Source organism: Burkholderia pyrrocinia, from assembly GCF_018417535.1.
In the GTDB taxonomy this organism is placed as follows: Bacteria; Pseudomonadota; Gammaproteobacteria; order Burkholderiales; family Burkholderiaceae; genus Burkholderia; species Burkholderia pyrrocinia_E.
This window is the reverse complement of record NZ_CP070978.1, coordinates 113149-170819: the sequence shown is the minus strand read 5'-3', so window position 1 is coordinate 170819 and position 57671 is coordinate 113149. Positions and strand designations below refer to the sequence as shown.

The 57671-nt window shown below is 66.5% G+C and carries 50 protein-coding genes and 1 pseudogene (2 of these 51 only partly in view); 33 read left to right on the top strand and 18 right to left on the bottom strand.

Annotation, left to right across the window (positions count from 1 at the left end; genetic code table 11):
- From JYG32_RS18900 to JYG32_RS18875, 6 genes are all read left to right on the top strand, one after another.
- On the top strand, nt 1-427 hold the 3' portion of the coding sequence (locus tag JYG32_RS18900) for an ABC transporter permease (RefSeq protein ID WP_174380938.1). It extends 644 nt beyond the left edge of the window; the window shows 427 of its 1071 coding nt (coding positions 645-1071); its start codon lies off the left edge, out of view; it ends in the stop codon at nt 425-427.
- Between the two features lie 66 nt (nt 428-493).
- A complete protein-coding gene (gene nikC / locus JYG32_RS18895) occupies nt 494-1408 on the top strand; it encodes a nickel transporter permease (RefSeq protein WP_213266521.1) in 915 nt (304 codons plus the stop codon).
- Between the two features lies 1 nt (nt 1409).
- Nucleotides 1410-2324 (top strand): ABC transporter ATP-binding protein, encoded by a 915-nt coding sequence (locus JYG32_RS18890; protein WP_213266520.1) that lies wholly within the window; start codon nt 1410-1412, stop codon nt 2322-2324.
- On the top strand, nt 2321-3097 hold the full coding sequence (locus JYG32_RS18885; RefSeq protein WP_213266519.1) for an ABC transporter ATP-binding protein: 777 nt from the start codon (nt 2321-2323) through the stop codon (nt 3095-3097). Before JYG32_RS18890 ends, JYG32_RS18885 begins: the two co-directional genes overlap by 4 nt.
- 129 nt (nt 3098-3226) lie before the next feature.
- Entirely contained in the window at nt 3227-3481 is a 255-nt protein-coding gene (locus JYG32_RS18880) for a GlsB/YeaQ/YmgE family stress response membrane protein (RefSeq protein ID WP_174380934.1), read from the top strand.
- A gap of 381 nt (nt 3482-3862) precedes the next feature.
- Entirely contained in the window at nt 3863-4198 is a 336-nt protein-coding gene (locus JYG32_RS18875) for a type 1 fimbrial protein (RefSeq protein ID WP_174380933.1), read from the top strand.
- A gap of 46 nt (nt 4199-4244) precedes the next feature.
- Here JYG32_RS18875 and JYG32_RS18870 read toward each other — a convergent pair whose 3' ends face one another.
- The 3 genes from JYG32_RS18870 to JYG32_RS18860 all read right to left on the bottom strand — a co-directional run bounded on the left by JYG32_RS18870 (nt 4245) and on the right by JYG32_RS18860 (nt 7185).
- Entirely contained in the window at nt 4245-5117 is an 873-nt protein-coding gene (locus JYG32_RS18870; protein WP_174380932.1) for a LysR substrate-binding domain-containing protein, read from the bottom strand.
- Nucleotides 5118-5214: 97 nt separating this feature from the next.
- Nucleotides 5215-6114, bottom strand: a complete 900-nt coding sequence (gene bla / locus JYG32_RS18865) for a class A beta-lactamase (RefSeq protein WP_213266518.1) — start codon at nt 6112-6114, stop codon at nt 5215-5217.
- A gap of 210 nt (nt 6115-6324) precedes the next feature.
- Entirely contained in the window at nt 6325-7185 is an 861-nt protein-coding gene (locus tag JYG32_RS18860; RefSeq protein WP_213266517.1) for a peptidoglycan DD-metalloendopeptidase family protein, read from the bottom strand.
- Between the two features lie 535 nt (nt 7186-7720).
- Between JYG32_RS18860 and JYG32_RS18855 the strand changes: the two genes are divergently transcribed.
- Entirely contained in the window at nt 7721-8617 is an 897-nt protein-coding gene (locus tag JYG32_RS18855; RefSeq protein ID WP_213266516.1) for a LysR substrate-binding domain-containing protein, read from the top strand.
- A 615-nt stretch (nt 8618-9232) separates the two neighbouring features.
- Nucleotides 9233-11413 (top strand): hypothetical protein, encoded by a 2181-nt coding sequence (locus JYG32_RS18850; protein WP_213266515.1) that lies wholly within the window; start codon nt 9233-9235, stop codon nt 11411-11413.
- A 102-nt stretch (nt 11414-11515) separates the two neighbouring features.
- Here the strand turns inward: JYG32_RS18850 and JYG32_RS18845 are convergent, their stop codons facing one another.
- Together JYG32_RS18845 and JYG32_RS18840 are read right to left on the bottom strand one after the other, a co-directional pair.
- On the bottom strand, nt 11516-12256 hold the full coding sequence (locus tag JYG32_RS18845; RefSeq protein ID WP_213266514.1) for a sulfite exporter TauE/SafE family protein: 741 nt from the start codon (nt 12254-12256) through the stop codon (nt 11516-11518).
- Nucleotides 12257-12445: 189 nt separating this feature from the next.
- Entirely contained in the window at nt 12446-13462 is a 1017-nt protein-coding gene (locus tag JYG32_RS18840; protein ID WP_213266513.1) for an aldo/keto reductase, read from the bottom strand.
- A gap of 141 nt (nt 13463-13603) precedes the next feature.
- Here JYG32_RS18840 and JYG32_RS18835 point away from each other — a divergent pair, with 141 nt between their 5' ends.
- A complete protein-coding gene (locus JYG32_RS18835; RefSeq protein WP_213266512.1) occupies nt 13604-14515 on the top strand; it encodes a LysR family transcriptional regulator in 912 nt (303 codons plus the stop codon).
- Nucleotides 14516-14554: 39 nt separating this feature from the next.
- Here JYG32_RS18835 and JYG32_RS18830 read toward each other — a convergent pair whose 3' ends face one another.
- The gene (locus JYG32_RS18830; protein ID WP_174381982.1) at nt 14555-15709 is read right to left on the bottom strand and encodes a porin; all 1155 of its coding nucleotides are present in this window, start codon (nt 15707-15709) and stop codon (nt 14555-14557) included.
- Nucleotides 15710-16091: 382 nt separating this feature from the next.
- Here JYG32_RS18830 and JYG32_RS18825 point away from each other — a divergent pair, with 382 nt between their 5' ends.
- Entirely contained in the window at nt 16092-17189 is a 1098-nt protein-coding gene (locus JYG32_RS18825; RefSeq protein ID WP_213266511.1) for an OpgC domain-containing protein, read from the top strand.
- Between the two features lie 61 nt (nt 17190-17250).
- Nucleotides 17251-18183, top strand: a complete 933-nt coding sequence (locus tag JYG32_RS18820) for an alpha/beta hydrolase (RefSeq protein ID WP_174381980.1) — start codon at nt 17251-17253, stop codon at nt 18181-18183.
- A 109-nt stretch (nt 18184-18292) separates the two neighbouring features.
- Here the strand turns inward: JYG32_RS18820 and JYG32_RS18815 are convergent, their stop codons facing one another.
- On the bottom strand, nt 18293-19531 hold the full coding sequence (locus tag JYG32_RS18815; protein ID WP_213266510.1) for an SfnB family sulfur acquisition oxidoreductase: 1239 nt from the start codon (nt 19529-19531) through the stop codon (nt 18293-18295).
- Nucleotides 19532-19824: 293 nt separating this feature from the next.
- On the opposite strand from JYG32_RS18815, the gene JYG32_RS18810 reads away from it, so the two are divergent.
- Both JYG32_RS18810 and JYG32_RS18805 read left to right on the top strand, forming a co-directional pair.
- Nucleotides 19825-21084 (top strand): acyl-CoA dehydrogenase family protein, encoded by a 1260-nt coding sequence (locus tag JYG32_RS18810; RefSeq protein WP_213266509.1) that lies wholly within the window; start codon nt 19825-19827, stop codon nt 21082-21084.
- Nucleotides 21081-22481: an LLM class flavin-dependent oxidoreductase gene (locus JYG32_RS18805; RefSeq protein ID WP_213266508.1), complete on the top strand. Its 1401-nt coding sequence runs from the start codon at nt 21081-21083 to the stop codon at nt 22479-22481. The genes JYG32_RS18810 and JYG32_RS18805 overlap by 4 nt, the downstream gene beginning before the upstream one ends.
- 44 nt (nt 22482-22525) lie before the next feature.
- Here JYG32_RS18805 and JYG32_RS18800 read toward each other — a convergent pair whose 3' ends face one another.
- A complete protein-coding gene (locus JYG32_RS18800; RefSeq protein WP_174381966.1) occupies nt 22526-23740 on the bottom strand; it encodes an FAD-dependent monooxygenase in 1215 nt (404 codons plus the stop codon).
- A 165-nt stretch (nt 23741-23905) separates the two neighbouring features.
- Here JYG32_RS18800 and JYG32_RS18795 point away from each other — a divergent pair, with 165 nt between their 5' ends.
- Nucleotides 23906-24850 carry a LysR family transcriptional regulator gene (locus JYG32_RS18795; RefSeq protein ID WP_213266507.1) on the top strand — a complete coding sequence of 315 codons (945 nt, stop codon included), beginning with the start codon at nt 23906-23908 and terminating at the stop codon, nt 24848-24850.
- A gap of 139 nt (nt 24851-24989) precedes the next feature.
- Nucleotides 24990-25748: an SDR family oxidoreductase gene (locus tag JYG32_RS18790; RefSeq protein WP_213266506.1), complete on the top strand. Its 759-nt coding sequence runs from the start codon at nt 24990-24992 to the stop codon at nt 25746-25748.
- A 76-nt stretch (nt 25749-25824) separates the two neighbouring features.
- Here JYG32_RS18790 and JYG32_RS18785 read toward each other — a convergent pair whose 3' ends face one another.
- Nucleotides 25825-26199, bottom strand: coding sequence for an H-NS histone family protein (locus JYG32_RS18785; RefSeq protein ID WP_213266505.1), 375 nt, complete (start codon nt 26197-26199; stop codon nt 25825-25827).
- A gap of 316 nt (nt 26200-26515) precedes the next feature.
- Between JYG32_RS18785 and JYG32_RS18780 the strand changes: the two genes are divergently transcribed.
- Nucleotides 26516-27142, top strand: coding sequence for a TetR/AcrR family transcriptional regulator (locus tag JYG32_RS18780; RefSeq protein ID WP_213266504.1), 627 nt, complete (start codon nt 26516-26518; stop codon nt 27140-27142).
- Between the two features lie 239 nt (nt 27143-27381).
- Here JYG32_RS18780 and JYG32_RS38955 read toward each other — a convergent pair whose 3' ends face one another.
- Nucleotides 27382-27984 carry a group II intron maturase-specific domain-containing protein gene (locus tag JYG32_RS38955; protein WP_249744817.1) on the bottom strand — a complete coding sequence of 201 codons (603 nt, stop codon included), beginning with the start codon at nt 27982-27984 and terminating at the stop codon, nt 27382-27384.
- Between the two features lie 457 nt (nt 27985-28441).
- Here JYG32_RS38955 and JYG32_RS18765 point away from each other — a divergent pair, with 457 nt between their 5' ends.
- Entirely contained in the window at nt 28442-30193 is a 1752-nt protein-coding gene (locus tag JYG32_RS18765) for a hypothetical protein (RefSeq protein WP_213266503.1), read from the top strand.
- Between the two features lie 182 nt (nt 30194-30375).
- Nucleotides 30376-30540 (top strand): annotated as a pseudogene (locus JYG32_RS18760) (IS5/IS1182 family transposase); the annotation flags it as partial.
- 242 nt (nt 30541-30782) lie between these two features.
- On the opposite strand, the gene JYG32_RS18755 reads toward JYG32_RS18760, so the two are convergent.
- Both JYG32_RS18755 and JYG32_RS18750 read right to left on the bottom strand, forming a co-directional pair.
- Nucleotides 30783-31877 (bottom strand): potassium channel family protein, encoded by a 1095-nt coding sequence (locus JYG32_RS18755; protein WP_213266502.1) that lies wholly within the window; start codon nt 31875-31877, stop codon nt 30783-30785.
- 84 nt (nt 31878-31961) lie between these two features.
- The gene (locus tag JYG32_RS18750; RefSeq protein ID WP_213266501.1) at nt 31962-33296 is read right to left on the bottom strand and encodes an NAD(P)/FAD-dependent oxidoreductase; all 1335 of its coding nucleotides are present in this window, start codon (nt 33294-33296) and stop codon (nt 31962-31964) included.
- A gap of 225 nt (nt 33297-33521) precedes the next feature.
- Between JYG32_RS18750 and JYG32_RS18745 the strand changes: the two genes are divergently transcribed.
- The 4 genes from JYG32_RS18745 (at nt 33522) to JYG32_RS18730 (ending at nt 37417) form a co-directional block, all read left to right on the top strand.
- Nucleotides 33522-34376, top strand: coding sequence for a helix-turn-helix domain-containing protein (locus JYG32_RS18745; protein WP_006485970.1), 855 nt, complete (start codon nt 33522-33524; stop codon nt 34374-34376).
- 106 nt (nt 34377-34482) lie between these two features.
- Nucleotides 34483-36150, top strand: a complete 1668-nt coding sequence (locus tag JYG32_RS18740; RefSeq protein WP_213266500.1) for an ATP-binding domain-containing protein — start codon at nt 34483-34485, stop codon at nt 36148-36150.
- A 127-nt stretch (nt 36151-36277) separates the two neighbouring features.
- A complete protein-coding gene (locus tag JYG32_RS18735; protein WP_213266499.1) occupies nt 36278-36940 on the top strand; it encodes a hypothetical protein in 663 nt (220 codons plus the stop codon).
- 240 nt (nt 36941-37180) lie between these two features.
- Nucleotides 37181-37417, top strand: a complete 237-nt coding sequence (locus tag JYG32_RS18730; protein ID WP_213266498.1) for a hypothetical protein — start codon at nt 37181-37183, stop codon at nt 37415-37417.
- A 56-nt stretch (nt 37418-37473) separates the two neighbouring features.
- Here JYG32_RS18730 and JYG32_RS18725 read toward each other — a convergent pair whose 3' ends face one another.
- Complete coding sequence (locus JYG32_RS18725; protein WP_174382425.1) at nt 37474-39033, bottom strand: methyl-accepting chemotaxis protein; 1560 nt, start codon at nt 39031-39033, stop codon at nt 37474-37476.
- Nucleotides 39034-39263: 230 nt separating this feature from the next.
- Here JYG32_RS18725 and JYG32_RS18720 point away from each other — a divergent pair, with 230 nt between their 5' ends.
- Nucleotides 39264-40778, top strand: coding sequence for an MDR family MFS transporter (locus JYG32_RS18720; RefSeq protein WP_174382426.1), 1515 nt, complete (start codon nt 39264-39266; stop codon nt 40776-40778).
- 101 nt (nt 40779-40879) lie between these two features.
- Here JYG32_RS18720 and JYG32_RS18715 read toward each other — a convergent pair whose 3' ends face one another.
- Entirely contained in the window at nt 40880-41878 is a 999-nt protein-coding gene (locus JYG32_RS18715; RefSeq protein ID WP_174382427.1) for a quinone oxidoreductase family protein, read from the bottom strand.
- A 131-nt stretch (nt 41879-42009) separates the two neighbouring features.
- Between JYG32_RS18715 and JYG32_RS18710 the strand changes: the two genes are divergently transcribed.
- Nucleotides 42010-42882: a LysR family transcriptional regulator gene (locus tag JYG32_RS18710; RefSeq protein ID WP_174382428.1), complete on the top strand. Its 873-nt coding sequence runs from the start codon at nt 42010-42012 to the stop codon at nt 42880-42882.
- A gap of 13 nt (nt 42883-42895) precedes the next feature.
- Here JYG32_RS18710 and JYG32_RS18705 read toward each other — a convergent pair whose 3' ends face one another.
- Together JYG32_RS18705 and JYG32_RS18700 are read right to left on the bottom strand one after the other, a co-directional pair.
- Entirely contained in the window at nt 42896-43981 is a 1086-nt protein-coding gene (locus JYG32_RS18705; RefSeq protein ID WP_174382444.1) for a porin, read from the bottom strand.
- Between the two features lie 118 nt (nt 43982-44099).
- Nucleotides 44100-45464 (bottom strand): MFS transporter, encoded by a 1365-nt coding sequence (locus tag JYG32_RS18700; RefSeq protein ID WP_213266497.1) that lies wholly within the window; start codon nt 45462-45464, stop codon nt 44100-44102.
- 169 nt (nt 45465-45633) lie between these two features.
- Here JYG32_RS18700 and JYG32_RS18695 point away from each other — a divergent pair, with 169 nt between their 5' ends.
- From JYG32_RS18695 to JYG32_RS18680, 4 genes are all read left to right on the top strand, one after another.
- Nucleotides 45634-46911, top strand: a complete 1278-nt coding sequence (locus JYG32_RS18695; protein WP_249744816.1) for an AraC family transcriptional regulator — start codon at nt 45634-45636, stop codon at nt 46909-46911.
- Nucleotides 46912-47008: 97 nt separating this feature from the next.
- A complete protein-coding gene (locus JYG32_RS18690) occupies nt 47009-47572 on the top strand; it encodes a GNAT family N-acetyltransferase (protein WP_213266496.1) in 564 nt (187 codons plus the stop codon).
- Between the two features lie 9 nt (nt 47573-47581).
- Nucleotides 47582-48433: a MerR family transcriptional regulator gene (locus JYG32_RS18685; protein WP_174382432.1), complete on the top strand. Its 852-nt coding sequence runs from the start codon at nt 47582-47584 to the stop codon at nt 48431-48433.
- 123 nt (nt 48434-48556) lie between these two features.
- Nucleotides 48557-49537, top strand: coding sequence for a sulfonate ABC transporter substrate-binding protein (locus JYG32_RS18680; protein WP_213266495.1), 981 nt, complete (start codon nt 48557-48559; stop codon nt 49535-49537).
- Between the two features lie 577 nt (nt 49538-50114).
- Here the strand turns inward: JYG32_RS18680 and JYG32_RS18675 are convergent.
- Both JYG32_RS18675 and speB read right to left on the bottom strand, forming a co-directional pair.
- Nucleotides 50115-50966: a hypothetical protein gene (locus JYG32_RS18675; RefSeq protein WP_213266494.1), complete on the bottom strand. Its 852-nt coding sequence runs from the start codon at nt 50964-50966 to the stop codon at nt 50115-50117.
- A 760-nt stretch (nt 50967-51726) separates the two neighbouring features.
- Nucleotides 51727-52695: an agmatinase gene (speB, locus tag JYG32_RS18670; RefSeq protein WP_213266493.1), complete on the bottom strand. Its 969-nt coding sequence runs from the start codon at nt 52693-52695 to the stop codon at nt 51727-51729.
- A gap of 410 nt (nt 52696-53105) precedes the next feature.
- Between speB and JYG32_RS18665 the strand changes: the two genes are divergently transcribed.
- From JYG32_RS18665 to JYG32_RS18645, 5 genes are all read left to right on the top strand, one after another.
- On the top strand, nt 53106-53777 hold the full coding sequence (locus tag JYG32_RS18665) for a lysoplasmalogenase (protein ID WP_213266492.1): 672 nt from the start codon (nt 53106-53108) through the stop codon (nt 53775-53777).
- A gap of 246 nt (nt 53778-54023) precedes the next feature.
- A complete protein-coding gene (locus JYG32_RS18660; protein ID WP_213266491.1) occupies nt 54024-55607 on the top strand; it encodes a flavin-containing monooxygenase in 1584 nt (527 codons plus the stop codon).
- A 21-nt stretch (nt 55608-55628) separates the two neighbouring features.
- Nucleotides 55629-56564, top strand: a complete 936-nt coding sequence (locus JYG32_RS18655) for an SDR family NAD(P)-dependent oxidoreductase (protein ID WP_174382438.1) — start codon at nt 55629-55631, stop codon at nt 56562-56564.
- Nucleotides 56561-57466, top strand: a complete 906-nt coding sequence (locus JYG32_RS18650; protein WP_174382439.1) for a metal-dependent hydrolase — start codon at nt 56561-56563, stop codon at nt 57464-57466. The genes JYG32_RS18655 and JYG32_RS18650 overlap by 4 nt, the downstream gene beginning before the upstream one ends.
- 4 nt (nt 57467-57470) lie before the next feature.
- Nucleotides 57471-57671, top strand: partial view of an alpha/beta fold hydrolase gene (locus tag JYG32_RS18645; protein ID WP_174382440.1) — the start only. Its footprint extends 711 nt past the window's final position; 201 of the gene's 912 nt are visible here — the first part of the coding sequence; the start codon lies at nt 57471-57473; its stop codon lies beyond the right edge, outside the window.

Below are 57671 nucleotides of genomic sequence, written 5' to 3'. Positions count from 1 at the left end.
GGACGTGTTCCGCAACGCGGTGTCGCATATCGCGCTGCCGGCCGCGATCCTCGGCTACTACTCGGTCGCGTATCTCAGCCGCATGACGCGCTCGTTCATGCTCGACCAGTTGAGCCAGGAATACATCGTCACCGCACGCGCGAAGGGCTTGTCCGAGCGCCGCGTGATCTGGCGGCATGCGTTCGGCAACATCGCGGTGCCGCTCTTGACCGTGATCGCGCTCACGTACAGCAACCTGCTCGAAGGCTCGGTGCTGACCGAGATCGTGTTCGCGTGGCCGGGGCTCGGCTCGTACCTGACCGGCGCGCTGCTGAACGCCGACATGAACGCGGTGCTCGGCGCGACGCTCGTGATCGGCGCGATGTTCATCACCGTCAACCTGCTGACCGACGCGCTATACCGCGTGTTCGATCCGCGTGCGCGCTGAGGGCCGCCCCGACATGACCACCTCCCACCCGCTTCTTTCATCGTCCATGCCGAAGGTCGTCCGATCATGAACGCCGAGCACCTCCCACTGCGCGCGTGGCTGCTGTCCGATGCGCCCGCGTCGCGCTCGCAGGCCGCGCTCGGCCTCGCGTACCGGCGCTGGCGCCGTTTCGCCACGAATCCGCTCAACCTGTTCGGGCTCGCGATCCTCGTCGCGCTGATCGTCGTCGCGATCGTCGGCCCGCTGATCATGCCGCACGATCCGCTGCGCCAGGTGCTGTCCGACCGCCTGCTGCCGCCCGGCTCGCCGTCGCACTGGTTCGGCACCGACCAGCTCGGCCGCGACATCCTCTCGCGGCTGATCGACGGCTCGCGCCTTACGCTCGGCATCGCGCTGCTCGTCGTCGTGATCGTCGTGCCGATCGGCCTGCTGATCGGCACGACGGCCGGCTATTGCGGCGGCTTCGTCGACAGCGTGCTGATGCGCATCACCGACGTCGCGCTCGCGTTCCCGAAGATCGTGCTCGCGCTCGCATTCGCGGCCGCGCTCGGGCCCGGCGTGATCAACGCGGTGGTCGCGATCTCGATCACCGCATGGCCCGCGTATGCGCGGCTCGCGCGCGCGGAGACGATCCGCATCGCGCAGGCCGACTACATCCATGCCGCGCGCTTGCAAGGCGCGTCGGGCCCGCGCATCCTGCTGCGCTACATCGTGCCGCTGTGCATGTCGTCGGTGATCGTGCGCGCGACGCTCGACATGGCAGGCATCATCCTGACCGTCGCGGGCCTCGGCTTCCTCGGCCTCGGCGCGCAGCCGCCGAGCCCCGAGTGGGGCTTCATGGTCGCGTCGGGCCGCAACGTGCTGCTCGACGCGTGGTGGGTCGCGACGCTGCCCGGCATCGCGATCCTGCTCGTGAGCCTCGCGTTCAACCTGCTCGGCGACGGGCTGCGCGACGTCTTCGATCCCCGCCATGGAGCGTGACATGCCGATCAATTCCGCCACCACGCCCGCGCCGCTCTGCGAGATCGACGGGCTGAAGATCGGCTTTCGCGGGCACGACGGCGTCGTGTCCGATGCCGTGCGCGACCTGTCGCTGACGCTCGCGCCCGGCGAACGGCTCGGCATCGTCGGCGAATCGGGTTCCGGCAAGTCGCTGACGGGCCGCGCGCTGCTCGGCCTGCTGCCTGACGCCGCGCGCTGGTCGGCGCGCACGATGCGCTTCGCCGGGCACGACCTGCTCGCGATGTCGCCGCGCGAACGCCGGCGGCTGTGCGGCAGCCAGATGGGCATGATCCTGCAGGACCCGAAGTATTCGCTGAACCCGGTGATGACGGTCGCGAAGCAGATGGGCGAAGCGTTCCGGCTGCACGAGCCCGGGTTGCGCGGCCGCGCGCTGCGCGAACGGATCGTCGACGCACTCGCGGCCGTGCAGATCCGCGACCCGGCGCGCGTCGCCGATGCGTATCCGCACGAGCTGTCGGGCGGCATGGGCCAGCGCGTGATGATCGCGATGATGGTATCGACCGGCCCGCGCCTGCTGATCGCCGACGAACCGACGTCCGCGCTCGACGTCGCGGTCTCGATGCAGGTGCTCGCGGTGCTCGACGCGATGATCGCGCGGTACGGCACCGGCCTGATGTTCATCAGCCACGACCTGCCGCTGGTGATGTCGTTCTGCGATCGCGTCGCGGTGATGTATGCGGGCCGCGTAGTCGAAACCTGCGCCGCGCGCGACCTGCGCAACGCGACGCATCCGTACACGCGCGGGCTGCTCGCGGCGAACCCGCCGCTCGCGAACCCGCCGGACGAACTGCCGGTGCTGCGGCGCGATCCGGCCTGGCTCGATCCCGCGCCGCCTGCGTCCACCCCCGCCGATCGCCAGGAGGCTGCACGATGATCGACGTCGATCACGCATCGATCCGTTTCCCGACCCGCACGGGTCACGTCGACGCCGTGCGCGACGCGAGCTTCTCGGTGCGCGACGGCGAGGTGTTCGGGCTCGTCGGCGAATCGGGCTCCGGCAAGTCGACGCTGCTGCGCGCGCTGACGGGCCTCGTGCCGCTCGCGTCCGGCAGCCTGTCGATCGACGGCCGGACGGTCGGCGGCACGCCCGACCGTGCGTTCCGCCGTCACGTGCAGATGGTGTTCCAGGATCCGTACGCGTCGCTGCATCCGCGCTTCACGGTCGACCAGACGCTGCGCGAACCGCTGTCGATCCACGCGATCGGCGACGCCGACGCGCGGATCGCCCGCGCGCTGGCCGAGGTTGGCCTCGGCCCCACGTTCCGCTTCCGCTATCCGCACCAGTTGTCGGGCGGCCAGCGGCAGCGCGTCGCGATCGCGCGGGCGCTGATCGTCGAGCCGCGCGTGCTGCTGCTCGACGAGCCGACGTCCGCGCTCGACGTATCCGTGCAGGCCGAGATCCTGAACCTGCTGCGCCGCCTGCATCGCGAGCGCAACCTGACGATGATCCTCGTCAGCCACAACCTCGCGGTGATCGGCTTCCTGTGCCAGCGCGTCGCCGTGATGCAGCATGGCGAGATCGTCGAGCAGCTTCGGGTCGAGGACGTTCGCGCCGGGCAGGTCGCGCGCGACTACACGCGCACGCTGCTGCAGGCGACCGAAGGCTACCGCCGCCTGGAGCCGGTGCCGGGCGCGCCGGCCGCGTGACATCTGCACGTCGCGCCGCCATGCGATACTCGCCACGCCACGCGACGGCTTGCCGCCGCATGGAACCCTTGTGCGCCGCACGGGTCAATTTCCTTTCGTCAACAGATCAACAGCAATAGGGAGGCGTTCATGCTGCAATTCATCGAAACCCTGGTCGTCGGGCTCATCGTCGGCCTCCTCGCCCGCGCGCTCAAGCCCGGCGACGACAAGATGGGCATCCTGATGACCATCGTGCTCGGCGTCGTCGGCTCGCTGGTCGCCGGCTATGTCGGCCGCGTCGCCGGCTGGTATGCGCCGGGCCAGGGCGCGGGCTGGATCGCGTCGATCATCGGCGCGATCGTGCTGCTGATAGTCGTCGGCGCGGTGCGCAAGCGCATGGCCTGATCGTACCGCCACACCACACCACCGCACCACGCAAAACGGCCGCTCGTCATCACGAGCGGCCGTTTTCTTTTGGCGAACGACGATTCGCGGCACGACCGACTCGTTGACTCCGCAACGATTCACCCGCAACAACCGGCATCCGCCGGCGGCCGCCGGCGGCCGCCCCTCTGGTTTACTACACCGGCATTACCCGAGCTTGCGGCCGCTCAAATTTGAGATAAATTGATTGAAGGAATACGGCGCTGTTTGCTTATTCCCGTCATTTCCGCTTTTTCATTCAAGAGGTCCGATGGTTTTGCCGTTTACGCATACAGCACCGCAGCGTTGACGGACTGCCATTCGAGCGGCCCGCTGCGACGCGCTTCCTCTCTGGAGCCTGTCATGAAGCATCGCCTGTTCGCCGCCTCGTTCGCCCTGGCTGCCTCGCTTCTGGCCACGTCCTCGTCCTTTGCCGCCGGCGCGTCCGGCATCATTTACTTTTCCGGCATGATCGTCGAGCCACCCTGCTCGTTCGCGCTCGATACGGCCGACGCCGCGCATGCGCATGTGCGCGCCGACTGCCCGCGGCCGGCGACCGGCCAGATCGCGTTCATCGACGCGGCGAGCCAGCAGGCCGTCAAGACCACGACCTTTACTCAGGCTTCGCGCGCAATCGTTTTACCGAACCGTCCGGGCAACCATCTCGCGCCGATGATCGCCGTCGTGACGTACCAGTAACACCGGCTGCCCGCGCGGCGCGCGGCGGGTCCGGCGCGGCCGCGCGTCAGTCGCGATGGCGCGCGATCCAGTCGCTGAACGCGCGGATCTTCTGCTGGCTGCCGATGTTCTCGGGATAGACGAAGAAGTAGCGCGCGCCCGTCTCGAGCACGATGTCGAACGGCCGTTCGAGCCGGCGCGCGCTGACGTCGTCGTCGACGAGCGTCACGTCGCCGATCGCGACGCCGAAGCCCTGCATCGCCGCGTTCGTCGCGAGATCGAGCGTGTCGAACGTCGGCCCGCGCGCGGGATCGACGCCGCGCTCGCCCGCATGATCGAGCCAGGCACGCCAGTCGCGATGGTCGCGGGTCGGATGCAGCAGCGTATGGCGCGCGAGATCGCCGACCGCGTCGAGCGGCGATGCCTGCCGCAGTTCCGGTGCGCATACCGGCGTCAGCCGTTCGTCGAACAGCGGCAGCGCGAATACGCCCGCGCCGGGCGACGTGCCGTAGACGATCGCCGCGTCGAACGGCTCGGTCGAGAAATCGACGACGTGCTGCCACGCGGTCGTGATCTGCACATGGAGATCGGGATGCTCGCCCTGGAAGCGCATGATGCGCGGCAGCATCCAGCGCATCACGCAGGTCGGCACCTTCAGCGCGAGATCGGTGCGCTGCCGCGTGAGCTTCATCGAGATGTCCTCGATCCGCGCGAAGCTCTCGTTGACGACCGGCAGCAACTGCTCGCCCTCCGCCGTCAGCGTGAGGCCCTTCGCATGGCGCTTGAACAGCGGAAAGCCGTAGTGCGCCTCGAGCGTCTGGATCTGCCGGCTCACCGCGCCCTGCGTGATGCAGAGCTGCTCGGCCGCGCGCGTGAAGCTGCGGTGGCGAGCCACCGTCGAGAAGATCTGCAGCGCGTGCAGGGGCGGAAGTCGGCGCATGACGAGGCACATGAAACGGAAGGACCGCGCGCCGACGCCGGCGCACGCTGACCGACACGATAAGCCAAACGCCGGCTTTGCGCGAGGCGCGCGACGCTCAGGCCGTCGCGGTGAACGCGCCCGCCGCGATGCGCGCCGCCGACGCGACGACGTCCGCGCGGGCCGCCGCGTCGGCCTGCGGCTGCGTGAACGACACGGCCATCACGATCGGCGCGCGCGACGGCGGCCACAGCACCGCGACATCGGTCGTCGTGCCGTACCCGCCGGTGCCGGCCTTGTCGGCAACGCGCCAGCCGGGCGGCACGCCCGCCGCGATGCCGGTCGCGCCGCGCGCACCGCCGACCATCCATTCCGTCAGTTGCGTGCGCTGCGGTTCGTGCAGCGTGTCGCCGAGCAGCAGCCGCTGCAGCGTGTCGACCATCGCGACCGGCGTCGACGTGTCGCGTTCGTCGCCCGGCGCGGCCTGGTTCAGTTCGGGTTCCCAGCGATCGAGGCGGAACGTCGTGTCGCCGCTCCCGTGCGCGAACGACGTGACGGCCTGCGGGCCGCCGAGCACGCCCATCAGCAGGTTGCCCGCACCCTTGTCTCCCGACTGCAGCATCGCCTCGCAAAGCTGCGCGATCGTCATGCCCGTGTCGACGTGGCTTTCCGTGATCGGCGAGCCCGACACGACTTCATAGCGGCGATACAGGATGCGGCGCGGCAGCAGCGACGCGTCGAGCGAGCCGCGCGCGAGTATCGCGGCGGCCGCGACGACCGCATACGTGCCGCACAGCGGGAAGCGCTCGCGCGCGTGGTGGGCGATGCGCACGCCGTTCGACGTATCGAACGCGGCGACGCCGAGCCGGCCGTTCGACGCTTTCTCGAGTGCGGCGAGTTCGGCTTGCGCGGCGTGGGCACGGCCCTGGTCGGCAACCGGTGCGGACGTGCACGCGGCGACGAACGGCGCGGCAACGGCGGCAAGCAACAGCGAGCGGCGTGTCGGAGAGTGGTCCATGGATGAGTAGTGTTCTGTCGGAAACGAGGGCACGAAGCAACGCGGGCGCGCATCGACGATGCACGCCCGTTCACGCCGACGGCCGGCCCGCGACGGCATCCGCCGCGCATCCCCGAAAGACGCCCGTCGGCCCCGCGCGAAGCGCGGGACTCGCAAACAGACCCTAGCCTAGCAGCGACCGCCGCCGCGTTCCAGCGGAACGGTCGCGCTTCACCCTTGCGACGAAGGCAGGTACGGCATCGGATTCACCGGCTTGCCGTCGCGCCGCACCTCGAACAGCAGCGCGACGCGCGAGTTGTCGAGGTCGCCCATCTCCGCGATCGCGTCGCCCTGGCGCACGATGTCGCCGGTCTTCACGAGCAGCTTGCGGTTGTGCGCATAGGCAGTCAGGAAATCCGCGTTGTGCTGGACGATGATCAAACTGCCGTAATCGTTCAGGCCGGTGCCCGCGTACATCACGCGACCGTCGGCCGCCGCCCGAACCGGGTCGCCCGGCCGGCCGGCGATCTGGATGCCGCGGTTCTGGCCCGGCCGGAACGCGTCGACGATCTTGCCGCGTGCGGGCCACTTGAGCGCGACGCCGCCCGCATGCCGCTTCGTTTCCTTGACGACCTGACGGTCGCTTGCCGACGACGCCGTGGCCTGCGCGGCTGCCTGACTACCCGCCGCCGCATCGCTCGCGACGGCCGGTGCGGCAGCCTGCGTGCCGGCCGCGCCCGACGGCGGCAGCGGTTGCTGCCTGACGATGCGCAGTACCTGCCCCATCCGCAGCCTGCTGTTCGCGTCCAGCTTGTTCCAGATGCGCAGGTCGGCAATGCTGCAGTCGTTCGCGGACGCGATGCCCGTCAGCGTGTCGCCGCGCTTCACGACGTACTTTTGCGCGACGAGAATCGGTGCCGGCGGCGGTGTGACGGCCGACGGCGCAGCAGCGGGCTGGCTCGCCGGCGACGACTGCCCCGCCAGCGTGTCGCTCGGCGGAACGGACTGCGTGCTTGCACAACCGGCCATGACGAGCACGGCGGCCAGGCCCGGCAGCCATGCCGCCTTGCGGTGAATCTCGCGCGTTTCCATGGACGATCCGACTCCGGTTTGACAATCTTTCAAGCATCTCAAAAACGGAACGGCCGACGTGTAACCGGATGCAAACAATGATGACAAACGATCACGAACCGGACGCCGGCCGGCATTTGCTACCGGTAATACGGCCCGATCCGGAAAAACTTGATGGTCTTGTCGCGCGAAAGCGGAAGAATTTTCGTCGCAAGAAACTATGACGGATCTGTTTCAATAGGCGCGTGACGGCGACAGGCGAGCCATGCGGCGCGCGCGCACCGCCACGCTCAACGCAACCATGCGACGAGTTCGGAACAGGCCCACGCGATGCCGATACACAGGCACAACACGTGCAACGCGATCTTGAACGACACGCCCCACGACGAATCGATCTGCATGACAGGCTCCCCGGTCGAGATGCAGCCATGATCGGGCATCGATCGCGCCCCGAAAATGCGGAACCGGCGAATCGGGCCTCAGGCTGCGCCTGAGACCGACGCTCCGGTTCCTGCTAACTTATCGGCCATTCCAACGCTATCGCTCCCCGCCCATCATGCGCTTCGACCTGACCGACCTGCGGCTCTTCCTGAACATCTGCGAGGCCGGCACGATCACGAGCGGCGCCGAGCGGACGCACATCACGCTGCAGGCCGCGAGCGAACGCATCCGCGGCATGGAGGACGAGCTCGGCGTGCCGCTGCTGCACCGGACCAAGTCGGGCGCGCAGGCGACCGATGCCGGCCGCGCGCTCGAACACCACGCGCGCACCGTGCTGCAGCAGATCGACCACATGCGCGGCGAACTGCAGCAATACGGACAGGGGCTGCGCGGCCATATCCGGCTGCTGTGCAACACGGCGTCGCTGAGCGAATACCTGCCCGACGCGCTGGCCGATTACCTGCCGCATCATCCGAAGCTGTCGATCAGCGTCGAGGAGCGTTCGAGCCAGGAAATCGTGCATGCGATCCGCAACAAGACGGCCGAGGTCGGCATCGTTGCCGATTCGGTCGGGCTCGGCGGGCTCGAACAGAAGCCGTTCCGCGAGGACTGGCTGATCGTCGTCGTGCCGGCCGCGCATCCGCTCGCGTCGCACGGCAAGGTCGCGTTCGACACGATCGCCGACGCGGACTTCATCGGCCTGACCGACGGCAGCGCGCTGCAGGTGCATCTCGCCGACCACGCGCGCGCGCTCGGCAAGCGGATCCGCTATCGCGTGCAACTGAAGAGTTTCGATGCGATCTGCCGCGTGATCGCAAGCGGCGTGGGCATCGGCATCGTGTCGCGGCACGCGGCCGAGCGTGCGATGCAGACGATGGACGTGCGGCTCGTCGAGCTGGCCGATCCGTGGAGCCACCGGAAGCTGACGCTCTGCGCGCGGTCGTTCGATGCGCTGCCGAAGTACACGCGGGAATTCGTCGCGTTCCTGTCCGGCGAAGCAACGCCGCGGTGACGCGCGCAACATTCGACCCACCCCGTCGCCCCATCGACACACGGAGGCATGCCCAAGGCCGACACCGATCTGGCCACCCGCTACCGCGCGTATGTCGCCTGCCTGAACCGGCAGGTCTGGCCGGTGATCGACAAGGCGGCGATCGAGGTGCAGCTTTAGCGTCGCCGGGCCTGATTCATTTCGATCCTTATGGATAACGTTTTCTCTCAAATCCCATCGGGAACGCGTAGCCAGATTGCCTTCCCGCCTGCCACATTCCCGCCTGCATCCTGTGTCGCTCTGCACCAAATGTCGAAAAAATCCTCGGCAATTCGCGCGTAATCTCGATCTCTCCGCCGCCTCCTTCATTCCCACCATTCGGGTTTCTACCGGCGCATTCGGCGTGAAAGTTCATTGACATCGCACCGTTCGATGCCTAAATTTGGAAAACGTTTTCCAATGCATCAGCGCGACGCCGGCCACGGCCCGCGCAGGGAGAACGCTTGCCCGCTCGAGTTGTGATTCGGGCCACCGTCGTCAGGGATCAGGGTTGCGAGACGGAGGTCAGGTACGGGCACCGAGCGCGGCAACGGCCACACCCGCCCGTCCCTCATTACTATTCAAACTGGAGACACAATGCATTCGCGCAGCAGATTCGCGCTCGGCGCCGCGCTCAGCGCCCTTTCCGTCCTGTTCGTCAGCGCCTGCGGCGGCAACGACGTGACCGACACGCCGTCTTCATCGGCGCCGCCGTCGACCTCGACGCCCACGCCCGCGCCCGTGCTGGCGGCGAACTCGCTGCAGGCGCTCGTCTACGGCGCGCCCGACACCAGCGTGCCGGCCGGCACCAACATTCCCGTCACGATGATGGGCCAGATGCGCGCGCTGTTCGACCTGATCCGGAAATCGCCCGATTTCACGAAGGTGGTGATGGATCTCGGCGACGGCACGCCGGTCCACGTGCTCGACACGAACACCGGCGACAAATTCCTGCCCGGCAAGCTCGCGCTCGGCCTGTCGGACATCCTGATCGACATGAAGTCGAAGGGCGACCCGCAATACGCGAGCTATCTCGCGACGTACCAGACGATCACGACCGCGATGATGGCGCAGTCGGGCAGCAACTACGCGTATGCGAATACGTCGTGGGGCGAGTACTACTACCTCGTCGCGCTGAACAACCTGAAGGCGCACGGGATGCTCAACGAAGTCTTCAGCGACGCGATGCTCGCGACGCTGCAGCAGCGGCTCAGGTTCTGCGACATGTTCGGCCCCGACGCGAGCGGCAAGACCGACACGTGCCCGGCCGCCGGCACGCCGATCGACATCGCGTCGCTCAACACCGCGCAGAACTACTATGCGGTGTCCTACGGAATCGCCGGGCTGCGGCAGAAGCTCGGCTGGAGCAGCCCGTCGTTCGCGTCGGCGACCGATCCGTCCGTCGCGACGATGGGCGCGCGCGACGCGCTGCTGTACACGCTCACGAACCACATCCGCAAGGATTCGTCGGGCGGTTTCTCGGACGAAGCGTCGAACACGCACACGACCTATTCCGACCAGGCGCGCTTCGACCGCTACAGCACGCTGCTGATCGGCGAAGTGACCGAGCGCACGTTCGAGATGGGTAACGAGGCGAACCTCACGCCGGAACTGAAGGGTTATCTGCGCAAGTCCGTCGACCTGATCCTCCCGCAACTGAACGGCGACGGCCAGGGCTTCAACTACGGCCGCTCGATCGGCCCGTACGGCGATTCCGCGTTCATGGAAGTGCTGACGGCCGCGGCCAACGCCGGCGTGCTGTCCGACCAGGAGAAGCAGATCGCGTACGCGTTCATCTTCAAGGCCGCGCATCGCTTCGACACCTACTGGTACGACCCGTCGCTGCCGACGTCGTCGGTGAACATGTGGGTCAAGGGCCGCGGGACCGACGCGTATCGCGGCAAGCCGCGCGTGATGGGCGAGAACTTCAGCCTGCTGCACCAGTACCTGTACGTGAACGCGTGGTGGAACAAGCTCGGCTTCGGCGGCAAGGCGCCGATGGCGGATGCGGACTACAACGCGTGGCTCGACGCGCTGCCGCGCTACACGCTCACCTGGTACAACCAGCCCGGCGACGCCGCGCATCCGTACAGCGCGGCGCTGGTGACCGTGCGCGACGGCCGGCGCGTGATCAACCTGAACCTCAGCCAGGCGCCCGACTACAACTCGTTCACGCCGTACTACCCGGTGCCGTTCTCCGACAAGCTGATCTACGGCACGACCGATCTCGGCTACGCGTTGCTGGTGCCGCAGGTGTCGTACAACGGGAAAACCTACATTCCCGTCACGTACTACAAGAACCTGAACGTCCAGCAGGCCAACGGCCAGGTGATCGTGTCGTTCGATACGGCGAAGTTCCGTCTCGCGTCGAAGAACGCGGCGTATACGACCGATCTCGACCTGCAGGTGCATACGGTACTGACGTTCGCGCACGGTACGGTCGCGCGCAGCGATACGCTGAGCTCGGGCTCGCTCACCGGCAACCTGTCGGTCGAGACGGACTTCACGTCGTTCGCGGACTTCGCGTCCACGCAGGCCAACGGCGACGGCGTATCGGTGGCGTACGCGAACAGCGCCGCGACCGGCTATGCGGCGTCCGGGTTCGACAACTGCGCGCTGTCCGCCTTCGACACGGTGAACGGCACGACGAATCCGCTGTCGACGACGCCGATCGGCCAGTTGCATTCGAACTTCGCGTGCACGACGAAGCCGTTTGCGCTCGGCACGGGCACGACCCGCACGTTCGGGTGGACGCTGAAGTACGCCGATCCGGCCTGAGCGGTGTAACCGCCGTCCTGTGACGGTTCCCGAAGCCGGCAGCAGCAACCGGCTTCGGGATGCTTCGGGACGGCGGGCGTCACGCGCCCCGGCGATGCGCGCTCACAGCCACCCCGAAGCGGCCATGTACGCACCCAGCGCAATCAGCCCGACGAAGAAGCAACGCCTGAACGCCTGCTCGCTCATCACGCGCCGCGCATATTGCCCGCCGGCCATTCCCGCCAGCGCCGGCACGAGTGCGAGCGCCGACACGCCGAGATCGACCGTCTGCAGCGCGCCCGTCACGCGCAACTGCAAGCCGAGCGCGATCGTCGATGCGGTAAACGACAGCCCGAGCGCCTGGATCAGGTCGTCCTTCGACAGCCGCAGCGCCTGCAGGTACGGCACGGCCGGCACGACGAACACGCCGGTCGCGGCCGTCACGACGCCCGTCAGGTAGCCGACCGCGGCCGACAGCCAGGTTTCGTGCCGCCCCGGCGCGGGCAGCCGCGCGGCGGCCAGCCCCCACAGTCCGTAAGCGATCAGCACCACGCCGAGCGCCGCATGCGTCCACGTGCTGCCGGCCGCAAGCGCGGGCAGCCCGCCCGTCAGCGTGCCGATCGTGAGACCGGCGAGCAGCGGCCACAGCCGGCGCAGCAGCGGCCCGAACGACGGGCCGAGCCACAACTGCCACACATTGGTGATGAACGACGGCACGAGCAGCAGGCTGGCCGCGGCCGACGGCGGCATCGCGAGCGTCAGCAGCCCCATCGCGATCGTCGGCAGGCCGAGCCCGATCATTCCCTTCACCGCGCCGGCCAGCAGGAAAACCAGCACGATGATCGTCAGCGTATGAATTTGCATGGAGGGCGTTCCGTCCGGTTGAGTACGGCGCCGATGGTGAACCCCTGCCACTCCGCCCGCCATCTGGTTTTGCCTGAGGCTGGCTAGGGCCTGTCGGGCGGGCCGCTGACACCGCACGTAAGCGGACGCCCGGCGGGGGCGCGCCCCGGCGGCCGCCGCACGGGCCGGCCAGCGTGCCGCCCATGCCATTCACGCGCCGTGTGCCGGCCCTCGGCCCTGCTCGCTGTCGAGGTGCGCCATCTGCGCGGCCGGATAGCGCTCGCCGGCAGCCGCCCCGGCGGGAACCGCCGCTTCGATGCGTGCGAGATCATTGACCGTTAGTTGCAATTCAGGCGCACGCAATGCGTCCTGCAGTTGCGTGCGCTTGCGCGCGCCGATCAGCGGCACGATGTCGGCGCCGCGCGACAGTACCCACGCGATCGCGACCTGGGCCGGATTGCTGCCCTTCTCGTCGGCGATCGCGCGCAGCGCGTCGACGAGCGCGAGATTATGCGCGAGGTTCTCGCCCTGGAAGCGCGGGCTGGCCGCGCGGAAATCGCGTTCGCCCTGTCGCGCGGTGCTCCAGCGCCCGCCGAGCAGCCCGCGCGACAGCACGCCGTAGGCCGTCACGCCGATGCCGAGCTCGCGGCACGCAGGCAGGATCCCGGCCTCGATGCCGCGCGACAGCAGCGAGTATTCGATCTGCAGGTCGGAGATCGGCGCGACGGCCGCCGCGCGGCGGATCGTGTCGGCGCCGGCTTCCGACAATCCGATGTGGCGCACGTACCCGGCCTTCACGAGATCGGCGATCGCGCCGACCGTCTCCTCGATCGGCACCGCCGGATCGACGCGCGCCGGCCGGTAGATGTCGATATGGTCGGTGCCGAGCCGCTTCAGCGAATACGCGACGAAGTTCCGGATCGCGTCGGGCCGCGCGTCGTAGCCGGCAAACCCGCCGGCCGGATCGCGCAGCGCGCCGAACTTCACGCTGATCAGCACCTGGTCGCGTGCCCGGCCGCGCAGTGCGTCGCGGATCAGCATCTCGTTGTCGCCCATCCCGTAGAAATCGCCGGTGTCGAACATCGTGATCCCGTTGTCGAGCGCCGCGTGCAGCGTCGCGATACTTTCGTCGCGGTCGGCCGGCCCGTAGAAATCCGACATCCCCATGCAGCCGAGCGCGATCGCCGAAACCTGCGGGCCCGTGCGGCCCAGTCGACGCGTGTCCATGTCCGTTTCCTTCCAGTGGTGAGTGGATGGACCGGATTGTCGGCGCATCGCCGCGCGCGATAAACGCGAAACGCTCCACCAAACCATTCGACGCTGATTAACAATGGAGCCTGTTCCCACCCGCCAACGCTCCCGCCCCGCATGGACCATTTGCAAGCAATGCGCATCTTCGCGCGCGTCGCCCATCTCGGCAGCTTCACGAAAGCGGCCGAGCAACTGCAACTGCCGCGCCCGACGGTCAGCAACGCCGTCCAGTATCTGGAAAGGCACCTGAATATCCGCCTGCTGCAACGCACGACGCGGCGCGTCGCGCTGACCGCCGAAGGCGCGACCTACTACGAGCGCTGCGTGCAGTTGCTGGCCGATCTCGACGATGCGGAATCGCTGTTCGAGGACGCCCGCGCGTCGCCGCGCGGCGTGATCCGTGTCGACCTGCCCGAGCGCTTCGCGCTGAACCAGGTGATCCCGGCGCTGCCGGATTTTCACGCGCGCTACCCCGACCTGCGCGTCGCGATCAGCACGACCGACCGCTTCGTCGATCTCGTCTCCGACGGCATCGACTGTGCGGTGCGGGTCGGCGTGCTGTCCGACACGTCGCTCGTCGCGCGGCGCATCGGCGAGATGGCGCAGATCAACTGCGCGTCGCCCGCGTATCTCGCGCGCCACGGCACGCCGAGATCGCCGGACGAGCTGCCCGACCACGTCGCGGTCGGCTATTTCTCGAGCCGCACGGGCCGCGAACTGGATTGGGAATATGCGGACATGGATTCGGGCGAACTGCACACGGTGAAGATGCAAAGCATCGTGTCGGTCAACAGCTCGCAGGCGTATCTCGCGTGCTGTCTCGCGGGCCTCGGGCTGATCCAGGCGCCACGCGACGGGCTCGCGCCGCTGCTCGCCGACGGCTCGCTGGTCGAGGTGCTGCCGGAATGGCATGCCGAGCCGCTGCCCGTGTCGGTGGTGTTCCCGCACGGACGGCATCTCGCGCCGCGCGTGCGGATCTTCGTCGACTGGCTCGCGGCCACGCTCGGCGGCACGCGCCAGCCGGACTGACGACCGCCGCCGGGGCGCTCGGCCCCGGCCGCCGCCCGGTCAGAACTTGTGGCGGATCGCGGCGCGCACCGCGAACTGGTTCGACGACGACGACGGGCCGTCCGTCCCGACGACGTAGCCGCCGTCGGCCGCCGTACCGGTCTTGTCGCCGCCGACCTTCTGCCACGCGCCCTGCAGATAGACGTCGGTGCGCTTCGACAGGCTGTAGTCGGCCATCAGGCCGACCGTGTGGTACTTCGGCTTGAACGAACCGGCCGCGGCATCGAACTTGCCGTCCGTGTACACGTACTGCGCGCCGAGATAGAAATCGGGCGTGAGCTGGTACTTGCCGTTGATTTCGAAGTTCTGGAACTTCGTCGCGGTCAGCCCGAGGCCGGCGAACGTCGACGCCGGCAGGTAGACGGTCGACACCGGGTTCTTCACGTCCGTCTTCGTGTAGACGAAGCCGACCGTTGCCGGGCCGAACGTGTAGTTGACGCCGCCGCCGAAGATGCGCAGGCGGTCGGCGACGAAGTTCGCGTCGTCGGCCGAGATCGCGCCCGCGCTGCCGACGCCCGGGTTGTTCGCCTGCAGGTACGCGGCCGCGACCTGCAGCCCGGCCAGCGAATACTGCGCGCCGATGCTGTACTGGCGGTTGTTCGAGAAACCGGTGCTGTTGCTGAAGCTGTACGTGCCGCCGAACGTCAGGCCGTTCCAGTCGGCGCTCGCGTACTTGACCGTGTTGTTGACGCGGAACGAATTGTCCGTGTTGTCGTTGTCGAACGGGTGCGAGAACAGCGTGCCGCCCCAGTTGCCGTTCGCGGTCAGCGGCGCGAGATAGTCGACGACGGAATCGTACTGGCGGCCGAAGGTCAGCGTGCCGAAACGCGACTCGCTCAGCCCGACGAACGCCTGGCGGCCGAACATGCGGCCGCCCTGGCCGAGCCGGCCGTTGTTCACGTCAAAACCGTTCTCCAGCGTGAAGATCGCCTTGAGCCCGCCGCCGAGATCCTCGGTGCCCTTCAGGCCCCAGCGGCTGCCCTGTGCATAACCGCTCGCGAGCTGGTAATTCGTCTTTCCGACCCCATTGACGTTCACGTTGTTCGTGTAATTGAAGCCCTCGTCGATCAGGCCGTACAGCGTCACGCTGTTCTGGGCAAAGGCCGGCGCGGCGAAAGCGGCGAGCGCGGCGGCAAAAATGACGTGCTTCTTCATGACGGTTCTCCGGAGCCGAGGGCCGGGCAGGCCAAGCGCCCGGCGATTGTTTGGTCTGTTTTATGTGTGGCCCGCAGGGCGGACGACGCGGTCGTGCGGCCGCGTGAGGACAAAATGGTGTCACGTCGCAAACCGTCCGTCCATCGGGGTAAGGAAACCGCGCGCAAAGCGTTGCGCTCTCCCAACTGCCCCGTTGCGCACAGAGCCTGACCGGGCTTATCGGCAGCGGCGGGCCGGCTCGCCATCCGCGTAAACCCGGCAGGCGTCGCATCGGTGGCACAATGCGCATCCGTTCGCCATTTCTTCACGAAGTCATGCTTCACCCCGATTCATGCGCGGCATGTGCCGGCCGCGCACGCGGCCCGCGCCGGGACGCGGTCCGATGACCGCGCCGGCCCGGGCCGGCCGCTACGCCGAACTCGATTTCTTCCGCGGCCTCGTGCTGCTCGTCATCGTCGTCGACCACATCGGCGGCAGCATCCTGTCGCGCGTGACGCTGCACGCGTACGCGCTGTGCGACGCGGCCGAGGTATTCGTATTCCTCGGCGGCTTCGCGACCGCGATCGCGTACAACTCGCTCGCCGAGCGGCACGACGAGGCCGCCGCGCGCCAGCGCTTCATCCGGCGCGCATTCGAGATCTACCGCGCGTTCCTCGTGACGGCCGGCCTGATGCTGCTGATCACGGCCGCGCTGAACGCGTTCGCGATCGACGGCCCGAACATGCCGACCAACGACCTCGACGGCCTGCTCCACAAGCCGCTCGCCGCGCTGCGCGACATCCTGCTGTTCCGCCGCCAGCCCTACCTCGCGTCGGTGTTGCCGATGTATGCGTTCTTCGCGCTGCTCGTCCCGCTCGCGCTGCCGCTCACGCGCACGCAGCCATGGCTGATGCTCGCGTTCAGCGGATCGATGTGGTACGCGGCGCCGCACGTTGCGCGTTTCCTGCCGACTGTCGAAGGCGCGCCGTGGGACTTCAATCCGTTCGCGTGGCAGTTCCTGTTCGTGCTCGGCGTGATCGCGCGCTGCCAGCCTGTTTACCAGACGCTCGCACCCAAGCCGCAGGGCTGGCTGCTGACGGCCGTCTCGCTCGCGATCGTCGCAGCCGGCGCGTACTACCGGCTGCGCATCGAGCCGTTCCCGACCGATCCGTCGATCAAGCAGAACCTCGGCGCGCTGCGGCTCGTGAACTTCCTCGCGATCGCGTGGCTCGCGGCCAAGCTCGTGCACCTCGGCTGGATGAAGAAGGTCGCGCACGCGATGCCGTGGATCGGCACGATCGGCCGGCAGGGGCTGCTGTGCTTCGTCGCGGGCACCGGCATCTCGCTCGCGGTCGATTCGCTGCTTTACCAGGCGACCGAAGGCTATCTCGACGTGCCGCTCGGCCTGGCCGCCGATGCCGTCGCGATCGGCCTGCTGTATCTCGTCGCCAAACTCTACGGGCCGCTCGTCGCGCGGCTGCCGTTCCGTTCGCGGCGATGACGCGCCGCGCCGTCATGCGCCGCTGCTACGATAGCCGGCGCCTCTCCTGAAACGCTTCGCCATGCGCCGACTCGCCCTTCCGTTCGCCGTCGCCCTGATCGCCGGCTCCATCGCCACCGCCCGCGCCACACCGGCCGCGCCGACGGTAACGCCCGTATCGCCGCCCGCCACCCAGGCCGCGCCGGTCATGCCGGCCGCCCAGGAACCGCCGGTCAATCCGGGCAGCAGCGTCGTGCTGCGCACGTTCCGGTCGGCCTCGCTGAAGCGCGACTGGTCGTACACGGTCTACTTGCCGCCCGGCTACAACCCGGAAGGCGCGCGCTACCCGGTGATGTACCTGCTGCACGGCAATGCCGGCAATGCGAACGACTGGATCACGCAGGGCCGGCTGCAGGCCACCGCCGACACGCTGATCGAGCGCCGCGAGATTCCGCCCGTCGTGATCGTGATGCCGCAGGGCGGCACCGACTGGTACGTCGATCGCAAGGAGAAGATGCAGAGCGCGTTCCTCAACGACCTGCTGCCCGAAGTCGAAGCGCACTTCGCAGTGTCGAACCAGCGCGCGGGCCGCGCAATCGGCGGCGTATCGATGGGCGGTTTCGGCGCGCTGCGCTTCTCGCTGCTCGAACCCGGCCTGTTCTGCGGCGCGATGCTGCTGAGCCCCGCGATCTATGCGAACGAGCCGCCGCTCAATTCGGCCGCGCGCTATGTCGGCGTGTTCGGCGACCGGCAGTTCGACTCGCGCGTATGGCACGAGCTCAACTACCCGGCGCTGATGCGCGGCTATTTCGCGCGTAGCTGGCGCGTGCCGATGTTCATCGCGGCCGGCGACGACGACCTGACGATCCAGGCGGAATCGAGCGTGCTGTACACGCAGCTGCGCCGTGCGCAGAACCCGGCCGAGCTGCGCATCGTCGACGGCGGACATACGTGGGACGTGTGGCGCGGGTTGCTCGGGCAGGGCTTGAAGTACGCGCTCGAGTGCGTGAAGTGACACCCTGGCGATAAGGCATCAGGCAACCGCACGACAGGCATCCGGCGCCGCGTCATCTGCCGGCCCGCAGTCTTCGCTCCATGCGCGCATCGACCGGATCGCGTGCGCATCAGTTCCACGCATGCCGCGCGGGGCGCACGCCGTTCAGGTAGTAGTTGCCGACGAGGTGATATTTCCACCGCACCGGATCGTGCAGCGTATGCGTGCGCGCGTTGCGCCAGTGCCGGTCGAGATTGTGCTCGGCCAGCGTCGACTGCGTGCCGGCCAGTTCGAACAGCTTCTCGCTCGCGAGCAGCGCGATTTCGGTCGTCAGCACCTTGGCCTCGCCGACGGCGACCGACGCACGCGCGACATCGTCCTCGGTCACGTCGCCCCGCGCCGCGATTTCGTCGAGCGCGCGCGCCGCGCGTTCGAGCAGCGCTTCGGCCGCATGCAACTGGATGTGCAGATGGCCGATCTCGCGGATCGTCAGCGGATCGTCGGCTGCCCGCTCGACCCCGCTGTCGACCCACGGCCGCGTGCGTGTGCGCACGAATGCCAGCGTATCGTCGAGCGCGGCCTTCGCGATGCCGGCATCGATCGCCGCCTGGATGATCTGCGACAGCGGGCCGTTGAGCGTCGGCAGATCCGACACGCGCTGGGCCGGCAGCACGTGCGAAGCGGGCACGCGCACGTTGTCGAGCACCACGGTGCCGCTCGCGGTGGTTCTCTGCCCGAAGCCCGACCAGTCGTCGATCACGGCCAGCCCCGGCGTCGGCTGGCGAATGTACGCAAGCCATGCCTGGCGATCGTCGTCAAGGCCCAGCACCGGCACGTAGTGCGCGAACAGCGCGCCGGTCGAATAGAACTTGGTGCCGTCGACGACATAGTCGTCGCCGTCGCGCCGCACGCGCGTCTTCAGGTCGAGCACATGCTTCGTGCCCTTCTCCGAAAAGCCGTTGCCGAAGCGCTTGCCGCTCAGGATCTCCGAGAAGAAGTGGCGCTTCTGCGCGTCGGTGCCGGTCAGCGTGATCACGTCGACCAGCCCGAAATGGTTCTGCGGCAACTGCCCGAGCGACGGATCGGCCGCCGCAACGATCCTGACCACGTCCGTCAGCGTCACATGCGACACGCCCGCGCCGCCGTAGGCCTTCGGCACCGTGATCGCCCACAGCCCCGACTGCGAGAACCATTCGATCTCGTCGCGCGGCAGCCGGCGCTCCCGATCGCGTTCGGCCGCGCCTGCCGCGAGCCGTTGCGCCAGCGCGTGAGCCGCCGCGATGGCCTGCGCGTCGTCGGCGATCACGCGGGCCGCTTGCGGCTGCGTGTCGGCCGGCCGTTCCTGAACCGTGGTGCTCGTGTCTGACATCGGGCGCTCCTGCTGATGGACGGAAACGTTCAATCTAGCAGCGCGCCGCGGGCCGGCAAACCGAGCGATTCGCAGAACGATATTCCTTCGGATCACAAACGGCACGCCGCGGGGGCGTGCGACGACTCGCGCAACAACAGCGCAATCGACGTCAAATCGTCGAGATGGCGCGACATCGCCGGCGTAATGCGCGGCGACGATAACGATGTGCGAATCCGTTATTGGAACATCCGCGCCGCGCTTCCTATACTGGCCTCCCGGTGCAAACGGCCCCGCCCTTCGAGGAACACCGCATGACTTCATCGCACGCAGACACCGAACTGTCCACCGGAACCGACTACGACGCACTCGCGAGCCGGTTCCGGCCGATCTTCGAGCGCATCGCCGCCGGCACCGCCGAACGCGAACGCCGCCGCGAATTGCCGCACGAAGCGATCGGCTGGCTGAAGGCAGCCGGCTTCGGCGCGGTCCGTCTGCCGGTGCGCGACGGCGGCGATGGCGCATCGCTGCCGCAACTGTTTCGCCTGCTGATCGAGCTCGCCGCCGCCGATTCCAACCTGCCGCAAGCGCTGCGCGGCCATTTCGCGTTCGTCGAGGACTGGCTGAACGCGCCGCCGGGCGCGGACCGCAAGACCTGGCTCGATCGCTTCGCGAGCGGCCAGCTCGTCGGCAATGCGTGGTCGGAAGCCGGCGACGTGCCGCTCGGCCAGACCGTCACGAAGGTCTCGGAGAAGCACGGCCGGCTCGTGCTGAACGGCCGCAAGTTCTACAGCACCGGCAGCCTGTTCGCCGACTGGATCGACGTGTTCGCGCAGCGCGCGGACGACGGCAGCGACGTGATCGTCGCCGTCGCGACCGCGCAGCCGGGTGTGATCCGCGAAGACGACTGGGACGGCTTCGGCCAGACGACGACCGGCAGCGGTACGACGCGCTTCGAGGATGCGGCGGTCGAGCCGCGCAACGTGATCGACTTCGCGCGCCGCTTCAAATACCAGACCGCGTTCTACCAACTGTTCCACGTCGCGACGCTGGCGGGCATCGGCCATGCGATCGTGCGCGACGCGGGTGCGCTCGTGCGCAATCGCACCCGCGTATACAGCCACGGCAACGCCGCGCGCGCGGGCGACGATGCGCAGCTCCAGCAGGTGATCGGCGAGATCGCATCGTGGGCCTATGCGGCCGACGCGCTCGCGCTGCGCGCCGCGCAGCCGCTTCAGCGCGCCTACGAAACCCGCTTCGGCAGCGACGAACAGGCCGAGCACGACGCGAACGTCGCGGCCGAGATCGAATCGGCACAAAGCCAGCTCGTCGTGTCCGAACTCGTGCTGCGCGCGGCGACGCGGCTGTTCGACGCGCTCGGCGCATCCGCGACGCGCAGCACGACCGCGCTCGACCGGCACTGGCGTAACGCGCGCACGGTATCGTCGCACAATCCGCTCGTCTACAAGGCAAGGATCGTCGGCGACTGGGTCATCAACGGCCGCACGCCGCCGTTCGTCTGGCGCGTCGGCAACGGCACGAGCCCGAGTACGGAAACGGGAGCCGTTCAATGAGCAAGACCATCCGCTTCAACGCGTTCGAGATGAACTGCGTCGGCCATCAGTCGCCGGGGCTGTGGGCGCATCCGCGCGACCGTTCGTGGCAGTACAAGGACCTCGATTACTGGACCGACCTCGCCCGCATCCTCGAACGCGGCATCTTCGACGCGATCTTCATCGCGGACGTGATCGGCTACTACGACGTCTACAAGGGCAGCAACCATCACGCGCTGCATCAAGCCGCGCAGATCCCGGTCAACGACCCGCTGCAGCTCGCCGCGCCGATCGCGATGGCGACCGAGCATCTCGGCATCGGCATCACCGCGTCGACGACGTTCGAGCATCCGTACACGTTCGCGCGCCGGCTGTCGACCGCCGACCATCACACGAAGGGCCGGCTCGCGTGGAATATCGTCACGTCCTACCTCGAAAGCGGCGCGAAGAACGTCGGCGATCACGGGCTGCGTACGCACGACGACCGCTATGCGGTCGCGGCCGAGTACGTCGAGGTGCTGTACAAGCTGTTCGAGGGAAGCTGGGAGGACGGCGCGGTGGTGCGCGATCGCGACGGCCGCGTGTTCACGCATCCCGAGAAGGTGCACGAGATCGGCCACAAGGGCCGCTTCTTCGACGTGCCCGGCTATCATCTGTGCGAACCGTCGCCGCAGCGCACGCCGGTGCTGTTCCAGGCCGGCGCGTCCGGCCCCGGCAAGGCATTCGCCGCGCAGCATGCCGAATGCGTGTTCGTGGCCGCGCCGACCCGCCCGCAGCTCGCCCGCTATGTCGCCGACGTGCGCGCGCAGGCCGCCGCCGCTGGACGCGACGCGAGCAAGGTGCTGATCTACAACCTCGTCACGGTGATCGTCGACGAGACCGACGAGAAGGCGCAAGCCAAGTTCGACGAGTACCGCCGCTACGTGTCGTACGACGGCTCGCTGGTGTTCATGTCCGGCTGGACCGGCATCGACTTCGGCCAGTACGCGCCGACCGATCCCGTCCGGCGCGTCGAGACGAACGCGATCGTGTCGGCCGTCGAGCACCTGTCGGGCGGCGACACCGCGTGGACGATCGAGGAACTGGCGGCCTGGGGCGGCATCGGCGGGATGGGCCCGGTGTTCGTCGGCTCGGCGGCGACCGTCGCGGACATCCTGCAGGAATGGGTCGCGGCGACCGATGTGGACGGCTTCAATCTCGCGTATGCGGTCGCGCACGAAACCTTCGAGGATGTCGTGCGCTACCTCGTTCCGGAACTGCAACGGCGTGGCGTATATCCGACCGGCTATGCGCCGGGCACGCTGCGCGAGAAACTGTTCGGCGGCGCGGCACGGCTGCCGGACGAGCATCCGGCCGCGCAGTTTCGCGACATCGAGCAGGTCAAGCGCGATGCCGTGCCGACAGAGGCGTTCGCGTAATCGTCTAAGCGGTCACGCTCGCGCGTGACCGCGCCGCTGCCCGCTCAAAGCCACGTGCCCCCCTGACGCTCGTTCGGTTCGTCGGCGAGCGCATCGAAATCGTGGATCCAGTCCAGATGGTGCAGCACGCTGTCGCGTTCGGCCAGACGCGCGTTGCGCGCCTGCGCGGCCGGCCCGTCGGGCAGGTGCAGCACGTCGGCCGCGGAAATCGACGCGTACTGCACCTTGCGCGTGCGGCCCCGCCGCAGGCGCTCGTACGCTTCCTGCGCTTCGCGCCAGTTGCCCGGGCCAGCCTTCGCCAGTTGCGCCGCCAATACCACCGCATCCTCGATCGACTGGTTCGCGCCCTGCCCGTGATGCGGCACCAGCGCATGCGCGGCGTCGCCGATCAGCGTCACGCGTCCGCGGCTCCAGCGGCCGAGCGGCGGACGATGAAAGAGCCCCCAGCGCTGGCTGATCGGCACGGCCGTAATCATCTGCACGACCGCCGGATGCCAGTTCCTGAACACGCGCAACTGCTCGCCCTCCTCGGCCGGCATGACCCAGTCGCGCGACGGCCACGGCGACGGATGCCGCTCGACCAGCAGGAAATTCTGGTCGCCGTTGTCGCCGATCGGATAGTGCAGCAGATGCCCGTGCGGCCCGACCCAGAACTGGATCGTGTCGGGATCCGGCAGCAAGTCCATGCGTTCGGCCGGCACCACGCCGCGAAAACCCGAACACCCCGAATACAGCACGTCGTCATAGCCGAGCATCCAGCGTCGCGTGATCGAACGCGCACCGTCCGCACCGATCACGAGATCGGCCTCGACTTGCGCGCCGTTGTCGAAACTCAGCACGACGCGATCCGGATGCTGCGCGAGATCGACCAGCCGATGGCCGAGATGGATGCGCTCGACGCCGACCGCCTTCGACAGCACGGCCTGCAGATCCGCGCGATGCACGCCCCAGTACGCGCCGCCGAATTGCCGGCGATAGTCGGGTTCGCCGCGATGATGGCCGATCACCGCGCCGCTGCGCCCGTCGCGATAGACGAGGCCCGGGATGTCCGCGCACACCGCGTCGAAGGCCGCGCGCAAGCCCATGCGCTCGTAGAAGCGCGTCGCATTGGCCGACAGCGCGACGGCCGCGCCGACTTCCCGCAATGCGTCGGTCTGCTCGTAGAGCTGCGCGTCGATGCCGTGCTCGCGCAGCGCGAGCGCGAGCGTCAGGCCGCCGATGCCGGCGCCGACGATCGCAATCTTCAGGTTCGTCTGCATGATGAAGGTGTCTCCGATATTCAGATGTGGGGCTGCGGGCTGCGCAGCGGTCAGGTCGAATGCATGCGCGGTATCGGTATTTTCAGGAGTGGACTTTCATCCCGCAATAAAATGAAATGAATCTGCTTCATCACTGGATGCAATGAACCGGGCAACGCGAAACCCATGGAACTGTGCGATATCGACCTCAACCTGCTGCTGCTGTTCCAGCGGCTGATGCAGGAGCGGCGCGTGTCGAGCGTCGCCGAACAGATGAACATGAGCCAGCCGGGCGTCAGCAACGCGCTCGCGAAGCTGCGCCGCCGGCTCGGCGATCCGCTGTTCGTGCGCGGCCCGGGCGGCGTGGTGCCGACGCCGTTCGCACTGCGGCTGGCGGAACCCGTATCGCACGCGCTCGCGACGCTGCATGCCGCGCTGAATCCCGAGACCGGTTTCGATCCGCTGCGCGCCACGCGCACGCTGACGATCGGCATGACCGATATCGGCGAGGTCGTATTCCTGCCCGCGCTGCTCGAACACCTGTCGCACGCGGCGCCCGGCATTGCGCTCAATACCGTGCGCAACACGAGCGTCAACCTGAGCGACGAAATGGCCGACGGCCGCGTCGATCTCGCGATCGGCCTGCTGCCGCAACTCAAGGGCGGGTTCTATCAGCGCCGGCTGTTCGATCAGCGCTATGTGTGCCTGTTCCGGCGCGGGCATCCGCTCGAAGATGCGCCGCTGACGGTCGATGCATGGCGCGACGCCGAGCACCTCGTCGTGGTGTCGGCCGGCACCGGCCACGGGCAGGTGGATGAATGGCTGAAGCGGCGCCGCGTGACGCGCCGGGTACGGCTGACGGTGCCGCATTTCATGAGCGTGGGCTACATCCTGCAGCGCACCGACCTGATCGCGACCGTGCCGGAGCATCTCGCGCTGCAACTCGCCGCGCCGTTTTCGCTCGGCTGGCGCGCGTTGCCCGTCACGCTGCCCGGTGCGCCGATTCATATGCTGTGGCATACGCGGGTCAATCAGGACGAAGGAAACCGGTGGCTGCGCGGTGTCGTGGTCGACCTGTTTACGGAGACGGGCGCGCGGGCACGGAAGGCGGCGCCCGGGCGGAAGAAATAGTCGCGGTTATCGCGCAACCGGGCGCGCTGTACGATGTCGCTTGAACTTGCGCCGGGCACATTTCGAATGCATTGACCGGGTGGCGAAGACATCGATCGTTCGCCCCTCTTTCCCAATTCAACCAGCAGGGAATCAAGCCATGTCTGTCACGAAGCAATTCGCAGCCGTCACGGGCGCCGGATCCGGCATCGGTCGTGCGGCGGCCATCGCGCTCGCCCAAGCGGGATTCACCGTCGCGCTGCTCGGACGCAACGGAGCATCGTTGCGCGAAACGCAGGACGCGATCCGCGCCGCCAACGGCGACGCGCACGTGTTTCCCGCCGACGTCACCGACGAAGCATCGGTCGACCGCGCGTTTGCGCAAATCGCGCAGCAGTTCGGCCGGCTGGATGTCCTGTTCAACAACGCCGGGCGCAACGCCCCGCCCGTTGCCCTCGACGAATACGAATTCGACGTATGGAACGGCGTCGTCGCGACGAACCTGACCGGCGTCTTTCTGTGTGCGCGGGCCGCGTGGCGCCTGATGAAAGCGCAAACGCCGCAGGGCGGCCGAATCATCAACAACGGCTCGATCTCGGCGCACGCGCCGCGCCCCGATACGATCGCGTACACGGCCACCAAGCACGCGGTGACGGGCATCACCAAGTCGCTGGCGCTGGACGGCCGTGCGTACAACATCGCGTGCGGCCAGATCGACATCGGCAACGCAGCGACGTCGCTCACGGAACGGATGACGCAAGGCGTCCCGCAGGCCGATGGCAGCCTGGCGCCCGAGGCGCGCATGGACGTCACGCATGTGGCGAACGCGGTCGTCCAGATGGCGAATCTGCCGCTGGACACGAACATCCTGAACATGACGATCATGGCGACCGCGATGCCTTTCGTGGGGCGCGGATAAACGCGAGCGGCGCGACAGACGGGCACGGCGCTACCGTCGTATCCGTCGATGCAGGCAGCGCCCCGGCCATGTCTCGTCAACCTGACTTGGCTTTCTTGCCTGCGGGCGGCGGCTTGCGTACCACGAACTGACGGCGGTCCTTGCCCCTGATCCAGAGCGGCGCATTGCCGCGCCCGCTCCATTCCTTCCCGCTCGCCGGGTCGCGATACCGTGCCGGCAGTACTTTCACGATATACGAACCTCGGCGACCGTTGCGGCCGACCAGGTCGCGATGCTTGATCGCATAGGTATCCATCAGCGAGTGAACCTTCGCGATCGCATCGATGCGTTCACGTGCGCGTGCGCGCTCGATTTCCTCGTCCAGTTCGAACAGCTCGACCACGAGCTGCGCATAGGTCTTGCTCACGCTCATCTTCTGCTTCCTGCCCTGCATCCGAATGCGAATCGACATGATTCGCATGACTAATGGACTGTTTTACAACGCCCCGTGACAGCGACATTCACTTGATCGCATGCGACGCATCGCTGCGCGCCGGACAACGCGACGCGAAGAGACGGACAATCCGCGGAACGCCGATGCCGCGGCATACACCCCGATGCCGCAAACAGACAGGCGCGTCCTGCCGAACCGATCGTCCACCCGGGACAAATCCCCCACTGGAGACATCCGGAAGCACCATCGCGCGCCGCATTTCACATATCAAGTGATATTTGAAGCGCAATCGTAATGGTATCCATCTCAAATATCAACTGATATCCTTCCCGCCATGAACATGGCGCCCCATCCGCCGCGGCTGAGCCGCGAAGACAGTCGACTGCAGACCCGCGCACATTTGCTCGCCGCGGCGAAGCGGCTGTTTGTCGACCGCGGTTTCGGCGCCACGTCGCTCAGGGATATCGCGGCCGAGGCCGGCTATACGCAGGGCGCGTTCTATTCGAATTTCGCGAGCAAGGAAGCGCTGTTCGTGGAATTGATGCGGGAGCGCTCGACGACGCAAGTGGCCGCCATCGCCCGGACGCTGAGCGACCCGTCCGCCTCCGCGGACGACATCCTGAATGCGCTGGAAGTCTGGTCGCGGACCGTCGACGCCGAGCCCGAGTGGTCGGTGCTGGGCGTCGAGTTCAAGCTCCAGGGGCGTCGCAACCCCGCGTTCGCAGCGGCGTCGCAGGCGTTGCTTGACGGCCACCGCGATGGCCTCGCCTATTGCATCGAACAGATTTTCGCGAGGATGAAGAAGGTCCCGCCCGAATCGCCGACCGTCCTGGCCGTGTCGTTCATGGGGCTCTCGCAAGGCCTGTCGCTGCAGCAGTCGATCCTGTCCGACGTGCCCATCGGGCACATGATCATGGTGTTCCTGCGCAGCCTGCTGGCGACGGCGGCGCCGGTGCGCTGACCGGCGAGATCGAGAGCGATCGCGAGGATGGCCGGCGCCGCGATGGGGCCGGTTCGCGCGTGACGCGGTTCGGTTGAGTCGAGATGTGGCGTGGTAGCAGCAGGTTCGGTTTGTCTGTTGCCGCCCCTTTCGTCTGGCGGTGCCGGAATAACCTTGCCTTAACCCCGTTTCCACATCCCGCTAATCGAACCCAGCGTGCAGATCTCCCGCACTGGGCTCTCGGACAAGACATCACGCCTTCACACACGCCAGGCTACGCCTCCACCGGCGCTCAGACGTACGCCGATGTGCCCGTAGAGGTGCGAGGATGGATAGGTCCCGCCCCTGCGCCGTCTGAGCTTGCACTTGTTGCGTAACCACCGGCGCAACCGCGTAGCGGTGTAGCTGTCGAGCGCACGGTATGCGCGGCTAACGCTCCCTGCCTGGAAGTAGTTCGCCCAGCCTCGCAACGTGCGGTTCAACCTGCCCACCAACTCCGCGGTCTCTTGCCATGCCATCTTGAGGGCGGTCATTGCATGAATCTTTTCAGAATCAACCGCAGCGAGGGGCGTGGCATTCAGGACAACAAACTCGTTTGTGTCGTCCCGATGAAGCACGAAATCCGCGATACGAGGCCTCTCGTCAACCAGGATGAAGCCGGGGTATTCGCAGAACGTCAGAATCGTCGCATGGGATTCAATCATGGCCCAGAAGTCGACCGCCTGTTGCGAATAAAGTACGAGGCGTCGGGACAGCTTCGGGCTCCAGACATGAAATTGGTGCAGCCATTTCGAGCGCTGGATGGTGATCGGCTGAAAGGCAAAGCGCTGTGTGGGATCGTCCGGACAGAAATCTTCCACCACCACCTCCTCCTCGCAAAGTCACGGCTTTACTTCTCATCATCAACAAGATCGAAAGTTAGTTCGCATCTGAGGAAATTAAAGTTAGACACGTGAGCTGGACGCCTCACGGAATGACGGGGCTTTATTTAGGGACATATGTTGCGACTTTACTTCGCGGGACGGCTGCCTCCATCAACCTGACAGTGCCTCGCCGCGCTATCGTAATCGAGTGTAATTGAACGCTCGGTGCGTTCAGCCTAACTTCATGTCCGGGCGAGCATCTTCGCGCATGGATAACCCGAGTCATCACGGAGCCTGATCGAAGCTGTCTGGAATGCGGTCCTCTTCGATCGATGAGGTATCCGCATCTATTGCAAATATTTTGTCCTCTCCACCTGTTTGTGCAAAAGCTGGTGCGGATCCGGTGTTTTCTCGGGACAGAATTAGTCAGGCAATGTAGCTAAAAGGAGTAACCGTCATGTTCGACAACCAGATTCGTCAATGCGTTGACTGGCGGCGTACCTTCGCACGCGTGGCAACTTCAACGTGCATCGCGGCATATCCGCTGATCGGATTCTGCGGGCCCCAGTCCCAGTGCGAGGCGTTGGATGATCGAGAGATTACGATCAGTTGTACGTTGCCTGCCGATATACCTGGTGGCGCACCGTCCGCGTCGCCAGCGGAAGCTGCGAAGTTCGCCTGGCAAGAATTTATTGCGCTGAACTGGCCCGCGCTCGCGAGAAATAACAATAGTGAACCACGCGATAAACCGGATCCGGGTCAGCCATTCGGCAAGGCTGGATATACAGACCCGCTGGTATGGCATACCTATCGAGGGAAGGTTGAGATATATCCCGGCACGGGCATGCCAGCAGGGTACGACGAGGGGAAACCGAGGGATTACGGCTACGACGTCCGTCCCGTCTATACGTACGCGGTACCGGTGCGCCCGCTGGCGTTGGTTTCGCGGCCTAGCGCATCTCCTGAGTCGAGGCCTTGGATCAATCTTGATGAAAACAGCCAGATCGGCCTGGATCAGATTTATGCTGGGAAGATCACAGATCTGGATACCCAAATCTTATACATGGCGAAGGCGAATCGTAAAGAGTACACATATGTTGCCTCCAATAATTTTTTTGGTGGCGAAAAGGATAAACACGTTCGGTTGATCTTTGAGGCCACGGCGAAATATGTTGACCAGCACAAGGATGACCCGCTACAGGGAAGCGCCAACTTGATATCCTTCCCCAATGGCACCATTGAAGTCAAGGCGGCTTGGCGGAAATTAACGCAGCGGGAGACTCAATCCGGGCGCTTCTATACCACGAATGTGCGGTATTACGTCAAGGGGCCGGATAATGCCGCGCGCTATGTTGACAGTGAGTTTGGCCTCGTTGGATTGCACATCATTCAAAAAACAGCCACTGCCCCTTACTTTATTTACGCGACATTCGAGCAGGCGGACAACATCACGGATTTTAAAGAAAAACCTCTTGAAGACGTTAATGGGAATTATCTTGGAGGAGACCGAGCGCCGCTGTGGCCAATTATTCTGTCAAAAAACGCCACACCCACAACTACGCAGCAATTTAGTCACGAGGGGGATTTCGGCTTTCCAGCCGGACAGCTTTACTATCAAAATACCCCGAACACCGGACTTGTTTCAAATGGCAAGATCATTGTCAACAAAAGAATTAACAAAATTCCTCCATACATAATCGATATCAACCAGCGTGCCCATGATGCAATGACCGCCTATGCAGACAAGCATGGCATTAATAGACCAGTGTGGATGTACTACAAGCTCGTCAACGTTCAAAATGCGCCGATTAACAAACCCAAAGCTGGCTACGACTACGATGCCGACAATGCCTCAACATATTATCAATCCAACAGTGTAATCGAAACGGATTATAATTTGCAGAAATTTAGCGGGAGATTTACCAATTTTCCCAAAAACGAATTCACCATCACTGATTTTACTGATTGCAAATTTAAACCTGGCGCCAGCAATCTCGATAAATGCGCGAAAGAATTTGATAACGTCGCTTTCGACGGTGATCGTGTGAACATGGGCGGATGTATGGGCTGCCATGGTAATGCCCAGGTAAGCGCCGGCTCCGAATTCAGTTTTATTCTGCTGCACGGAAGAGTACCCATGCCGGATTTAGCAGGACAGCCAGTAACACTGGAGCAGGTCAATCGATTCGCACAATACTTCAATAAGTAGGCTAGCTGCAGGCGTTCACAATTGGCGCTAGCAGTGTTCACAGACGCGCTATATGTCCAGTAACCCTGCTAGCGTAGGGTTCTGAGCCGTGAGAAGCGGCGTGTTCGATAGCGCGTTATTGCCCGTAGACCGGCATCGATATTTGCGGCTTTTCGGAAATCGGGTGTACGAATGCAGTTTCCCAACGTTCGCTCGCCGAGAACGCGATGTATCGGTTCAAGACACTCACCGGCCCCTGCCTGTGGGCTCGACGCATCGACTCGCAGGCCACTGAGGTCGCGATTCGTGTGGGTGTGCTCAACCGCATGACTGAGCTCGCACGCCCGCAGTCCGTCCGCATCGCCTGAGATCATGAACAAAGGCATCACTTCGTCCTTGTGCCTGATTTATGCAACAACGCCCCTCAAACGCAATAGAGTCTCCCTGCTCATTGGGCTGTAGAACAACCAAGTAGAGTTCGTCACCCGAAATTTGGATACAGTTGGCAATCGTCTGTATCGTGTGCACCGGCACGACGCCGAAGCACTAGAAATAAAATGAAAAATCGAGAAAAATAATTGCCATAATTATTTTAAAATACTACGAATTATCAAACATCCGCATCCGGAATCCGCGCCGACTGAATCACCACCAGCGTATCGCCCGCCTCGATCCGGCACGGCGGGTCTTCATAAAACGACTGGATCTTCCCGCAGCGATCGAGCCCGACCACGATCGCGCCCGGCACGACATTGGTCATGCAGCCGATCTCGTGCGGCAACGCCTCGCGCTCGAGCAGCGTCGCGCGCCCGCGCGTCGACAGCATGTCGTTCACGAACGGCACGATGTAGCGGCTATGCACCGCATCCGCGAGCAGCAACGCGCCGATCTTTGTCGACGACACGATCACGTCCGCGCCGGCCTGCCGCAGTTGCCGCTGGTACAGGTTCTCCTGGATCCGCACGACGATCTTCGTATCGGGCGCGATGCTGCGCACCGACAGCGTCAGCAGGATCGCGGTCGGATCGTCGGTCACCGAGATGATCACGGCCTTCGCGGCGCGCACCTGTGCCTGCTGCAGCAGATCCTCGTGCGCGGGATCGCCGAGCAGCCCCGTCACGCCGAGCGACGTCGCGGCTTCGAGCGCCTGCTGCTGCGAATCGATCACGATGATCGTCGCGGCATCGACGCCGCTTTCGAGCAGTTCGCGCACGGCGATCGACCCCGACAGGCCATAACCGCACACGACGATGTGATCGGACAATTGCTTTTGCAGGCGTTTCATGCGGAATTCCTCGACGACACGCTGGATCACGAACTGATACGCCGTGCCCAGGAAAATGAACCAGATGCCGATGCGGATCGGCACGATGAAGAACGCATCGATCAGGCGGGCGCGCGCGGTCACGGGCACGATGTCGCCGTAGCCGACCGTCGCGACGGTGACCATCGTGAAGTACACGAGATCGGCGACGGTCATCGGCGTGCTCTTGGTCGAATCGCGCAGGCCGTCGCGATCGAGATACAGCACGAGGAACGCGAGCACGCACAACAGCACGACCGCACCGACACGGAACAGCAGCGTGCGCCGCGGCGACGTCGCGGGACGCGTGAACAGCATGCGCGCACGCGGCGCCTGCCACGGATCACGGGCACGACGCAAGCGTGAGCGCAACGAACGGCGCTGGGCGGAAGGCGAGGCCAACGGGGAATCTCCTGAAGGATGCGGGCTCGATTCTACGACGGGAAGGCGGCGATCCGGCCCGACGTCATCGCATCGATTCGTCCGTTACAGCATGCGGCGCGGCCGCACCATCGTCCCGTCGACGAAACGTTGCGCACGAAACGCCGACAGGTCGAGCGACGGCGCACCCGTGTCGATCCATTCGGCGAGCAGCCGGCCGACGATCGGCCCCATCGCGAAGCCATGGCCGCAGAACCCCGTCGCGATCGCGAGCCCCGACGGCGTGCCCGGCGCATCGATCACCGGAATGCCGTCGGGCAGCACGTCGATCAGGCCGGCCCACGCCTCGACGATCTGCGCATCCTTCAGCGCAGGGAAGATCGCCTTGAGCTTCGCGAGCGCGCGCGGCGCATGCGCACGATTCGGCTGCGGCTGAGGATCGCGCGGCTCGATCGGCCCGGCCGCGCCGTTGACGCGCGCGAGCGCATCGCGCCATGCAGCCGAATTCACGTGCAGCCGGAATTTGTCGCGCTGCGACCAGAATTCCGGCCAGAACAGACTCAACCCGCGCAGGTGGCCGAGCGTCAGGTCGACGTCGACCTGCATGTCGTCGGCGAGATTGATCGCGCCGTTCTGGCGCTGCCGAATGCCGAGGCCGTGCCCCCAGAGCGTCGATGCGGACACCGGAGGCACCACGTTGGTGCGCATGCAGGTGCCGCGCACGGCCTGCTGCGGCAGCCGGATGCCGACGCCGTCGAGCAGCCGGAAGCTGGTCGCGCCGGCCGCGCAGATCACGCGCCGCGTGCGGATCGTGCCGCGCTCCGTCGCGGCGCCGACGACCGCGCCGCCGGCCGTCTCGATCGACGTCACGCCGCAGCCTTCGAAGAAGCGCGCGCCGGCCTCGGTGGCGCGCGCGGCGAATGCCGCGGCCACGCGGCGCGGCTCGGCCTGCCCGTCGGTCGCGGTATAGAGCCCGCCGAGCGTGCGCGCCTGCGGCGAAAGGCCGCTGACGCGCTCGTCGATCTGCGCGCGCGTCAGCGTGCGCGTGTCGAGCCCGTGCTCGCGCGCGACCGCGAGCCACGCCTGGAACGACGACCAGTCCGTTTCGTTGTCCGCAATATAGAGACAGCCGCCCTGCCGCCATTCGAGATCGAAACCGAGGGTTTCCTCTAAACCCTCCCAGATCCGCATGCCGGCCATCATCAGCGGCACCTCGGCGGCTTCGCGGCCCTGCTGTCGAACGAAGCCCCACGCGCGCGTCGACTGCTGTCCGGCGATGCGCGACTTGTCGAGCACGACGGCCTTCAGGCCACGCAGGCCCAGGTAGTACGCGGCCGCGCAGCCCATGATGCCGGCGCCGGCGATCACGACATCGGCCTCGGCCGGAAGCGCCGTTTCGGCGCGGGTCAATGCATCGTGCAGCGGATAGGTTGTCGTCATTGCTTCTTGTCAGGCGTCAATACATTCGAGATACGGGCAGCCGCGGTAACGTCGTGACACACCTTTCACAGAAACGCACCTTTCGCGACACTGAATGACGACCATTTTGCGGTAAAGTTATCTTTTCCGCGCGTGGCCGGTCGGCTCGCCATTGGACGTCATGAAGACTGTCCGTCGAGACTGCCGCAAGGCGTCGTTCTGAACGTCACGATCCGTTCCCGTAGCATGACCACTGAAGCAATCACCACGGATTCCCTCGCGGTCGCCGAGCGCGTGCGCGAGCTGATGACCCGCAACGGCATCGGCAAGCGCCAGCAGACCACCGAGCTGTGCCGCATCCTCGACCTGAGTTTCTCGCAAGGCCATCGCAAACTGCGCGGCAGCAGCCCCTGGACGCTCGCGCAGATCAAGAAAGTCGCCGAAGCGTACGGCGAACCCGCCGCCCAACTGTTCGGCGCGCAAACGCTCGACCCCGGCATGGTCGGCGCCTATTCGCAGGAAGCCGTGCTTTATGCGGGCGTCGCCGAGATTCCATGCACCGCATGGATCGGCGCGCCGCTCGAAGCCGGCGCGCGCCCCGAGTTCGTCGCATACGAACAGAACGGCCGCTGGCGCGTGCTGCGCCACACGGGCGTGCTGTACCAGAACGCGTACGACGTGCACAAGATCGAGATCTATCCGCGCCGCGCGGAGAGCGACAAGCTCGTCGTCGCGGTGATCGATCCCGATCGCGTCAGCGCGACCGAGCTGTGCCGCTATCTCGAACGGCAGGGTTTCGCGACGGCCGCGTTCGACGGCCTCGCGCCGTTCGTCGACGCGCTGCAGGGCCAGGCCTTCGACGCGGTGCTGACTGAATGGCTGTTCGACGACAGCACGGCCGCGACCGCGATCAAGGCCGTGCGCACGTCCGACAACCCGGGCGCGCCGATTTTCGTGCTGACGGGCGACCTGCTCACCGGCCGCGCGAGCGAGGCCGACATCAGCGAAGTGATTCGCGCGTTCGACGTGGTCTGCTACGAAAAGCCCGCGCGCATGGCGATCCTCAGCGCCGATCTCGCGAAACGGCTCGCGCGCGGGTAACACCCGCCCGTCTCCCGGACGGCCAGCGTCCGTGCGGCCGTGAACAGGTACTCGGTACAATGGCCGCACCTGTTCACGCCCACGCCGGCATCCGCCGCCCGACTCCATGGCCCGCCTCATCCCCGACGACTGGAAAAGCCTCGCCGCGACCGGCGCGGCCGAGCGCGAGCGCGAAACGCTCGCTGCCCTCGAACACGCGCTGCCCGACAGCTACACCGTGTATCACGGCGTGCACTGGACGCGCGCCGAGCAAGGCTTCTCGGTGTTCGGCGAGGCCGCGTTCGTCGTCGTGAGCCCGACCGGCCGCGTGCTGCTGATCGAGCAGAAGGCCGGCTTCCTGCGCGAAACGCCGAAGGGGCTCGTGAAGGTCTACCTGCAAAAGGAGCGCAATGTCCCGATCCAGCTCGCGCGCACTCAGGAAACACTGCACCGGCGCCTGACGGCCGCGCTCGGCGCGGGCGTCTACGGCGTCGAAGCGCTGCTGTACTGCCCCGACTACTCGATCCGCGATGCGTCGATCGCCGGCGTCGCGGCCGACCGCATCGTCGACGCGTCGCGCAAGGCGCGGCTCGCGCAGGTGATCCTGCAGATCCTGCCCGAGGACGACGAACAGTTTCCAAACGCGCCGAAGCTCCACCATTTCCTCGCGGACGAGCTCGCGCTCACGCCCGACACGAGCGCGCTCGTCGGGCAGGCCGGCACGCTCGTCACGCGGCTGTCGGGTGGGCTCGCCGCGTGGGCGCGCCAGCTTGAATTCGCGCCGTTCCGGCTGCGCGTCACCGGCACGGCCGGCTCGGGCAAGACGCAGCTCGCGGTGCAGGCGATGCGCGATGCCGTCGCGGCCGGCAAGCGCGTGCTCTACGTGTGCTTCAACCGGCCGCTCGCCGACTACATCGCGCGCATCGCGCCCCCCGGCGCGAAGATCGCGAACTACCACCAGTTGTGCGACTGGGTCGCACGCGACGGCGGCTATACCCCCGACTTCCAGGTGCCCGGCGAATTCGAGCGGCTCGAGGCGCGTTTCGCGGAAGCGCCAATCCCCGAGCGCTGGCGCTTCGACGTGCTGGTCGTCGACGAGGGGCAGGATTTCCACGCACCGTGGGCGGCCGCACTGGAGCGTTTGCTGGCGCCGGACGGCGCATGGTGGTGGCTCGAAGATCCGCTGCAGAACCTGTACATGCGCGAGCCCGTCGCGCTGCCCGGCTGGGTCACGCTGAAGGCGCTGACGAACTACCGCAGCCCGCGCGACCTGCTCGAATTCGTGCGCGACGTCGTCGGCCGCGTCGAGCCGCTCGCGGCCGAGTTGCGCTCGGGCAGCCCGTTCGACGGGTCCGATCCGTCGGTGTCGGCATACGGGGAAGCAGGCATGTCGGACGACGCATTGGCGCAAGCCTGCATCGACGCGACCAAGCGCGCGATCACGCACGCGCTGTCGCTCGGCTTCCGCAAGCAGGACATCGCGGTGCTGTCGTACCGCGGCCGCGAAGGCTCGGTGCTCGCGCCGCTCGACCAGCTCGGCCCGCACCGGATCAAGAGCTTCACCGGCAAGTACGACCTGTTCGGCAACCCCGAATATCGCGAAGGCGACGTGCTGCTCGATTCGATCTACCGTTTCAAGGGCCAGTCGGCGCCGTGCGTGATCCTCACCGAGGTCGACTTCGACACGCTCGACGCGCGTGCCGCGCGCAAGCTGTTCGTCGGCGCGACGCGCGCGACGATGAAGCTGTTGATCGTCGCGTCGTCGCGCGCGGCCGCGCAGCTCGCGGCGGGTTGATCAGGCGCCACGGCCCGTTCGACACGACGACGAGCTCCGTCGTGATGCTCGTCGACACAATCGGGCACATTTCTTTCTGCCCCGCGCCCTGAGCCACCCGCCTTTCGCGCGGTTCCTGCAATACCTGATGGTTTATCCGCTTGCGGCCTGTCGTTACGATGCCAAGCCATTCCGTATGCCATTTGAAAGGCGTCGGCCGATGGCTGCAGTGAAAATCGAATTGTGTTTCGGCAGGCAAGCCACCTTGAACAGACTCGTTTCTCCAGGCGCGTTGACGTTCCGGCAGAGACGAGATGCAGACGAGTTCCTGCGGGTTTGGCCGACGGTAGGTGTTGGGAATGAAACCCATAGGGCGCTGGACCATATTCGACGGCTTGGTCTTCATGCATCGTATAGCGCGGATGGCGTGGCCGTCGGCGATGCTGTCGCGGCGCTTCGCTCGGCCATACGAAGCGGACGTGTTTCCGTCCTGATCGAGCGATCAACCACCCAATCGGGCGACGCCAGTGTCGCTCTCCCCACTACACGGCGAGCGATGATGGCTGGACCGTCATATCGGCCATTCTCTGATCTCGCAAGCGGCAATCCGATCAGCCTGCAATCGCCGCTGGCCGACGCTGCAGCGACTGCCTGTAGCTGGGCGATCCCTAGCGACGTGAGTGCCGACGAGCTTTTCAGCTATTTGCAAAGCGTTGTCGATGGTAGCTTGGCGTCCCGCGGAATCGTCGCGCAAGCAGATGACCAAATTGCTTCCGCCGGTCTGCTCGGTGAAGCGCAATTGTTCTCATAAGCAGGAAGCGAAGCGGCGGATGGCATAGGACAGCTCGCAGCATTGGATCGGGGTGGCATGATGGCATGCGACATCATCTCGTCTGAATGCAAAGGGACCGTATTGCGAGAATTCCCCGGACAATATCTGAATTCCCCATTGAACAAGATTCAGGACGATGCAAACGACGGCGTCAAGGCCGCGCGCAAAGCACTGAAGTTGCTGAACGACAATCGGTTTAAGAAATAGGTAATCTGCACCATGACCACAAACACCTTGTTCGACCTGCTCGACCGGCTCGATACCGCGAAAATTCACTACACCTTGAGCCGTAATCGATCCGATAGCGTGCTGGTCTCGATCACCGTTGTCGGCATGCGCGTCGAGGTGGACGTGTTTCGTGACGGGCACATCGAAGTGTGTACGTTCACGGGATCGGAGGAGCCGTCGGATGCCGCCGATCTGCTCGACCAGATCATCCGCGAGAACACGGACTGATCCGTGAGGCGGGTCGCGCCAACCGACAAACCCGCCACCATTCGACACGCGCCCGCTCACGCCACCCGGAACGCCCCCACCGCGCGACGCAACCCGTCCGCCTGCTCTTCCAGCGACGCCGCCGCAGCCGCGGCCTGTTCGACGAGCGCCGCATTCTGCTGCGACACCTGGTCCATCTGCGACACCGCGCGATTCACCTGCTCGATCCCGTCGCGCTGTTCGCTCGATGCGGCCGCGATCTCCGTCATGATCCCCGTCACGCGCCCGATCGCCTGCTGGATGTCCTGCATCGTCGTGCCGGCCACACCGACGAGCCGCGAGCCGTTCGCGACGCGCTCGACCGATTCGCCGATCAGCGTGCGGATTTCCTTCGCCGCGGACGCCGAGCGTTGCGCGAGCGTGCGAACCTCGCCCGCTACCACCGCGAAGCCACGGCCCTGCTCGCCTGCGCGTGCGGCTTCGACCGCCGCGTTCAGCGCGAGGATGTTGGTCTGGAACGCGATGCCTTCGATCGTGCCGATGATGTCGGCGACCTTCTGCGAGCTGTGGTCGATCTCGTTCATCGTGCCGATCACCTCGCCGACCACCGTCGCGCCGCGCATCGCGATCTCGCTCGCGCTGTCCGCGCAGGCCTGCGCCTCGAGCGCATGATCGGCGTTCTGCTTCACGGTCGCCGTCAGTTGCTCCATGCTCGCGGCCGTTTCCTGCAGCGCGGACGCCTGTTCCTCGGTGCGCTGCGACAGGTCGGTATTGCCGGCCGCGATCTGGTGCGTCGCCGTCGAGATCGCTTCGGAACCCTGGCTGACCTGGCGCACCGTATCCGCGAGGCTGCGCTGCATGCCCGTCACGCCCTTGACCAGCTCGGCCATCTCGTCGCGCGACGACCAGCGCACTTCCGACGTCAGGTCGCCGTCCGACAGGCGGCGGAAATGCGACAGCAACCGGTTCACGGGCTGCGTGATCGCGTAATGCAGGCCGATCGCGCAGCCGACGCAGGCGGCCAGGCCGAACGCGATACCCGCGATCGCGCCTGCGCGCATCCAGCCGTAATAGGTCTGCGCGGTGTCGTAGACATCCTTGCCGCGCGCCGCCTGGTACGTATCGAGCGCATCGGTCGCCTGCGTGAGCGCGACCGACAGCGGCGGCGCGACCGCCATCAGCAAGCGGTCGGCCTCGTCGCGCCGGCCGTCGCGGATCGCGTCGATCAGCGGCTTCAGCGCCTGCCCGATCAGCGCCTGGCGCGCGGCGTCGAGACGGCTCGCGAGCGGGCCTTCGTCGCCGTCGTGCGGCATCGCCGCGTAGCTGCGCCACGCGGTGTCGGCCTTCGCGAGATAGTTCTCGGCCTTCTTGACGAGATCGGGCACGTCTGGCGCTTCCGGATGCAGCAGTGCGCGGTCGAGCGTCGTACGCACGATCGTCAGGTTCAGGCTCGCCGCAGACAACGCGGTCTTCGCAGCCAGTTGCTGCGTATAGGCCTCGTCGAGCGCGCGGTTCGAGCTCTGCATGCCGGCGAGGCCGATCAGCCCCGACACGACGAGCAGCACGGCGACGAGACCGAGCGTGGAGAAGATCCGCGTACGGATCGAGAAACGGGAAAACAGGGCGTTCAGGTTCATGGCGGCACGTGAGCGATGAAAAATGCCGCGGCAATCGGTCCGCGGCACTCTGGATTACGGATTGCCTGCAGAAAACTTGAGTCCGTCCCCGCTTTCCGTCTGATCCCGGTCAATTTTCACGCCGGCAACCTCCTGTTACAGTTGCAACATATCGAGGCTGGGCAGAAATTGACTAGTCAATCACTGGTCGCTATATTTCGAACCAATTCCCTGCCATGGCAGACATCTCGATGACAACCGATACCCTCCTTACTCCGCCGGCCGCCGAAACGGCCCGCCGCGACGCGCCGACCGGGCTGATCGTCGCCGCGCTGCTGCTCGTCATGCTGCTGTCCGCGCTCGACCAGACGATCGTGTCGACCGCGCTGCCGACGATCGTCGGCGAGCTCGGCGGGCTCGACCAGTTGTCGTGGGTCGTCACCGCGTACCTGCTGTCGTCCACCGTCGTGCTGCCGCTGTACGGCAAGCTCGGCGACCTGTACGGCCGCAAGATCGTGCTGCAGGCCGCGATCGTGCTGTTCCTCGCCGGCTCCGCGCTGTGCGGCGTCGCGCAGGACATGACGCAACTGATCGTGCTGCGCGCGCTGCAGGGGCTTGGCGGCGGCGGCCTGATGGTCGTCACGATGGCCGCGATCGGCGATCTGGTCCCGCCCGATCGCCGGGCGCGCTACCAGGGGATGTTCGGCGGCGTCTACGGCCTCGCGACGATCGTCGGCCCGCTGCTCGGCGGCTTCCTGGTCGAGCACCTGTCGTGGCGCTGGATCTTCACGATCAACCTGCCGCTCGGCTTTCTCGCGCTCGCGGTGATCGGCATCGCGTTCCGGCCGCACACCGCGCACGTGAAGCACCGGATCGACTACATGGGCGCCGCGTTCCTCGCGACCGCCCTCACCTGCGTGATCCTGTTCACGAGCGAAGGCGGCTCGCTGCTGCCGTGGACGTCGCCGCAACTGTGGATGACGCTCGTGCTCGGCCTCGTCGCGATCGGCGGCTTCATCTACGAAGAACGGCTCGCGGCCGAGCCGATCATCCCGCTCGAACTGTTCCGCCATCGCACCTTCGTGCTGGTCAGCCTGATCGGCTTCGTGGTCGGCACCGCGCTGTTCGGCTCGGTCACGTTCATTCCGCTCTATCTGCAGGTCGTGAAGGGCTCGACGCCGTCGCAGGCCGGGATGCAGTTGCTGCCGATGATGGGCGGGATGCTCGCGATGTCGGTCATCAGCGGCCGGCTGATCTCGCGGCTCGGCTCGTACCGGATGTTTCCGATCGCGGGCACGCTGATCGGCGGGATCGCGCTGGCGCTGCTGTCGACGCTGTCGCTCGATACGCCGCTGCATACGATGTACGCCTACATGGCGCTGCTCGGGATCGGTCTCGGGATGGTGATGCCCGTGCTCACGCTCGCGGTGCAGAACACGGTCGAGTTCCGGCACATGGGCGTCGCGACATCGGGCGCGACGCTGTTCCGCTCGATCGGCAGCTCGATCGGCGTCGCGGCGTTCGGCGCGCTGTTCTCGCACGGGCTGCAGGCGCGGATGCTGCAGGCGCTGCCGGCCGGTACGGAGCTGCCGCCCGCGCTCGGCCCCGGCGCCGTGCACCAGTTGCCGGATGCGGTGCGCGATGCGTACCTGCATGCATTCGCGGGCTCGCTGCACGTCGTGTATCTCGCGGCGGCCACCGTGGTCGCGGTCGCGTTCGTGCTCGCGTGGTTCGTCGAGGATGCGCCGCTGCGCAAGCACAACTGACCGGCATGCGAGCTACGCCAAGCCGCGCCGCGACCGGTACCGGAAGCGCGCCGCGACGCGGCCTTTGATCCGCATCGCAATCCATCCACGGCGGCCCGCCGTTACGGCACCAGCACCACCGCCCCCGTCGTTGCCCGCGACTCCAGCAACCGGTGCGCATCGGCCGCCTGTTCGAGCGGCAGCCGCGCGCCGATCTCGACGTGCATCCCGCCAGCCAGCCGGTCGAGCGTCGCGCGTGCGGCTTCCCGATATCCGGCCACGTCGCGCGCGATGAAGCCGAGCACGCTCGGCCGCGCGAGCGCAATCGAACGGGCCGGCCCCAGTTCGTCGAGATCGAACGTCTGCCGAGCACCGATCGCGGCAACCTGCCCGATGCTCGCGACCATCCCGAACGGCCGGATCGCGCCGAGCGTGCGCGTCAGCACGTCGCCGCCGATCCCGTCGATCGCGTAATCGACACCCGCGCCGCCGCCGAACGCGCGCGCGGCCGCAACGAAATCCTCCTCGCGATAATCGACGACCGCATCGGCGCCATGCGCGCGCACGAGCGCGGCTTTCGTGGCCGACCCAACCGTGCCGATCACCCGCGCACCGAGCGCGCGCGCCCACTGCGTCGCAAGCAGCCCGACGCCGCCGGCCGCCGCATGCACGAGCACCGTGTCGCCGGCGCCGACCTGCCGGACGCGATGCAGCAGCATGTAAACGGTAATCCCTTTCAGCAGCCCGGCGGCGACTGCGTCGTCGCTCAGGCCGTCGGGTATCGGCACCACGCGCCCGGCCGGCATCGTCCGCAGGCTCGCATAACTGCCGGTCGGCATGCCCGCATACGCGACGCGCTGGCCCGGCACGAGATCCGTCACGCCGGGCCCGACCGCGTCGATCACGCCGGCCGCCTCGACGCCGAGCGCGTCCGGCAGCGCGGGCAATGCGTGCGCCCCCGACCTGAAATAGATGTCGACGAAATTCACGCCGACGGCGGTCTGGCGAATCCGCACCTCGCCGGCGCCGGGCGGCGCGACGGGCGCATCGACGCGGCGCAGCACGCCGGCGTCGCCGTAGCGGTCGATCCCGATCCGGATGGCGGTGGCAGTTTGGGTCATGACGTTCCTCGCAATCGAATGAAGTGACACGATCATCCCATCGTGCATAATCGATCGGAATTCCCGTTAATCGCCCATCTACTGTGCAAAATTCGACCGATAAGGCTCCCGTTCCCGCGTCCGCGTCGCCAATGAGCTGGGACGACATCCGCACCTTCCTCGCGGTGATGCGCGGCGGCAGCCTGTCGGCCGCCGCACGCGCGCTGCAGGTCCAGCATTCGACGATCGCGCGGCGCATCGACGCGCTGGAGTCCGCGCTCGGCATCCGGCTGTTCGACCGGCTGCCGCGCGGCTGGCCGCCGACCGACGAAGGGCTGCACCTCGCCGAGCACGCCGCGCGCCTCGAAGCCGACGCTCATGCGTTCGCGCGCGCCGCGCAGGGCGCGGCAGCGCTCGACGGCGTCGTGCGCGTGTCGGCGTCGCCGGTGTTCGCCAGCCATTTCCTCGCACCGCGCCTTGCCCGCGCGCAGCGCGCATGGCCGGCGCTGCGGATCGACCTGATGGGCGAAATGCATGCGGCGAACCTGTACGCACGCGAAGCCGATCTCGCGGTGCGGCTGTCGCGGCCGAGCGAGCCGGGCCTCGCCGCGCGCCGACTCGGCACGATGCGCTTCGCGCTGTGTGCGTCGCCGGAATGGGCGGATGCGCCGCCCGACACCTGGCCGTTCGTCGGCTACGACGACGCGCTCGCGCAAACGCCGCAGCAGCAATGGCTCGAACGCTTCGCGGCCGGGCGCCGTTTCGCGTTCGTCGCGAACGACCTCGCGGCGCAGCATCGCGCGTGCGCGGCGGGGGCCGGCGTCGCGTTGCTGCCGAGATTTCTCGTCGACGATCCGGCCGCGCACGCCGGTGCGCCGCTCATCGAGCTGACGGCCGCGCCGCGTTGTGACATCGAGCGCGAGATCTGGCTCGTCGTCCACCCGGACGTGCGCCGGTCACCGCGCGTGCAGCGCGTCGCCGACGCGATCGCCGACGCGGTTCGCGCAGCGGACGGCCGGCTCTGACTCCTCGCTCCCGTCAGAACCGCTGCTGCAGCCCGGCCATGATCCCCAGCTGGTTCCGCCCCATGTCGACCGTCCCGCCAGCGGCGACCGCCTTGGCGGCCGTCGCGCTGTTCAGCATGTAGCCGACCGACGTGTAGACGCGCGTCCGCTTGGACAGCTGATGGTTGGCGCGCCCGACCAGCAGCGTCGCGTTCGCGTTGCGCGCGGGCCCGCGTTGCAGATAGCGCGTGCCTTGCGCGTCGAACGATACCGCCGGGGTCAGCGTATAGGTAACGCCGGCGAAGAAGATGTCGGTCTGCAAATGGGTGGCCGCCGCAACGTTGTTCCGGATCCATCCCGCGCCGAGCTTCGCGCGCCCCATCGCCGCGTAGCCGTCGACGACGCTGTGCGTGCTCGTATGGGCGCTGCTGTCGAGCGGCGCCGCTGCGCCCGCCCCGCCGCGCTTCACGTCGTAGGACGCCGCGACGCCGAAGCGCGGCGCATCGTATGCGACCAGCAGCGTATATTGCCGGCACGCGAGCGGATTTCCCGGCACCTGCCCCGCGCAGCCGGTGGCCGAGGGCCCGGCCGGCCCGGCGGCGTCGCGGCCGAAGCTGTAGGTGCCGCCGAGCGTGAGCCCGCGGAACTTGCCCAGATAGCCGATCGCGTTGTCGCTGCGCGCATTCGGCAGATACGCGTCGAAGCTGCTCGGCGAATGAATCGACGGCCCGATCACGTCGGCGTTGGCAAGCGCATAGGCCGTCATGTTCATTTGCCTGCCGAGCGTGAGCGTTCCGGCATCGCTGCTCAGCCCCACGTTCGCCTGCCGGCCGAACAGCCGCCCGCCGTAATTGAACCCGCCCGTGCCGGGCTGGAAGCCGTTTTCCAGCACGAAGAACGCCCGGTAGCCGCCGCCCAGGTCTTCGGTACCCCTCACGCCCCACCGCGACGGTACTTCGCCGGTCAGGTGCGGGATGCCCACCGCAGCCCCGCCCTTCGCCGCATGGTTGTAGTACGAAATACCGGTATCGACGATGCCGTACAGCGTCACGCCGTCTTGCGCATGCGCAAGGCCCGATGTCGCCGTCAGCGCCCATGCGAGCGCACGCCCCTTCACCATCGCCTTGATCGCCCCCGAATCGATATGCACGACTGCGTCTTTCCATGCGGCGAACGACAGCGCGTTGCCGCACGCGATCGGCCGCCGGCCGTGCGCCCGCACCCCGCCGATGCGCCGCTCAGGATTGTTCGACATGCGCCACCTGCTGCTCGCGTGTGGAAGCCGGACGGCCGCGATGCGACGCCGAGCGACGATGATCGATCAGGCCGACCGCGACGGCCGCCGCCAGCGCGGGCAGGCCGATCGCCATGAAGTTCTGTTCCAGCGGCAGTTCGATGCCGACCAGCAAACCGATGACGATCGGCGCCAGGATCGCGCCGCTGCGACCCACGCCCAACGTCCAGCCGATGCCGGTCGAGCGGATCGCCATCGGGTAGAACTGCCCCGCATACGCGCAATTGACGATCTGCGTGCCGATGGTCGTTGCGCCCGCGATGCCGACCAGCACGAACAGCAGCGCGGTCGGCATCCGGTAGCCGAGCAGCGTGATCGACACCGCGGCGAGCAGATACATCGACACGAGTACCGTCTTGATCGGAAAGCGATCGGCCAGCCAGCCGCCGCCGATCGCGCCGATCATCGCGCCGGCGTTCAGCACCAGCACGAACGTCAGCGCGGAGCCGAGGCTGTAGCCGGCGCTCGCCATCAGCCGGGTCAGCCACGAGCTGAGCGCATACACCATGAACAGGCACATGAAGCAGGCGATCCAGAACATGACCGTGCTGAATCCGCGACCGTCGTCGAACAACTGGCGAACCGGCGCGTTGCCCGCGTTGCCCTCGCGCGGGACGACATAGCAGTCGCCCGGTTCGGGCCGGTACGCCGGATCGAGCCGGCGCGCGATGCGCGCGAGCTCGTCGGTCCTGCCGCGCCGGATCAGGAACGGCAGCGATTCCGGCATCCATTTCACGAGCAGCGGGACGAGCAGCACCGGCGCGGCCGCCGCGACGAACACGGACTGCCACCCGTATGCCTCGATCATCCCCTTGCCCATGACCGCCGCCAGCATGCCGCCGACGGAATAGCCGCTGAACATCAGCGTCACCAGTGTGCTGCGCATGCGGCGCGGTGCGTACTCGGTCATGTGGGCAATCACGTTCGGCATCACGCCGCCGATGCCGATGCCCGCCAGGAAGCGGGCCGCACCGAACAGCGCCGGCGTCGGCGCCAGCCCGGCCGCCGCGGTAAAGACGCTGAACAACGTCAGGCAGATCGCGATGGCCCAGCGGCGCCCGATGCGCTCGGCGACGGTCCCGAACACGATGTTGCCGAACATCATGCCGAACAGCGCCGAGCTGACCATGAAACCGGCCTGCGCCGGATTGACGCCCATCTCGTTCATGATCGCCGGCAGCGCGATACCGGCCACGGCGAGGTCGTAGCCGTCGAACACGATGATCAGCGCGCACCAGAACAGCACGACGCCGTGCAGCGGGCCCAGCCGCGCATCGTCGGAGAGCGCCTGCAGATTGATTTGACGCATGGAACTTCCTTCCTTTTTCCAGATGGGATTCAGGCCCGGCAGTAGCCGTCGCATCACAAGCTTTCGAAGTAATACGATCGTTCAGCCCATCGATTTAGTAGCTGTACGAAATATTGTCGTGAGATGCTCCGCTTTCCTTCCGGATGCCGGCGCAGTGTAGGAAGCCACAATGATTCCCACTATCCGGAATTTGCACGTCGCTCGCGAATTCAATCCGCTTTTTCTCGCGCCGCGCGCCGCGCGCTATCCGGATTTTTCCCCGGCGGGGGCGGGACTATCCGATTCTTGCGAAACTTTCGACAAGCCTGACGAAGATCAATATCATCCTTTCAGGATATCTCGCTCACAAGAGAAACCGATGTGGCACGACGCGCATCCGCGGCCAGCCGGTTGCGCTGCACGAATAACGCCACACAGGAGACACCCCATGCCCCTCACCCCGAATGCGGAAGTGCTGTCCGCGCTGTATCGGAATTGCGTGTTCCGATCCGGCTTGCGCACGGATGCGCACGCGCAGGTCTCGGCGGAACTGGCCGAGCATGCGCTGCGCTGGAAGCGGGGTGTGCCGGACGCGGCGCTTTTCAAGGGAGAACTGAATCATCTGAGCGTCTACGCGCTGCAGTACGGCGCCGAAGTCGAGGTTGCCCCGCGCCCGTTCGACGGTTTTTCGCTCGTCCACACGTCGCTGGCGGGCGGCGCCGAAATCGAGTGCGACGGGCACGTGATGGGTGTATCCGAAGGGCGCACCGCCGTGCTGGCGCCGAGGACGCACATCCGCCTCCGCTGGCGGGCCGGCACCCGGCAACTGATCGTCAAGGTGCCCGATTCGCTGATGCGCGCGGTCTCCGGCCGCCCGCCCGACGACGCGGCGCCCGGCCTCGCGCCGGGATTCCTGTTGCCGACGGCGCTGGCGTCGCAATGGGATCTGATCGCGCAGTCGCTGCTGAACGTGCTCGCCGTTGCCGACGACGGCGCCATCCGGGCCGAATGGCGCGACCACTTCGAACGAAGCCTCGCGCTATTCCTGCTCGTGCATTGCCCGCCCTCACCCGCCGCCGCGCTGGCCGGCCCGGCGCTGCAAGCGCGCGGCGCGCCGGCGAACGCCGGAACGCGCGGCGGCATCCGGCAGATGGATGCGCTGCACGAATTCATCCACGCGCGGCTCTGCGCGCCGATCTCGCTCGAGGATCTCGCCCGGGCGGCCGGCGTCAGCCTGCGGACGCTGAACGTGCTGTGTCGGCGCTATCACGGCGCGACCCCGATGGAGCTGCTGCGCAACATCCGGCTGGACGCCGCGCGCGTGCACTTGCTGACCGACCCGATGACCAGCATCACCGATACGGCGCTGACGTTCGGCTTCGGGCATCTCGGCCGCTTTTCGGCGTACTACTTCTCCCGCTTCGACGAGCTGCCGCGCGACACACAGAAGAAGCGGCCGCCGAACTGAACGCCGCGGCGCCGGACGCGCGCCGCCGCTTTACGCGTCGGGCAATCGCCCGCATAGTAATGGTTTGCCCGCATCCCCGCCCTGTCGCCCCGTCACCATGTCCGCCACGCCAGCCGCCTGCATCGTCCGCGACGCGACCGACGCCGATCTCGCCGCCATCCACGCGATCTATGCGCACCACGTCCGCCACAGCGTCGCGTCGTTCGAGGAAACGCCGCCCGACGCCGCCGAGCTGCGCGCGCGCCGCGACGCGGTACTGCGCCACGGGCTGCCGTATCTCGTCGCGCAATGCGACGGCCGCGTGGCCGGCTACGCGTACGCGACGCCTTACCGCACGCGCAGCGCATACCGCTTCACGATCGAGGATTCGATCTACATCGACGATGCGCAGCGCGGGCGCGGGATCGGCCGCGCACTGCTCGCGGCGCTGATCGCGCGCTGCGAGGCCGGCCCGTGGCGGCAGATGATCGCGGTGATCGCCGACGGCGGCACCGGCGGCTCGACGTCGCTGCATCGCGCGTTCGGCTTCGAGCCGGCCGGCATGCTGAAAGCGGCCGGTTTCAAGCACGGCCGCTGGATCGACACGGCGCTGCTGCAGCGGCCGCTCGGCGACGGTGCACTCACGCCCCCCGCCTCGCCCGAGCCTGCCGCGTCGCGCTAGAATGGCCGCATGTCAAAACAGACTCATTCCACCCCCGACGAGGCCGCGGCGGATTCCCGCAACGAGTACACGGTCGACGAACTGGCGCGCGTGTCCGACACGACCGTGCGCAACGTCCGCGCATACCAGGATCGCGGCCTGCTCGCGCCGCCCGAGAAGCGCGGGCGCGTCGGCATCTACGACGACACGCACGTCGCGCGCCTGAAGCTGATCAACCACCTGCTCGCGCGCGGCTACACGCTGTCGAACATCCAGGACCTGATCAAGGCGATCGACGAAGGCCACGACCTGCGTTCGATCCTCGGCCTCGAAAACGCGATCGGCGGCCGCTGGTCGCACGAACTGCCGAAAACCTATTCGCTCGCCGCGCTCGCGCAGATGTTCGGCCCGCAGGCGACCACGCAGCTTTCGCGCGTGACCGAGCTCGGCCTGCTCGAACGGCGCGGCCTGTCGTTCGTCGCGAAGAGCCCCGCGCTGCTCGAGGCGGCGGCCGCGATGACGAAGGAAGGGATCCCGCCGCGCGAGCTGCTCGACGTGATCAGCCTCGCGCGGCCGCACTTCGACGCGATCGCGCGGCTGCTCGTCGATCTCGTCGTGAAGCGGCTCGACCGCTACGACGCCGGCACGCTGCCGCCAGCCACCGACGTGCCCGAACTGGTCGACGCGATCTGGCGCCTGCGCCCGCTCGCGGCCGTGTTCGTCGAAGGCGAGACGAACCGCGCACTCGAAACCGCGGCGAGCGCCTATCTCGGCGGCCGCGTCGCGACGATCCTCGACAAGAAGCTCAGCGACGACGAGGCCGCACGGCAGGCCGGCACGCCCGATACACCCGACAGGCAAGGCGACGGCGACAAAGCATAGGGCCGCCGCCGTCATATTGATATCGGCAATGCTTCGTTTGCGGGCGCGATCGCCCATGCGACGATTCTTCCAACCGAGCGGCGCACGCCGCTCCCCGAAGACGTTTCGCATGGAGTCCGTTCGATGATTCGTTTCACCCGCTGGATCACCCGCTCCGCCGCGACGGCGCTCGTCGCCGTCGCCGCCGCGTCGGCCTTCGCGCAGGGCGGCGCCGACAAGGTCGTGCGCATCGGCTATCAAAAGGCCGGCCTGTTGTCGGTCATCAAGGCGCAAGGCTCGCTCGAAGCGCGGCTCAAGCCGCTCGGCTATGGCGTGCAGTGGTTCGAATTTCCGGCCGGCCCGCAACTGCTCGAAGCGCTGAACGCGAACAGCATCGACTTCGGCTATACGGGCGCGCCGCCGCCCGTGTTCGCGCAGGCAGCCGGCGTGCGCTTCGTGTACGTCGGCGCGGAACCGCCGTCGCCGCACAACGAAGCCGTGTTCGTGAAGGCCGATTCGCCGATCCGCTCGCTCGCCGAGTTGCGCGGCAAGAAGGTCGCGCTGCAGAAAGGCTCGAGCGCGAACTACCTGCTGCTGGAGGCGCTGAAGAAGGCCGGCGTGCGCTACGACGAGATCCGCCCCGTGTACCTGCCGCCCGCCGACGCGCGCGCCGCGTTCGAAAGCGGCAATGTGGACGCGTGGGCCGTCTGGGATCCGTACTACGCGGCCGCGCAGAATTCGCTGAAGATCCGCACGCTGTCCGACTATACGGGCCTCACGCCGGCGAACAACTTCTACGAGGCGACGCGCGATTTCGCGGATCAGCACGCCGACGTGGTCGGCGCGATCCTGAAGCAGGCGCGCGAGACGGGCCTGTGGGTCAACGGGCATCCGGCGGAGACCGCCACGCTGATCGCGCCGAAGGTCGGGCTGCCGCTCCCGCTCGTCGAGACGTGGATCAAGCGCGTGCCGTTTGGGGCGGTGCCGGTCGACGAGAAGATCGTCGCGGTTCAGCAGGGCGTCGCCGACGCGTTTTATGCGGCGAAGCTGATTCCGCAGAAGCTGAGCGTCGCGGACAACGCGTGGACCGACAAGCGCGTGGCGACCGCGCTCGTGGCGAAGTAACGCGCGGCGCAGCGCGCCCGCGTTCGAAAAAAAGGCCGACGGGCACCCTGCCCGTCGGCCTTTTTTGGTTCTTCTCGAATTTTCAGGGAACGTGGGGCGAACCGTCGGCGCGACAAACTGAAGAGCAGCGGCCGCCTCACGACGGCCGCCTGCCAACAACGTATTTGCGTTGACCGTAGCAGCACATCCTGCCGAAATCTTCTTCTGCGCGTAGTCCAGCGGGGCGGCTACGGAAGTTCGGCTATTGTGCGCATACCTCGCTGCCGGGCCGAACTCGTACTTCTGCGTTCGGCCATATACGGTCTTTCGCCAATACTGCCGCCCAGATATTCCCGCGTCCGCTTTGCGGCGCCGAGCTGTCATTGGAATGGCAACGAGATATGTCGTTTCGCAAGCAACCGGGTAACCCGTCTTGAGTCGCGCTGACACTCCCGGGAGTATCTTGTTCGCTAACAAATGAGCGGATACGTGAACATTATCGAAGAGGAAATACCGCACGGACGTCGTCGGCGGCGGGCATTATTGCCACGACTCCGTACACTGCGGTGTGTGGTTCGATGTTTTCGAGCGTGCCTGATCAGAGCTTCTCGAGAACTTCAAGAAAGAGCAAGATGAGGGTGAAGAAGCCAATCCATCTTACCGTGGTCATGAGACCTGCGAGCTTAAGGGCCAGTGAGTTCACTGCGTCCGCGACAGGGTTCGCCGGTGATTCATCACCGCGACCGCCGCTCGCCGCCGCGGTACGCAATTGAGCCGTTGCGAGGTCAATACGAAGATGGGTGACGTAGCCAATCGCGATTTCCGGACATTCAATTGCGCCGTCGCTTTTGTTGGGTCTGAGAAAAAGGTTCGGCTCGCGCCGAGGGTCAGCCATAGCACTTTCAGCTGTGTAGAGATGCCGCAGCGCCAGTCCCAACTCGACTGCGCCAAACTGGCCATCAGACATCGCCTTCGAAAGCGCATGTATGCAGGCTTCGGGAATGTGGCAGGCGAGCCACCACTGATCGGGTTCGCCGGTCTCTGCGTCGGCCCGATTGGCACCGAGACGAGCAGTACCGAGCGGCACGTCGGCAAACGAAATGCCGAGTTCGTCCTCCAACTCGCGCAGACCTAACCGGTCAGCCTTACTGACGTCGCGTGCAGCGAAGGACACTTCAACGGCGCGCATCGCGTGTCCAGCGTCGCCAATGATCGACAACTCCTGGCCATCGAGACGCGCCACTCCGTGCAGCGACGTGGTAAGTGTTGGCTGTTTGTCTGCGTCCAGAGGCTCTGCGAGCTGTTGCGTCACATGAAGCTGTTCCAACCTTAACCACATTGACCTGGCCGGCAAATACGTTTGCCTCTCGCCATCCAACCCAACATGTTCGAGGGTGTGATCCTTCCGCTCAATTAATTCCGTCGCGACGTTTTTTTCCAAAAACTCCATGGCGCTCCCCCCTCGTGATTGCCTCAAACCCTTGCGCGATAGAGGACAAGGGTGTGGGCATTGTCCGCCTGAGCGTGTGGTCAAAGCGCCGACGGTTGTGCATTGCAATGCAGCCATGCTGATGGCAGGAATTCTACCCATCCTGACGTTTGGCGGATATTAGGAAGAGCCCACATAGATTGCAATTTCTTTCGAACTGACGCGCACGCGCTCCGAATAATTGCCCGGGTCCTGCACCGGGCAGGGAGCGGCGGATCCAGGCAATGATCGAGGATTGGGGGGGCGTGGCTGACGTCTCCCAGAGAGAGGCACGCGCCGGGAGTATGTGCGGCGCCGTCGGTGCAAGCCTAAAGGCCCTTCAATACTCTTCCTTCAGAGCACGCCGTCATCCGCCCGATACGATCCCGGAAGTCCGCCTCGTGTCGGGGCAGCAGTTGGGAACGCTTCAAGTGACGCTCCTGATGGACCCAAACCGCCTGATCGCGGCCGGCGGTTTTGGTCGATGCGAAGGCGCCACGCTAGTAGCTCGAAGGTCCGCTTGACGCCTGCAAGCGGACCGCTGCGAGTCCGAAGATCGAAAGTCGCTTCAGGGTCGGGAAACGCCATCCACGCAAATCCGCGAAGGGCTTTCTCGCTTGATCCCACGGCGGGCAATCAGCACACGGCCATCGATCCGGCGAAGTCACGCGCAGCGCATGAAAAAAGGCCGGCGGGAAAATTGCCCGCTGGCCTTCTGCATCGCGTGGTCGTGCGCGCCGGCCTACTTCAACACCCCCGCCACCTTCTTCTGCCGCCACAGACACAGCAAATCGCAAGCAACATGCGCGGCCGCAATCGCCGTAATGTCCGCATGATCGTAAGCAGGCGCCACCTCGACAACATCCGCACCAACCAGATTCACCACGCCGAGCGCACGCACGATCGCGAGCGCCTGCGCGGACGACAGCCCGCCCGCGACCGGCGTGCCCGTGCCGGGCGCGAACGCCGGATCGAGGCAATCGATATCGAACGTCAGGTACGCCGGCCGCGCGCCGACGATGTCGACGATTCGCTCGACCGCCGCGCGCGAACCATGGTCGTGCACCCACGCGGCATCGAGCCGCTCGATCCCGAGAAAATCGTCATTCCAGGTGCGGATGCCGACCTGCACCGACGTCGCGGGATCGATCAGCCCTTCCTTCACGGCCTTGTAGAACATCGTGCCGTGATTGAGGCTGTCCGGATCGTCGTCGGCCCACGTATCGCAGTGCGCGTCGAAATGGATCAGCGACAGCGGCTTGCCGTAGCGCTCCGCGTGCGCGACCAGCAGCGGATACGTGATGTAGTGGTCGCCGCCGAGCGTCAGCATCTTCGCGCCCGAGCGCAGGATCGTGCGCGCATGCTCGACGATCGCGGGCTTGATCGACAGCGGGTTGTGCGCATCGAACCAGCAGTCGCCGTAGTCGACGGCCGCGAGATCGTCGAACGGATCGAAGCCCCACGGATACGGATTGAGCTCCGCGAGTTGCACGCTCGCCGCGCGGATCGCGGCCGGCCCCAGCCGCGCGCCCGAGCGATAGGTGGTGGCGAGGTCGAGCGGCACGCCGGAAATCGCAACGTCGACGCCGTCCAGCACGCGCGAATAATTGCGGCGCATGAACGACAGCACGCCCGCATAGGTGTTTTCGATCGAGGAACCGTACGGCGTCGTGCGACGGATCGCGCCGTCGCCGTGGAGAAGTTCGGTCATGGTCGGACCTGTTTTCGTGGGGAACCGGCTCCGCCCCGCGCTGCATGGGCGCGCGGGCCGGGCACGGCATGGATTCATCGGGCACGCACCGGCTTGCGCATCCAGTCGCGCGGCCGGGCGGGACAACGACAACGGCAATGTCGCGGCGATCATAGCAAGCCGAATTGAAGTCGTTGCCCCGGTTCAGCGGGGGCAACGCGTTGAAGAAATCCGGCGGCAGCACCCGCGCATCGGAGTCCCGCATCGCCGGATCGATGCGACGGCGGGCACGCGCCTGCGCGTGCCATCCCGACCGCGTCCTAGAAGGATTCGCCGGTTTTCGCCCGCCCTTTCTTCCGGATAATGGCCGCAGCCGCGCCGCCGACGGTGCGCCGTCCACCGCAGACAACAACAATCCGGAGACACCCGCCTTGATCGCCACGCTTCCCGCCACCTACCGCCGGCTCTGGCCGCTCGCCGTCGTCGCCGCGCTGCTGTACGGGCTGTCGCTCGCCGCCGCGCCCTATCCGGGCCAGGCCGCCGCGAAAGCCGCGATGGGCATCCTGCTGCTCGCGGCAGGCAGCACCTGCGGTGCGCCGCGCGAACGCGCGTGGCTGTGCGCGGCGCTCGCGACCGCCGTGCTCGGCGACGTGCTGCTCGCACTGCCCGACTGGCCGCTGTCGTTCGTCCTCGGCCTCGGCGCATTCCTGCTCACACACCTGTGCTACTGCGCGATCTTCCTGCGCTGGCGCGCGTGGCCGCACGGCTGGCGCATCGTCGCGCTGGTCGGGCTGTGGATCGCCGCGCCGGCGTTCTACCTGGCCTTCCTGCCGCACCTCGGCGAGTTGCTGGCGCCGGTCGCCGTCTACATGCTCGTGTTGTGCGCGATGGCGAGCTTCGCGCTCGCCGCCCGCACGCACGGCCCGCTGGTGGCCGTCGGCAGCCTGATCTTCGTCGGCTCCGATACGCTGATCGGCGTCGGCCGGTTCCTCGGCGGTTTTCCGGGCATCGACTACCTGATCTGGGGCCTCTACGCGCTCGCACAGGTCACGATCGTGGCCGGGGTTTTCCATGAGACGGCCGCCCGATCGATCCGCCCCTGATTCCGTTTCAAACAGACCGCCGCGCGCCGGCGGTCTCGTCCAGCCCTTCTCTTGTCCCATCGACGGGCCTCTCCGTGAATTCCGCAATGCGGAAAACGGCCCGTTCCAAACCCCGCTCAGCCTTTTCCCGTCTGACTTCCGGCCCTTAGAGCGGCGCTTCTAGCCTCTTGCGGTTTCCGGGCTCACCCACTATCGTTACATCAACCAATGTAACATTAAAAAATGAGCCAAATCGGAGACACCCGGATGAATGCTCGCACGTTGCCTTTCGGTCCGCCCGGCCACGACGGCTTGGACGAAACCATCGACATCGCCATCATCGGCACCGGCTTCGCCGGTCTCGGGATGGCGATCCGCCTGCGGCAAACAGGCTTGACCGACTTCGTCGTCCTCGAGAAAGCCGCGTCGGTCGGCGGCACGTGGCGCGACAATCATTACCCCGGGTGTGCATGCGACGTGCAATCGCACGTCTATTCGTTCTCGTTCGCGCCGAACCCGCGCTGGACGCGCATGTTCGCGCCGCAGCCGGAGATCCGCGCGTATCTGGAAGACTGCGTGCAGCGCTTCGGGATCGGCCCGCACCTGCGCCTGAACCATGAACTGCAGCGCGCCGAATACGACGAAGCCGCGCAGCGCTGGCGCCTCACGTTCGCGAACGGCAAGCGGCTGTCCGCGCGCGTGCTGGTGTCGGGGATGGGCGGCCTGTCGCGCGCCGCGCTGCCGGCGATTCCCGGCGTCGAGAATTTCAAGGGCCGCGCGTTCCATTCGCAGCAGTGGGATCACGACTACACGCTCGAAGGCAAGCGCGTCGCGGTGATCGGCACCGGCGCGAGCGCGATCCAGTTCGTGCCGCAGATCGCGCCGCGCGTGAAGGAACTCGCGCTGTTCCAGCGCACGCCGCCGTGGATCATGCCGAAGCCCGACCGCAACCTGACCGGGTTCGAGAAGTGGCTGTTCCGCACGCTGCCGTTCACGCAGAAGGCCGTGCGCAGCGGCATCTACTGGATGCTCGAATCGCGCGTGCTCGGCTTCGCGATCCACCCGTCGCTGATGAAGAACGTGCAGAAGCTCGCGCTGCGCCATATCCGCAAGCAGATTCCCGATCCGGAACTGCGCAAGACCGTCACGCCGAACTACACGCTCGGCTGCAAGCGCGTGCTGATCTCGAACGACTACTACCCGGCGCTGTCGCGCAAGAACGTCGACGTGATCACGACCGGCATCGACCATATCGAAGCCGACGCGGTCGTGACGACCGACGGCCGCCGCCATGAAGTCGACTGCCTGATCTACGGCACCGGCTTCCAGGTCGCCGATCCGTATCCGCGCGGCGCGATCGTCGGCCGCGGCGGCCTCGACATCGTCGACGCATGGCGCGACGGCGCGCACGCGTATCTCGGCTCGACGCTGCCCGGCTACCCGAACTTCTTCATGATCGTCGGTCCGAACACGGGCCTCGGCCACAACTCGATGGTGTTCATGATCGAGTCGCAGATCGAATACATCCTCGGCGCGCTGCAGGCGATGCACCGCGAGCGTGCGGATGCGATCGAGGTGCGCCCGCTCGTCGAGGCGCAGTTCAACAGCGACCTGCAGGGCAAGCTCAAGAAGGCGATCTGGTCGACGGGCGGCTGCAAGAGCTGGTACCTCGATCCGCGCACGGGCAAGAACACGACGCTGTGGCCGGGCTTCACGTGGTGCTTCCGCCAGGCAACCGCACGCTTCTCGATCGCCGATTACCACGCGTATCGCGCACCGCAGCACGACACGATCGCGCGGCCCGTCGCCGCGCCCGCCGCTTCCGCTTCCACTTCCACCGAAGCGGCCTGAGCCAGACAAGGAGCAACCGACATGAGAGATTTCGCCAACAAGGTCGCCGCGATCACGGGTGCCGGCTCGGGCATGGGCCGCGCGCTCGCGATCCAGCTCGCGCAGGCCGGCTGCCATGTGTCGATCGCCGACAAGAACGGCGTCGGCCTCGCCGAAACCGAACGGATCGTCCGCGCGATCGCGCCGAACGTGCGCGTGTCGACGCGCGTGCTCGACGTCGGCGACCGCGACGCGATGTTCGCGTGGGCCGACGACACCGCGCAGGAACACGGCAAGGTCAACCTGATCTTCAACAACGCGGGCGTCGCGCTGTCGAGCACGATCGAAGGGATGGAATACAGCGATCTCGAGTGGATCGTGAACATCAATTTCTGGGGCGTCGTGCACGGCACGAAGGCGTTCCTGCCGCACCTTAAGGCATCGGGCGACGGTCACGTGATCAACACGTCGAGCCTGTTCGGGATCTTCGCGCAACCGGGCATGAGCGGCTACAACGCGACCAAGTTCGCGGTGCGCGGCTTCACCGAATCGCTGCGCCAGGAACTCGACATGATGAAGTGCGGCGTGTCGGCAACCTGCGTGCATCCGGGCGGCATCCGCACGAACATCGCGCAGGCCAGCCGCGTCTCGAAGAACATGGTCGGCTTCATGGTCGCGAGCGAGCAGCAAGGCCGGGACACGTTCGAGAAGTTCTTCATCACGACCGCCGACGACGCCGCGCGCACGATCCTCGCCGGCGTGCGCCGTAACAAGCGCCGTGTGCTGATCGGCCGCGATGCGAAGGCCGGTGACTGGATGGCGCGCGTCCTGCCGTCCGCGTACCAGGCGCTCGTCGTGCTCGCGACGCGCCGCGAGGCCGCGAGGGCCCGCCGCGACGCCGCGCGCGGCACGCCGGCGCCCGCACCGCTGCACGCCACCTACAACAACGCAGGCAATCAGGGAGGAGAACAATCATGACAACCCCGAACATGATGCCCGTGCGGCGCGACATCCGTTTCGCGCTGCCGCCGGAACGCGCGAAGGACTGGCATGTGCAGGGCGTACCGGTCACGCACTTCATGAACGCGCTGTCGCTGCTGTTCCCGGCCGGCGAACGCTTCTTCATGGATTCGGTGCGCAACTACCGCGACCGGATCGAGGACCCCGAGCTGAAGAAGCAGGTGCTCGGCTTTATCGGCCAGGAAGCGATGCACACGCGCGAGCACATCGAATACAACGACCTGCTGCAGTCGTCGGGCCTGCCCGCGCACAAGCTCGACAAGCGCCTGTGGACGATCCTCGGCTGGTTCAAGAAGGCGCTGCCGCATTCGATGCAGCTCGCGATCACGATCGCGCTCGAGCACTACACGGCGATCCTCGCGAACCAGTTGCTGTCGGGCCACGAGCACCGGATCGACGGGTCGGTCGAAGGCTACCAGCAGATGTGGATGTGGCACGCGATGGAGGAAACCGAGCACAAGGCGGTGTCCTACGACGTGTGGACCACCGTGATGAAACCGGGCCTCGGCAGCTACCTGCTGCGCACCGGCACGATGCTGACGACGACCGTGTTCTTCTGGGCGATCGTGTTCGACTTCCACGTGCGCCTGATGCGCGCGCACCGTCGCGAACACGGCAAGTTCGGCGGCATGTGGCGCCTCGTGAAGTACCTGTACAGCCCGAAGCACGGCGTGTTCCCGAGCATCGCGCGCGAATGGCTCGACTACTTCCGCCCGGGCTTCCACCCGTGGGACCACGACAACCACCAGTACCTGCAGGGGCTCGACACGCTGCTCGAGAACATCGACGCGGCCAACGCGCGCTACGCGGCGCAGGCCGCCCCGCGCCGCGTGCCGCTGCATCCGGTTCCGCAGGCATGACGCCATGGCGCGCGCACACGAGATGCTGACCGTCCAGTCCGGCGACGTGAAACTCGCCGTCTACGTAAGCGGATCGCGGCGCGCGCCGCCGCTGATCCTCGTGCACGGCTACCCCGATTCGGCGGCCGTGTGGGCGCCGATCCGCGCGCGGCTCGCGAAGCGTTACCGCGTGATCGCGTACGACGTGCGCGGCGCCGGCGCGTCC

Excerpts from the sequence above, each read along its gene's own strand:
- JYG32_RS18725 (WP_174382425.1), bottom strand. The coding sequence starts at position 39,033 with ATGAACCTGAACGCCCTGTTTTCCCGTTTCTCGATCCGTACGCGGATC.
- JYG32_RS18830 (WP_174381982.1), bottom strand. The coding sequence starts at position 15,709 with ATGAAGAAGCACGTCATTTTTGCCGCCGCGCTCGCCGCTTTCGCCGCG.
- JYG32_RS18710 (WP_174382428.1), top strand. The coding sequence starts at position 42,010 with ATGAGCTGGGACGACATCCGCACCTTCCTCGCGGTGATGCGCGGCGGC.
- JYG32_RS18880 (WP_174380934.1), top strand. The coding sequence starts at position 3,227 with ATGCTGCAATTCATCGAAACCCTGGTCGTCGGGCTCATCGTCGGCCTC.
- JYG32_RS18680 (WP_213266495.1), top strand. The coding sequence starts at position 48,557 with ATGATTCGTTTCACCCGCTGGATCACCCGCTCCGCCGCGACGGCGCTC.
- JYG32_RS18820 (WP_174381980.1), top strand. The coding sequence starts at position 17,251 with ATGCGCCGACTCGCCCTTCCGTTCGCCGTCGCCCTGATCGCCGGCTCC.
- JYG32_RS18720 (WP_174382426.1), top strand. The coding sequence starts at position 39,264 with ATGACAACCGATACCCTCCTTACTCCGCCGGCCGCCGAAACGGCCCGC.
- JYG32_RS18655 (WP_174382438.1), top strand. The coding sequence starts at position 55,629 with ATGAGAGATTTCGCCAACAAGGTCGCCGCGATCACGGGTGCCGGCTCG.
- JYG32_RS18675 (WP_213266494.1), bottom strand. The coding sequence starts at position 50,966 with ATGGAGTTTTTGGAAAAAAACGTCGCGACGGAATTAATTGAGCGGAAG.
- JYG32_RS18705 (WP_174382444.1), bottom strand. The coding sequence starts at position 43,981 with ATGGTGAAGGGGCGTGCGCTCGCATGGGCGCTGACGGCGACATCGGGC.
- JYG32_RS18740 (WP_213266500.1), top strand. The coding sequence starts at position 34,483 with ATGGCCCGCCTCATCCCCGACGACTGGAAAAGCCTCGCCGCGACCGGC.
- nikC (WP_213266521.1), top strand. The coding sequence starts at position 494 with ATGAACGCCGAGCACCTCCCACTGCGCGCGTGGCTGCTGTCCGATGCG.
- JYG32_RS18860 (WP_213266517.1), bottom strand. The coding sequence starts at position 7,185 with ATGGAAACGCGCGAGATTCACCGCAAGGCGGCATGGCTGCCGGGCCTG.
- JYG32_RS18780 (WP_213266504.1), top strand. The coding sequence starts at position 26,516 with ATGAACATGGCGCCCCATCCGCCGCGGCTGAGCCGCGAAGACAGTCGA.
- JYG32_RS18690 (WP_213266496.1), top strand. The coding sequence starts at position 47,009 with ATGTCCGCCACGCCAGCCGCCTGCATCGTCCGCGACGCGACCGACGCC.
- JYG32_RS18700 (WP_213266497.1), bottom strand. The coding sequence starts at position 45,464 with ATGCGTCAAATCAATCTGCAGGCGCTCTCCGACGATGCGCGGCTGGGC.
- JYG32_RS18730 (WP_213266498.1), top strand. The coding sequence starts at position 37,181 with ATGACCACAAACACCTTGTTCGACCTGCTCGACCGGCTCGATACCGCG.
- JYG32_RS18745 (WP_006485970.1), top strand. The coding sequence starts at position 33,522 with ATGACCACTGAAGCAATCACCACGGATTCCCTCGCGGTCGCCGAGCGC.
- JYG32_RS18795 (WP_213266507.1), top strand. The coding sequence starts at position 23,906 with ATGGAACTGTGCGATATCGACCTCAACCTGCTGCTGCTGTTCCAGCGG.
- JYG32_RS18890 (WP_213266520.1), top strand. The coding sequence starts at position 1,410 with ATGCCGATCAATTCCGCCACCACGCCCGCGCCGCTCTGCGAGATCGAC.
- JYG32_RS18790 (WP_213266506.1), top strand. The coding sequence starts at position 24,990 with ATGTCTGTCACGAAGCAATTCGCAGCCGTCACGGGCGCCGGATCCGGC.
- JYG32_RS18660 (WP_213266491.1), top strand. The coding sequence starts at position 54,024 with ATGAATGCTCGCACGTTGCCTTTCGGTCCGCCCGGCCACGACGGCTTG.
- JYG32_RS18750 (WP_213266501.1), bottom strand. The coding sequence starts at position 33,296 with ATGACGACAACCTATCCGCTGCACGATGCATTGACCCGCGCCGAAACG.
- JYG32_RS18805 (WP_213266508.1), top strand. The coding sequence starts at position 21,081 with ATGAGCAAGACCATCCGCTTCAACGCGTTCGAGATGAACTGCGTCGGC.
- JYG32_RS18815 (WP_213266510.1), bottom strand. The coding sequence starts at position 19,531 with ATGTCAGACACGAGCACCACGGTTCAGGAACGGCCGGCCGACACGCAG.
- JYG32_RS18765 (WP_213266503.1), top strand. The coding sequence starts at position 28,442 with ATGTTCGACAACCAGATTCGTCAATGCGTTGACTGGCGGCGTACCTTC.
- JYG32_RS18870 (WP_174380932.1), bottom strand. The coding sequence starts at position 5,117 with ATGCGCCGACTTCCGCCCCTGCACGCGCTGCAGATCTTCTCGACGGTG.
- JYG32_RS18840 (WP_213266513.1), bottom strand. The coding sequence starts at position 13,462 with ATGGACACGCGTCGACTGGGCCGCACGGGCCCGCAGGTTTCGGCGATC.
- speB (WP_213266493.1), bottom strand. The coding sequence starts at position 52,695 with ATGACCGAACTTCTCCACGGCGACGGCGCGATCCGTCGCACGACGCCG.
- JYG32_RS18850 (WP_213266515.1), top strand. The coding sequence starts at position 9,233 with ATGCATTCGCGCAGCAGATTCGCGCTCGGCGCCGCGCTCAGCGCCCTT.
- JYG32_RS18695 (WP_249744816.1), top strand. The coding sequence starts at position 45,634 with ATGATTCCCACTATCCGGAATTTGCACGTCGCTCGCGAATTCAATCCG.
- JYG32_RS18885 (WP_213266519.1), top strand. The coding sequence starts at position 2,321 with ATGATCGACGTCGATCACGCATCGATCCGTTTCCCGACCCGCACGGGT.
- JYG32_RS18650 (WP_174382439.1), top strand. The coding sequence starts at position 56,561 with ATGACAACCCCGAACATGATGCCCGTGCGGCGCGACATCCGTTTCGCG.
- JYG32_RS18735 (WP_213266499.1), top strand. The coding sequence starts at position 36,278 with ATGGTTTATCCGCTTGCGGCCTGTCGTTACGATGCCAAGCCATTCCGT.
- JYG32_RS18785 (WP_213266505.1), bottom strand. The coding sequence starts at position 26,199 with ATGTCGATTCGCATTCGGATGCAGGGCAGGAAGCAGAAGATGAGCGTG.
- JYG32_RS18855 (WP_213266516.1), top strand. The coding sequence starts at position 7,721 with ATGCGCTTCGACCTGACCGACCTGCGGCTCTTCCTGAACATCTGCGAG.
- JYG32_RS18810 (WP_213266509.1), top strand. The coding sequence starts at position 19,825 with ATGACTTCATCGCACGCAGACACCGAACTGTCCACCGGAACCGACTAC.
- bla (WP_213266518.1), bottom strand. The coding sequence starts at position 6,114 with ATGGACCACTCTCCGACACGCCGCTCGCTGTTGCTTGCCGCCGTTGCC.
- JYG32_RS18825 (WP_213266511.1), top strand. The coding sequence starts at position 16,092 with ATGACCGCGCCGGCCCGGGCCGGCCGCTACGCCGAACTCGATTTCTTC.
- JYG32_RS18685 (WP_174382432.1), top strand. The coding sequence starts at position 47,582 with ATGTCAAAACAGACTCATTCCACCCCCGACGAGGCCGCGGCGGATTCC.
- JYG32_RS18800 (WP_174381966.1), bottom strand. The coding sequence starts at position 23,740 with ATGCAGACGAACCTGAAGATTGCGATCGTCGGCGCCGGCATCGGCGGC.
- JYG32_RS18715 (WP_174382427.1), bottom strand. The coding sequence starts at position 41,878 with ATGACCCAAACTGCCACCGCCATCCGGATCGGGATCGACCGCTACGGC.
- JYG32_RS18875 (WP_174380933.1), top strand. The coding sequence starts at position 3,863 with ATGAAGCATCGCCTGTTCGCCGCCTCGTTCGCCCTGGCTGCCTCGCTT.
- JYG32_RS18835 (WP_213266512.1), top strand. The coding sequence starts at position 13,604 with ATGGACCATTTGCAAGCAATGCGCATCTTCGCGCGCGTCGCCCATCTC.
- JYG32_RS18845 (WP_213266514.1), bottom strand. The coding sequence starts at position 12,256 with ATGCAAATTCATACGCTGACGATCATCGTGCTGGTTTTCCTGCTGGCC.